Below are 57671 nucleotides of genomic sequence, written 5' to 3'. Positions count from 1 at the left end.
GTGGACTCGAAGACGTGGCCGACGCCGGCGCCGGGGCCCTCGGTCCAGTGCCGGGAGAAGCCGTTGACGGCGAGGTAGACGTGGGCGGAGTTCTTCGGGTCGATGGCGAAACCGCTGAGGTAGCGGTTGGGGACGGTGCCGTCCACGGGCAGGGTGATGTCGTGCCAGCCGGTGCCGTCCGCGTTGCCGACGGAGATGCCGCGGGCGAAGCCCTGGTTGTTGCAGGGGCCGCACCAGGCCGCGTACACCTTGCCGCCGGAGGAAGCGACGGCGGTCGCGGTGCGGCCGGCGCCCAGGTCGTAGACGCTCTTCCATTCGTCGCCGCTGCGGATGGCGTAGCCGTGGGTCTGCACCCACACATGCCGGCCGCCCGCGATCCACGTCGCGCTGTCCTTCAGGTCGGCCGCGAGCGGGGCGATGAAGCGGGCCTCGCCGGTGGCGTTGTCGGCCGGGGCCACGCCGTAGGAGGTGATCTTGCTGGGGTCGTCGATCCAGGAGCCGTCGTTGACCGCACAGTTCTGGGTGACCTGGACGGCGAGGTAGACGTACTCCTCGGCGATGTTGCAGCCGTTGGCCGGGTCGGTGAGGGTGTCGCCGCCGTCACCGCCGAAGTTGGAGCCCATCACCTTGTCGTTGCTGCGCAGGATGGACTGGCCGTTGTCCTGCAGGCCGCCGGTGACGGACAGGCCCCCGTACGTCGGGTCCTTGCCGACGCCCACCGAGTAGTACTGGAGGGTGTCCATCGTGCCGTCGTTGAGCGAGGTCCAGTCGGTGGCGTGCCCGGAGGCGTCCTGGGAGCCGGTGAGGGGGCGCTTGTAGACGCCGCCGTCATTGCCCACGTACACCCAGGTCCTGCCGTGGTAGCGGCCGATCGCGACGCCGTGCTGGTCGGGGTGGGTGGTCTGGTGGCAGTCGCCGGTCTGTTTGGCCGGGTCGATGCTCCAGCAGGGGAAGCCGAAGTTCCAGTACGGGCCCACAGCCGACCAGTTGCTGCCGCCGTCCTTGGTCTCGAAGACCTCCTCCAGCCCGGCGTACACGTGCTCGGGATCGCTCGGGTCGACGGTCAGGAACTGGTTGTACCAAGCCTGCACGCCCGGCATGTAGCCGCTGTCGGTCAGTGCCGAGCCGCTCGCGGCAAGCCCCTTGTAGTCGGCGATCTTCGTCCAAGGGCCGGTGGGTGAGCCGGACTTGGAGACGAAGATGCCCTCCAGACCGCTGTCGGGGTTGGTGTTCAGCTGCTCCGGGGACTGGTCGATGGCGTAATAGCGCGAACCGTCGGCGGAGCGGGCGAACGTCACGTTGCCGACGCCGTCCGCGTCCGTGGGCAGATCACCGAAGCCGCTCGTGATCCGCGTCCAGACGCCGTTGACCTTGGTGTAGAAGCCGTTGTAGTCGTCACCGCTGCGCCAGCCGATCGCGAGCACGACCTTGCCGGGGTTCTTCGGGTCGATCGCGATGTCGTTGGCGATGTTCTTGTACGGGGCCGACTCGTCGTCGGCCTTCGAACCGCCCGGCAGATAGTCGGGGTTGGGCGCGAACTCCCGCTTCCAGGCGCCGCTGAGCGTCTTCGTGGAGTGGCTCCACACGCCGGTGCTGGTCGCCGCCCACACCTTGCCGCCGCCGAAGCGCAGGTGGTGGATGGTGGTGGACTCCAGTTCGTCGCCGCCCACCCGGGTGCGCGCGGAGAACGTGCCGTGGTGCGGGTCGGACAGGAGATAGACGCCGCTGCCGAGGTAGGCGTCCGCGTTCGTGGTCGCCTCGCCGGTGCCCAGCCACAGCCGCCCGGCCCCGTCGAGCGCGAGCGCTCCGGTGGACTGCGAGGACAGCCGGTCACTGATGGGCTGCCACCGCCCGCCACCCGTCCGCGACCGCCACACCCCACCACCGGCGCTGCCCGCGTACACGTACCCGTCGTCATCCGCCGCCATCGCGGCCATCCGCCCCGTGACATAGCCCGCGCCGCCACTGGAGTTGGAGGCGTAGTCGCGGTACCGCGGGTCGTCGGAGTCGTAGGGCTGATCGGTCACATGTCGCCAACTGCCTCCGGTGCTGGGCAGATTGGTCAGACTCGTCCAGGCGGCGCCGTAGGCGCCCGGCGCGACGACACCGGGTGAGGTGCGGGCCTCGGCGTACTGAGCCGCGCCCTCCGCTATCTCGTCCGCCTCGTTGCCGTCGTCGTCCTCCGCCGACAGGCTGGGGCTCATGGTGCCCACCGACTGCTCGCGCTCGGCGGCGAGTTGGGCCAGGGTACGCACCCCGAAGGGGCTGCTGTCCCCGCCGGGCGCCGCGCCGGCGGGTATCGCGACCAGTGTTGCGGATGCCGTGATGGCGCAGATGGTGAGCCATCGTCTCTTACGGGTGGATGCTGACACCAGATCCTCCGAAACGGGTGGTTGTACAGCCGTCGTGGAGTACCCGACCACTGGGGGCAGGGGGCGTCCGACATTTGGACAAGCCTTGACCGGAACCTGCCACAAGCCAAGACGATGCGTCTGAAGAGCCTTCGCGCCCTCGCGACCCGCCACGACAAGCGGGCCTACGTCTTCCACGGCACCGTTGCCTCAGCCGCAATCCGACTCTGGCTCCACACGTGATGCGCCGGAGGCGTCTCAGTCGATGCAGGGATCTTTCTACTGTCGGGATGCGCGGAGACAGCAGCGCCTCCGTGTGCTGCATGACCACGCCGCGAACCACATCAGGCGACGAGCGGTGATCAGAGTGGCCGCCGAGGTGGATGAACGGCTCGCCGTTCATCCACCTGAGGTCAAGCAAGTACGGGCTGTCCATCTGGGCCATCCGAAGCCGAAGCTCATCGACGATCCGCCGGACACGCCTTGAGTGGCTCTCCTCCTGCCCAGTTGCTTGAACGGTCCCTGCCCTTTCCACCGGCTGAGAAGCCACCGAGGCAGGACGTACTCGCCCTGTCCACTGGCTGGGTCGTGGCAGGACACACAGGTCCGGCTGGCCGTCATGGCAGGTCGTCCAGCCGGGTGGAATCCGTACGGCCGAGACGGCATCGCGCCCCCTCGGCCGCGTCGGAGGCAAGACGTCCCGGACGCGCGACCGCACAACGCGGAGTTGACCTGCCGCCCCGCCGGCCGTCGCGTTCACCGCCTGCGCACGGTGTCCCCGGCCTCGCGGGGCACGGCGTGAACCTGCGTCACCGTCCCAAGGCGCCGGGAAGGGACACCGGTTCACGACCTGCCCGGAAAGAGTTTCCGGCTCGAGGCAACCCTTTGCGGTGCCTGTGACCACAAGGAGTCGGATCCGGCCGGTCCCGGTAGCCGCGATCCGCTTTTCCCTCGGTGAACGGTATACAAGGAGAGCACCTCCCCATGAAGAACCCCACGCACCGCGGCCGCCGCGGGCGTCACCGCCGCCGCTGGACCGCCACCGCTCTGCTGCTCGGCGTGCCCGCTGCCGTCGTGCCGTATCTCCTGTTCGCGCAGGAGGACTCGCAGGCCGCGACGGTCGACGGCGACGCCTACTACCGGCTGGTCTCCGTGCGCAGCGGCAAGGTGCTGGACGTCAAGAGCTTCTCGACCGCCGACGGCACCCGTATCCAGCAGTACGCCGACCAGAGCACCGCCAACCAGCAGTGGAAGCTGAAGGACGCCGGGGACGGCTACTACGAGCTGGTGAACCGCAACAGCGGCAAGGTGCTTGGCATAGCGGGCAATTCGACCGCCAAGGCGGCCGCCGCCGAGCAGCAGACCGACAGTTCGGCCACCTCGCAGGAGTGGCGGATCGACGAGGTGAGCGGTTCCGACGCCGTCACCCTCACCTCCCGCAGGAGCGGCCAGGTCCTGGACGTCTCCGGAGGCTCCACGGCCCAGGGCGCGGCGGTCATCCAGTACCCGGGCCACGGCGGCGCCAACCAGCAGTGGAAGCTGGTCCGTGCCACCGGGGTCCCCGACCAGGCGCACACCGCCGGGGTCCTCGCCCAGGTGCACACCGCCGGGCGGGTCAAGGATCTCGGAAACACCGTGCAGTACAGCTGGCCCGGCGTGTATTTCGAGGGCCGTGTCAGGGGTACCGGCGTGGGCATCGTGCTCAACGACTCGGCAGCCGATTACGACGTCCAGGTCGACGGAACCACCGTCGCCACCCTCGTCACGCCCGGCAACACCACCCACTGGGTCAACGGCCTGTCGAACAGCACGCACACCGTCCGGCTCGTCAAGCGCAACGACACCCCGGGCAGCACCAGCACCTTCGGAGGCTTCGTCGCCGCGTCCGGCGGGGCCGTACTGAGCAAGCCGGCCGCCCGCAATCGCCAGATCGAGTTCATCGGCGACTCCCTCACAGTGGGCTACGGCAACCTCTCGAACTCGCGCACCTGCACCGGGGACCAGCTCAGGCGCAAGACCAACTCCGACGTGAGCTACGGCGCCCTGACCGCCCGGCAGCTGAACGCCGACTACCAGATCAACGGCTACTCGGGCCGGGGCATGGTCCGCAACTACAACGGAGGCACACCGGACGTCAACTACCGGACCTTCTACGACCGCGCCCTGCTGAACGTGGCGGGCGACGTCTGGCAGAACCCGGGCACCTGGCGCCCCCAGGTCGTGGTGATCAACCTCGGCACCAACGACTTCTCGACCGCCATCAAACCCGGTGAGCAGTGGACGCCGGACAACTTCGCGGCCACCTACCGCGACGCCTACGTCGGCTTCGTCCAGAAGCTGCGCACGCGCTACGGGGCCGACACGACCATCGTCGCGGTCGGCGCAGGCCAGTACGCGAGCCATGTCCAGCAAGTGGTGAGAGCACGCAACGACGCGGGCGACAGCCGGGTCCGCTACTGGTCCCTCGACGACTCCGGCCTGGACTTCCTCGGCTGCGACTGGCACTACTCGGCCCACGACGACCGGCTCATCGCCGACCGGCTCACCCCGTTCATCGCCGCCCTGCCGACGGGCTGGTGAAGCACCCACAGCCCAGGCCCGCTCGAACGCGGCATTGCCGACGCTCGCGTCGTAAGAGGCGCTCCACCACCACACCGTTCTGCCAACAACGTCAGGGACAACCGACGTCAACGGCCCCGCGCGATGCCCTCCGGCACCGCGCGGCGCCCGAGTCACCGTCCCCCACGGCCGCCCCCGTCCCAATACCCCCCGTTAATTCAGCACTCACTCACCGTCACGAGAGGACGCCCGCATGAAAATGCCTTTGCCTCTGTCTCTCCTCATGCTCGTCACCGCCGCGCTCGGGGTGACAGCGGCGGGCGTGACCCCCGCCTCCGCCGCCTCGACCACGCCCTTGCGGGTCATGCCGATCGGCGACTCGATAACGTGGGGTGTGGGAAGCAGCACAGGCAACGGCTACCGGGCTCCGTTGTGGGACAAGCTCTCGACGGACGGCCATCCGCTGGACTTCGTGGGCACGGGGCGGGCCGGTTCGATGTCCGACCCCGACAACGAGGGTCACTCCGGCTACAAGATCCACCAGGTCTCCGCACTCACCGACGCCTCGCTGACCAGATACCGGCCCAACGTCGTGACTCTGATGATCGGCACCAACGACCTCAACGAGGTCTACCAGGTCTCCACCGCGACCGACCGGCTGCGGTCGCTGGTCAACCAGATCACCGCCGACGTCCCCGACGCGACCGTCCTCGTGGCCTCCCTGGTCGTGTCCACCAGTGGCTCGGAGGAGCTGTACCGTCCCGCGTACAACCAGGCCATCCCCCAGATCGTGCGGGACGCCCAGGCCGCGGGCAAGCGCGTCGCGTACGTGGACATGAGCAGCCTGACCACGGCCGACCTGGCCGACGGCCTGCATCCCAACGACTCGGGTTACCGGAAGATGGCGGACGCCTTCCACCGCGGCATCCAGACCGCGGACAGTGCCGGGTGGCTGAAGAACCCCGCCCCCGCCCCCGCCCGCGTCCAGTCCGACCTGGGCGGCAAGTGCCTGGACGTCAATGGCGCCGGCACCGCCGACGGGACCGCCGTCCAGATCTGGAGCTGCGCCGGGAGCATCAACCAGTACTGGTCCGCCTACACCGACGGCACCCTGCGCTCCATGGGCAAGTGCCTGGAGGCCTCCGGCTGGGGCACGGCCAACGGCACCAAGGTGCAGATCTGGTCCTGCAACGGCGGCGCCAACCAGGTCTGGCAGCCCTACGACGGCGGCTACCGCAACCCCGCCTCCGGCCGCTGCCTCGACATTCCGGGCTTCTCCACGACCGACGGCACGCAGCTCCAACTGTGGGACTGCCACGGCGGCTCCAACCAGAAGTGGACCACTCTGGCCGCCGGATGACCCCCGCTGCCGGGGACCAGAGCCCTCACGGCTCCGGTCCCCGGCAGCACGCACCAGGTCAGGGGGCACTCGCGCGGCATGGGCTGCCGTGGAAGACCTGGGCCGGTCAGCAGACGTGTTGGCGTCTGGACGCAGCCATGGCGAGACATCCACCGCCAGCACGAGGCGACCGTCCGCCGCCCTCGGCAACGGCACCGCGACCAGGACCCGACACAGCCGGACGACATCGATCCGTCCACGGTTGAGTCCGCCGCACAAAAGCCCCGTCCCCACTACGGTGTTCCGGCGCGAGCGCCGGTTCGACCAGCGTCCGCACCGGCCCGTCGGTGCACAGCAGGGCGTCGCACAACTCGAGTACATCGCCCTCATCGGTCCGTGCGCCGACGACGGCAACGCCTTCTTCGGCTGCTACTCCTTCCCCAACCGCGTCCTGCCCCACCATCCCGGCCACGGCAACGGCATCGAGGCCCACACACTCCTGGACGCCCTGGCCACGGAGCTGTCGGGCACCCTCATCGCCTACGAACAGGGCTGCCCCGTCAAGGACGTCGACCGCAGCAGCATCGACGCGGCCGTGGCGGCGGCCCGGCAGGCGGACGTCTGCATCGCGATGGTCGGCGAACGTGCCGCTCTCTTCGGCCTCGGCACCTCCGGCGAGGGCTGCGATGTGAAGGACCTCTCGCTGCCGGGGGTCCAGGGCGACCTGGTCGAGGCCCTGCTGGCCACCAGTACTCCGGTCGTCCTGCTCGTCGTCTCCGGCCGCCCGTACGCGCTGGGCGCCCGCACCGACCGCGCCGCCGCCGTCATCCAGGCCTGCTTCCCCGGCGAGGAGGGCGGCCCGGCCCTCGCCGGGGTGCTCTCCGGACGGATCAACCCCTCCGCCAAGCTGCGGTGCAGATCCCGCGGACCTCAGGCGGCCAGCCCGGCACGTATCTGCACGCCCCGCTCGGCAGCAACACCCAGGGCGCCAGCAGCCTCGACCCCCCGCCCACCCCCTTCGGGCACGGGCTGTCGTGCAGCGGATCCCGTCGCCCAACTTCCGTGCCCGATGATCCAGTTGACCGCCTTCACCCGAGCGCACCTGGCGCCCGCCGAAGAACGTCGGGTCACCTGCCGCCAGCACGCCGACCGGCCCGGTCCGCCGGGTCGGACACACTCGAGGACCGCACACACCAGCAGCCTCGCCCAAGGCACCCTCCCCTGCTCCCAACCCCCTCCGTCAGGGCCGGCCTCGACAGAGAGAGCGGATTGCGTGGGTTCGACTGTCTTCCCGGCTCCAAAAAACCGCCCGCCATGAGCTTGAAGTTGTGGTGAACTCGCAAAAATTTGACGGGGGTTGTGGAAGAGGACAAGAATTCGAGTCGCTCACTGCGTCTGAAGTGAGCCAAGTGACGTGAGTGGCTTACCCCCGGACTTCTTGGTCTCCGCATACGTAGGCCCACTCGCGCCCATCCACCTCCCACACCCCCGATCCACAGAGGCAGATCTTGACGCGCTCCCCTCGCTCCAGAACCTCGGCCGCCCTCGCCGCAAGCGCTCTCTTCGCCTGCGCCACCCCCCTGCTCGGGGCCGCTTCCGCGCACGCCACGACAGCGGGCGGCTGCCAGTCCGCCACCGTGCAGTACCGCATCGTCGACGCAGGCGGAAACCCGGTCGGCGCCGACTGGACCTCTCAGGGCGGCTTCCACCAGTGGGACGCCGCCCCCGGCACGGTCGAGGTGCGCCTGGCCCCGGGACAGACGGTCGGCGACGACTGCAAGTACCCGGTGTCGCTGGCCGAATACACCACCGAAGGTTCCAACTGGTACACCTCCGGCCACCAGACCCTCGTCGACCACGCCACCGTGTACCTCACCTCCGCCGACGTCGCGGACTCAGGCAACGGCAAGCACTCCTGGCAGAAGCTGACGGTGAAGACGCCCGACTGCTACGGGCAGATCGACCTGTACGGCGACGACATCATCTACGACGGCAAGACGGAGGACGGCCACGGCCCCGCCCCGTACCAGCCCGACAACGTCGTCACCCCGTACCACCTCATCGCCGCGTGGAACGGCGGGGAGAAGGCCTGCACTCCCGACAAGCCCAACTCCCCCACGCCGACGCCCTCGGAGTCGACGCCGGACACCCCGAGCACGCCGCCCACCAGCCAGCCGCCCGCCGAGGAGACCACTCCCCCCGCCACGCCCACGAAGCCGTCCACCGAGACCACCCCGCCCACCACCCCGGACGTCCCGCCGATGGAGTCGACACCGCCGACCACCCCGACGCCCTCGCCCAGCGACAGCACCCCGCCCCTGGCCGAGACCGGCTCCAGCGCACCGGTCGGCCTGATAGCCGGCGGTGCCGCCGCAGTCATCGCCCTCGGCGCCGGCGCGATCTACACGACCCGCCGCACCCGCCGCTCATAACCACCGTCGCAGGGCAAGGCGTCACACCGTAGGACATCCGACAGCTCCGCCGCACCCACACCTGGGCGGCGGAGCTGCCACAACACCGGGGTGTGGGTCAGTCAGCGTCCCCGTCACCGTCCGACGCAGTCTTCGAGAAGCCGTCGTGCCACGCCGCCTTCGCCCCCGAATCGCCGATACGGTACACGTCCACGGCAGCACCCACAGCCACGACGAGCGACAGAACTGCAACCGCGACACGCACCGCAGCCGCCGACCGACCTGAGCGGCGCGAGGCGCCTGACCCGGTCGATTCCCGGCGGCGGGCTGCCCACCAGACGAAGACTGCCAGAACGAACAGGCCTCCGACCCAGGGCAGCAGGCCGTCGCCCAGGGTGGCATGCCGACGCACCAGCGCATCGTCGGCAACGTGTTCCTCAAGCCACTCCCCGGCCTCTGTGGCCAGCGGAACGCTCACGAGAGTGACCAGAGCCAGCAGGGGCAGCACGATGCCCATGCGCTGTGCCACGCTCGGCCTGACCGCGCAGACCGCGAGTGCCAGCGCGGTCAGGGGAACCAGTACGACGACGAAATGCACGAGCAAAACGTGCGCGGGCAGACCGTTGATCAGGCCCATGGGAGTTCCTCCAGCAGGTTGGTCACGCGTGATGTGTCGGCGGCGCGCCAGCCTGGCACAGGAACTTCTCAGCTTCTTCTGAGAACCAGAACGGCAGGTCGGGGCGACGTCTCCTCCGAGCCGTTGAACTGTGCAAGGCTCAACCGGTTAGGGCTGGTTGACCCTCTTTGCATGGACCGGTGGACCCCTCTTTGCCGTGGTGCGGAATGTGAGGATGGAAGTAGGCGAAGGCGCGCCTTCGCCCTCGATGCGGCGGGCGGCGCGCGGTGGTGATGGTTCCCCTCGATTTCGCCGCCGCGTGCGGGTGCCCGCCGGGGAAGCCACGGCGGGGTCGGTGCCACCGTGGCTGCGGCCGGGAGCCGGCGGGAGAGCACCGGCTGTGCGTCCGTGCGGCACAGACCGCGCGGACGCTCCCGGCACGCGTGTGTGTGCAGGGCGGCCGCCGCCGGTGGTCGGCGACAGCGGCGACGGCCACCGGCGCGAGAGCCCCGCGCAGCTCCCCTGGTGCACGAGGTCCTCGCGCGCGGATCGTCCTCACGGGCCCTGGGGCGTGCGGGAGTTCGCCCCAGCTCGAACCGGCCGCGAGGACGAGGGGACCGGGGCTCGCGGGATCGTTCGCGTCGATTGCGGGCCCTGGTGTCCCTGCTGGTTCGGTTGTCCTGGGGGCCCGGGGGCTGGGGGCCGCAGCCAGGTTGTTTGGTTGGCCACCAGAGAAGCGCCTGGCTTGTCTGTTCGAATCCTAGAGGGCGTCAGGCGCGTGGCGACAGCACGTGATTCGGCCTGCCCGCACGGTCGCCTGCGCCGGCGTCATATGACGTGCTACGCGGCGTCCGACGCCTTGCGTCAGGCCGCCTGGAGAGCGAAGTCCGGCCGCGGAGCCGCTGCGTCGTCACGTGCCTGGTGACGGGTCAGCACGCCCGTCGTTCAGGTGCCGGGACGGCAGGTGTTCGGCACGGGCGGGACGCTACGGGTGACCGCCCCTGCCGAACACCTGCAATTCCCGGGCCCAACGGCCCACCTGTCGGGACCGGGCAGTCCGTGGCGCCCCAGTCGTCCCGCGCCCACGCTGATGGCAACGGCCCTCTCGGCTGCCGGAGGGAAACGATGACAGCAAGTCACACAACCGCCGTCCGGGACAGGACGAGGTCCGACGCCATGGCCCGAACCTGAGCCCTCACCGCCCCGCGACGAACTGACGTCAGCCCAACGGAACCGGACGCCCCGGCATTCAGAAAAAGCTGCCGCGGACTCGCACACCAACTCGGCACCCGATTGGGCCGCAGCTAACGCGAACGAAGGGAAGAGGAACGATGACCTCTATCACCCTCATGGACTCGATCCTCCCGGCCGAGCACCGGGAGCGGTTGATGGGCATCGCCCGCGAGGTCTCCTTCGACACGGGCACCCGCCTGTTCGAGGAGGGCCGGCGAGCCGACCGGCTGTGGATCGTGCGGACCGGTGTCGTCGCCCTCGATCTGTACGTGCCCGGTCGTCGGTCACCCGTCATCGAATCGCTCGGGCACGGTGAACTGATCGGCTGGTCCTGGCATTTCCCGCCCTACGTCTGGCAGTTCGGCGCGCAGGTCACGCATCCAGTACGGGCCTGGGAGTTCGACGCGCTCGCCGTGCGGGAGATGTGCGCCGCCGACCCGGAGTTCGGCCGAGCGGTCGCGGTCTGGGTCGGCCGAGTGGTCGCCCACCGGCTGCACGCGGCCCGCGTCCGACTTCTCGACCTGTACGGTCTCCATGGCAGTGGCAACCACTCATGACGGACAGCGCCTCCTGATGTCCGTGTCAGGCAGGCTCCGGCAGGCGTCCGAGGCGCTCGACGGCGCACTCCGTCCACACTGCTCCTGGGCGGCCCGTTCCAGCGCGGGGAACCACTGACGGCACCCCGGGGACACCCGTCTGTCGCGTTCGCCGAACATATCCGGGACCGATGGCCCGGCGTTCGCCCCCGGTCGGCCCTCGTGGCCGCGTCGGCCCGGCCGTCACGCTGGTGACGGGCCCTGTCCGAGGGCGTTGGCCGCGCGATGAAGGAGCTGATCGCCATGACAACCCTGGCAGGATTCACGGACCGTCCGGTCCGGGTCGTCGCGGTGCTCGACACTCCACTGTCGCGATGGCTGTGGCTGGTGAAGTGGATCCTCGTGATCCCGCACTACGTGGTGCTGGTCTTCCTCTGGATCGGCTTCGCCCTGGTGAGCGTCATCGCGTTCTTCGGCATCCTGTTCACCGGGCGCTACCCACGCTCGCTGTTCGACTACAACCTGGGTGTGCTGCGCTGGAGCTGGCGGGTCGCCTTCTACTCGTACAACGCCCTGGGCACCGACCGCTACCCGCCCTTCAGCCTGGGTGAGGAGCCGGAATATCCCGCCCGGCTGGACATCGCCTACCCCGAGCGCCTCTCGCGCGGTCTGGTGCTGGTGAAGTGGTGGCTGCTGGCGATCCCGCACTACGTCGTCATCGGCTTCTTCCTCGGCGGCTTCCGTCTCGGCTGGTGGTCCGGCGGACTCGTCTCCGTGCTGACCGTCATCGCCGGCGTGACCCTGGCCGTCACCCAGAAGTACCCCCGGAGCCTGTTCGACCTGGTCCTGGGCCTGAACCGGTGGGTCCTGCGGGTCGCCGCCTACGCCGCGCTGATGACGGACACGTATCCGCCGTTCCGGCTGGACATGGGCGGCTCTGAACCGGCGGAGGCGACACAGCAGCGAGCCGACGGTGAGACGCCGTCTTGACCATTCCCGGGTCTCCATCCGCTTCCGGCATCCGTCTGGTCGCGCCGGAAGCGGCGTTCGTCCTCGCGGCCACACAGACATCGCGCCTCACAGACCAGCTCTCGCTGCGCCCCTCGGGGAGCCGGCAACCCCCCTACCTGGGGGGTCGCGTACGGTCCCTCGTGGTGTGGTGGCGGGCCATGTGGGCGTACACGGCGGCGAGGATGAGGAAGACACCGAGGACGGCGGCAGGGGCAGTGGTGGCCGCCAGCCTCCGCCACCCGTCGTCCGGCCCGGCGGCCATGAGAAGGGCCTTCGCGATGAGGGCGCCAACCACCCCGGCGGCGACCAGGGCGGCGAAGGCGGGCTCCGTACGGACCTGCGACCGGCCGTGCCGCGGCGGGGTGGGTTCCAGAGTCGACCAGTGACGGGCGACCTCCCGTGCCTCGACCCGGTGTTGCGCTGCGGCACGGACCCGGAGCACGGCGGTGCCGACGGCGCCCGCCGCGGCCGCCGCGCACGACACCGGCCAGATCACGTCCGCGAGGAGCAGCAGCGCCACGGTCCCTGCCGTGATCCAGCCCGTCAGACACGCCTCGGCCGCCGTTCGGCGGAAGCGGGGGCGGTCGTCTCCCGCGCGCAGGTCGGCGAGGGCCGGCAGATACCAGACGCAGCCGGAAACGGTCACCAGTGCGATGCCGAGCCCCAGAAGACAGGTCACGGTTCAGCCCGCCGTGTCGAGTTCGGCGGTCTCGGGGTGGTGCAGGTCGAACGCCGGGGACTCGGACCGGATCCGGGGCAGGGTGCGGAAGTTGTGGCGCGGCGGCGGGCAGGAGGTGGCCCATTCCAGCGAGCGGCCGTAGCCCCACGGGTCGTCGACCTCGACCTTCTTACCGTACTTGGCGGTCTTCCAGACGTTGTAGAGGAACGGCAGGACCGACAGCCCCAGCAGGAAGGCCCCGATCGTGGACAGGGAGTTGAGGGCCGTGAAGCCGTCGGCGGCCAGGTAGTCGGCGTAGCGGCGCGGCATGCCCTCGGCGCCCAGCCAGTGCTGGACGAGGAAGGTGAGGTGGAAGCCGGCCGTGAGCGTCCAGAAGGTGATCTTCCCGAGCCGTTCGTCGAGCATCTTGCCGGTGAACTTGGGCCACCAGAAGTGGAATCCGGCGAACATCGCGTACACAACCGTGCCAAACACCGTGTAGTGGAAGTGCGCGACGACGAAGTAGGAGTCGGAGAGATGGAAGTCCATCGGCGGTGAGGCCAGGATCACGCCGGTCAGGCCGCCGAACAGGAAGGTGATCAGGAAGCCCGTGGTCCACAGCATCGGCGTCTCGAAGGACAGCGAGCCCTTCCACATCGTGCCGATCCAGTTGAAGAACTTCACGCCGGTCGGCACCGCGATCAGGAACGTCATGAAGGAGAAGAAGGGCAGCAGTACGCCGCCGGTGACGTACATGTGGTGCGCCCACACGGTCACCGACAGACCGGCGATGGCGATGGTGGCCCCGATGAGCCCCATGTAGCCGAACATCGGCTTGCGGGCGAAGACCGGGATCACCTCGGAGACGATCCCGAAGAACGGCAGCGCCAGGATGTACACCTCGGGGTGCCCGAAGAACCAGAACAGGTGCTGCCACAGCAGCGCTCCGCCGTTGGCCGCGTCGAAGACCTGGGCGCCGAACTCACGGTCCGCCTCCAGCGCGAAGAGCGCGGCTGCCAGCACCGGGAAGACGATCAGGACCAGGAGTGCGGTCAGCAACACGTTCCAGGTGAAGATCGGCATCCGGAACATGGTCATACCGGGGGCTCGCATACAGATGATCGTGGTGATGAAGTTGACGGCTCCGAGGATCGAGCCGAAGCCGGACAGCGCCACCCCCATGATCCACAGATCGGCCCCGAGTCCCGGCGAGTGGACGGCGTCGGAGAGCGGCGCGTACAGGAACCAGCCGAAGTCGGCGGCTCCGCCCGGGGTGAGGAAACCGAACGCGGCGATCGACGAGCCGAAGAGGAACAGCCAGTAGGCCAGCATGTTCAGCCGGGGGAAGGCGACGTCCGGCGCGCCGATCTGCAGCGGCATGATCCAGTTGGCGAACCCGGTGAACAGCGGCATCGCGAACATCAGCAGCATGATCGAGCCGTGCATGGTGAACGCCTGGTTGAACTGCTCGCCGGACATGATCTGCAGTCCGGGCCTGGCGAGTTCGGCGCGCATCATCAGGGCCATGACGCCGCCGACGATGAAGAAGGCGAACGCGGAGATCAGGTACATCGTCCCGATCTTCTTGTGGTCGGTGGTCGTCAGCCACTCCACCCACGCCGGCCGGGTGGCCCGTCCTGCCGCCACTGCGGCCGTGGTGACCTCGGAGCTCGGCCGTACGGTCTCCATCTGATCCATCTGTGCCTCGTCCACCGGACGGTGTCCTCCCCATCGCGCAGGTGTCGTCGACGGGCCGGGAAGTGCTGTGGGTACGGGAACGGACCTGGCCCTTCCCGGCCGCCGCCTCATGATCTGCGGTGGGCCATGGGGTGCGGATAGGGCCGAACAGTCCCTGTGGAGGCCCGTGTTCTGGGCCCAACGGTCCCTCTTCGCCAGCCCGGACGCGGTGGGCCGCACCGCTTCAGAGCACTGTCTGCCAGTAGTCCCACCAGCGGGTGGCGATGAGCATGACGATGCTCAGGTACCAGGCGGTCGGCACCGCCCAGTGGAACTCCCGCACCCCGGCGACCAGAACGCGCGGAGCCCGGATGACGCCGTGCCGGAGGTTGTGCACGGTGACGTACCAGAACATCGCGATGGTGACCGCCCAGGCCAGGCAGCACCACAGGCACAGCGCGCCGATCTCGTACAGCGCCTGCGTCATCAGCCACATGCAGAAGCCCGCGCCGAGCAACGTGCCGGCGTTCAGTCCGAGCCAGAACCAGCGCCGGAAGCGCGCCCCGGCCAGCAGGGCGAGGCCGACGGCGGCGACGACCGGGTAAGTAAGCAGGCCCAGCAGCGGGTTGGGGAACCCGAACACGCCTGCCTGGTCACTGCGCATCACGTTCGAGCAGGACAGCACCGGACTCAGGTTGCACGAGGGCGCGAAGTCCGGGTCCTGAAGGAGCTGGAACTTGTCGATGGTGATCACGAAGGAGGCGAGGATCCCGAGGGCGCCGGTGACGATCAGGAGCCAGGCGAAGAGGCGGGAGGCGCCGATGGTGCTCTCCGTTACGGGCTTCGCCCGTTGGCCGCCTTTCCCGGCTCGGGCGTCGAAGTCGTGCACGGTGGGGGTGGTACTGCTGGTCATGGGAAAGGTTCCGCCTCGATGGTGTCCGGGTGGGCCGGGGCCGCGCCGGGTTATGAGCAGGGGACGTCACGCGGTCGGCAGCCGCGGTGGGGTGCGCGGCGTGCCGGGTATCGCTTGCCGCGCGGCTCCCTCCGGCCACAGCACCTCGACCGGAAGGCCCCGGGCCCTGGCGTAAGCCACCAAGTGGGCGGTGGCATCACGGCCGTTGGACGGTGAGCCGTCCCAGACGGCCAACAGGCGCCGGCAGCCCGCGATGATCCGCTCGTCCGCGCCGACGCAGGCGTCGCGGACGGCCGGGTCGTACGCCAGCAGGCGCACCTGCTCGGCGAGGCACAGCAGTTCACCGACGGCCGTCCGGTCATCCGCCGACGACACCGTGGGCGCCGTCCCCGGTGCGGGCATCACCACGATCAGTTCCCGACCCTCGGCACGCACGGCCCGTCCGACGGCGACCGGCGCCCCGGCGCCCGCCCGCACCACCACCGGCATCCGCCGGGGCAACCGCTGCAGTACCGGCCCGAGTTCGACCTCCACCAGCTTCAGTGCCCCTGGGGTCAGATCGGCGTGGCCCACCGTCGCGATCATCTCTCCGCTCGCTTCCTCGCCGTACGGCGTTCTCGTACGGCGTTGCTCTCCCTGATGCCGTTTGATCAGTGAAGTCGGCGCGTCCGAGGGGCGACAAGGGCCGAATGGCCCCGGCGAGCTCTGGTCGACGCCGGGCACGAGAGGCATCGGCCGGTCCGGTGCAAGAGAGCCCAGGGGGTGCGGTGAGCAAGGAGACGGGGCGGGTGAAGGGCCGCACGGTGAAAGGCCGAACGCCCGCTCGACGTGTGCGGGCGGGCGCGCGGGAGGTGGATCAGCGGGACGTCAGGCGGCGGGACGGTTCAGGGGGCTGCCCAGCTTGAGGCGCGGGCCTCGGTCACATCAATGAGCCGCCCTGGCCAGGGCACAGAGGCCACAGGGAATCACGTGCCCGCGTGGGGTCACTTCGCCTGGGCGAGCCGGACTGCGTCGGGGCCGGCCGGGAAGCGCAGCTGGCCGGTCGTGTCGTGCACGGCTCGCCAGACGGTTTCGGCGACATCGCTCTCCTTGGTGAACAGGTCCTGCGCCGTGAAGTCGACCATGGCCTTTTGCGCCCATGGCGCGTAGGGCGCCGGGATCAGTTCGTCCAGCGGTGCCCCACTCGCCGCCTTGGCTGCGTTGGCTGCGAAGTTCGTCGTCAGGCAGGCGCCCGGCTCGACGGTCTTCGCCTGGACGCCGAAGGGAGCGAGTTCGAGCGCGAGGGACGCGGTGAACCCTTCGACGGCCATCTTGCTCGCCTTGTAGACGGCTGTGAGCGGCATGTGGCCCAGTACCACGCTGGAGGTCACGTTGATCACCACCCCGGAGCCGCGCTCACGGAACTGGGGCAGCACCGCTTGTGTCACCGCCATCACTCCGAAGGTGTTGGTTTCGAAAACTTCCCGCACCCGGGCCATGGCGGTGCCCTCGAACACGCCCATCGACGGGACGCCCGCGTTGTTGACCAGGACGTCGACGGGTCCCGCCGCCTCCAGCGCGGCCGTGATGCTCGCGGGCTCGGTCACGTCGAGTTGGACGACGCGCAGCCGGTCCGACTCGGGCAGGACGCCCTTACGGGGAGTGCGCATCGTGGCGATGACGTTCCACCCCTGCGCGTGGAAGTGGACGGCGGTCGCCCGGCCGTATCCGGACGACGTACCCGTGATCAGAACGGTCTTCATGTGTGCCTCTCAGCGATGTGACGGGAGGTGCGGAGCATGTGCGCTTTCCTGCTCCGCTGTAGAACTGCCAATCCCATTGGACCGCTCTGACCTGCGAAAACGATAGAACTATCCTAGCTTCCCCTTGCCTGATCCTCCTGCGCGGTTGCCTTGCCGCTCAGGGCAGGACGCCGGTGGGGGCGCGCACGGTCTCGCGCAGCCGCATTGCGTCCCGGCTGGGCGGCGCGCCGAACTGACGGCGGTACTCCCGGCTGAACTGGGAGGGGTTGTCATAGCCGACGCGCTGGCCGACTCCGGTGACGTCGCCTGGGTGCGTGGCAAGCAGCAGCCGGGCCTCCTGAAGCCGGATCTGCTTCTGGAACTGGATAGGGCTCATCGCGGTCACCGCCTGGAAGTTGCGGTAGAAGGCAGAGGCGCTCAAGCCCGACATCCGGGCCACGTCCTCGACACGGAAGGGCTGCGCGTAGTTCTCGCGGATCCAGCGCACGGCCCGGGAGACATGGCTGAGGCTGCTGTCGGCGAGGCCGAGCTGGCGGACCGTCGCCCCCTGCTCGCTGGTGATGAGCCGCCAGAGGATCTCGCGTTTGATGAGTGGTGCGAGTACGGCCCGGTCGCGGGGCTCGTCGAGCAGTCGTAGGAGCCGGACCACCGCGTCGAGCAGCGCGGGCGGGGCATCGCTGACGACGATCGCCGAGGGCGCGCCCGTGCCGGTGCGCGGGGTGTCTCCGGGGCCGGCCTGGAGAAGCAGCTCGGCGACGGCGGACGGGTCCAGCGTGAGTCCGAAGCCGAGGGCCGGCTCTTCGGGGGCGGCCTGGGTGAACTGTCCGGTGACGGGCAGGTCGACGGACGCGACCAGGAACTGCCCGGGACCGTACTCGTAGACCCGGTCGCCGAGAGCGAGTCGTTTGGCGCCCTGCGCGATGACCGCGAGCACCATGCCGGTCATGGACGGGGCCGGCGGGTCGGGGCGGTCGACCTTGGAGACGAGGACGCCGTCGATGGCGGTGGTCCATCCCGGCCCGGCGTGCCGGGCGAGCAGAGTTCGGAGCTCTTCGAGAGGCATGAGGCCATTGCAGCACCCTGGTGGGCCACAGCTCCCGCACTCGCGAGGATGGTGCAAGTGCAGGAGAGCATCGTTCTAACGTTTCCGCAGGTCAGACCGGTTGAATGGAATCACCGCACTCCACCGCTGACCGAGAGGAAGACCATGAGCGCCACGTACGGCTTCAGCGTCACCCTGACCGCCAAGCCCGCGACCGCGGACCGGTTGGTCCACCTGCTGTTGTCCGGTCTGAACGAGGGCAACCCCGGCGCGAGCGAGCACTGCGTCGCCTACCTCGTCTCCCGCTCCGCGTCCGACCCCGACGTCGTCCACGTCATCGAGGGTTGGACCAGCGAGGAGGACCACCACCGGATCTTCGCCGGTGAGGCCGCCCAGGCCATCGTGGCGCAGATCGACCCGCTGCTGGCCAGGGAGCCCGAGTACACCGATCACGTCCCCCTCGGCGGCAAAGCCACCCTGTGAACCCGCGATCGGCCGTCCCCGCCCGCTCCCCCCGCCTGTCCTCCACCTTGCGAAAGACGACGACCATGACCATGGCACGCCCTTCCCTGGACCCCGAACTGCGTGAACTCCTGGCCGACATGCCTCTCATGTCCGAGCTCACGCCGGAAGTTCTCGCCCAACTGCGCCAACTCCCCTCGACGCCGCTCGACTCCCTGCTCGCACACCGGCAGGTCGACCGGCGCGAGGTCACCGTGCCGGCCAAGGACGGTGACCCGATCCCTCTGTCGGTCCTCAGTCCCTCGCCCGCCGCGCGCCGCACCACCGCCCCTTGCGTCTACTGGATGCACGGCGGCGGGATGGTCATGGGCGACCGCTTCTCCCAGATCGACATCCCGCTGGAGTGGCTCGACCGGTTGGGCGCGGTCGTGGTCTCCGTCGACTACCGGCTCGCGCCGGAGGCCACCGGTACGGTCCCGGTCGACGACTGCTACCAAGGACTGCTGTGGGTCGCCGAACACGCCGCCGAACTGGGCATCGACCCCGCCAGGATCATCGTCGCGGGCGTCAGCGCGGGAGGGGGCCTCGCGGCCGGCGTGAGTCTGCTGGCCCGCGACCTCGGCGGCCCCGCGATCGCCGCGCAGATGCTCATCTGCCCCATGCTCGACCATCGCAACGCATCCACCTCCAGCCGCCAGTACTCCGGCACACCCGGCGTCTGGACCAGCGAGATGAACGCGTTCGGATGGCGCTCGCTCATCGGTGACCTCACCGACGCCGAGGTCTCCCCCTACATGTCGCCTGCCTTGGCCCAGGACCTCTCCAACCTGCCGAGCACCTACATCGACACCGGCTCCGCCGAGGTCTTCCGCGACGAGGACACCGACTATGCCACGCGCATCTGGGCGGCCGGCGGCCAGGCCGAACTCCACGTCTGGGCGGGCGGCTTCCACGGCTTCGACGCCCTCTGCCCACAAGCCCGCATCTCCACCACGGCCCGCCGCACCCGCACCGACTGGCTCACACGGCTCCTGCGCTGAACCCGCGCCCCCCATACGCGTGGTGATCATGAGCGCGGTCGGCGAACGCCGCGAATCGGTCATGTCCGCGTCGGTCCATGAGCCCATCGCCCGGTTCCCGCCGGTCCCCTACCGGAGACTGCGAGAGTCCACCCGCGCCTGGTCATGCCGCAGCCAGTGGGCCGGCCGCGCGTCCTCGGCCAGCAGCCTGACACTGCGCTGATGGTGTCCGTCGTCGTCACGTTGCCGACGAACGGCGACTCCAGGACGAGCTGTACCAGGACGAGGGCAGCTCGTCCTGGTCCTGGACGTATCCCGCCCACCGCGGTCTGAGCGATCACAAGGACGACGTCCACGCCACCAGAGCCGACGGCGACCCGGCCACCGTCACCTTCACCGGTACCGGGGTCAGCCTCGTCACCGAGACCAACTCCGACGAGGGCACCATCGCGGTCTCCCGCGAACGGCGCCTCCCAGGGCACCGTCAACGCGTCCTCCGCGAGCCGCCATTCCCAGCAGACCGTCTACTCCGTCAGCGACCTGCCCTTCGGACGGCACACCCTCACCCTGACCAGGACGGGAGGCAGTTGGCTGGTCATCGACCGATACGACGTACGGTGACGCTCCACCGCAGGCCGTGTCGCGGCCGCCTGCGCCGGGTCCCGCGGTGCAGGCGGCTGTCGGGCACGCGAGTGGCTCTCACGCGCGGTCTCGGCCTCGGGGGCTCCGCCGTGCACTTCATCTGAGCGGGAGCCGAACTCGAGCTATCCGAACAGGCGCCGCTGGATCTCCCGCCGGTAGTCCTCCAGGGTCCTGTCGAGATGTGCCGCCGTAGCCTCGGCCGCCTCGTCGGGCCGGCCGTCGCGAATGGCCCGGTAGATCACCTCATGTTCCACGACCGCGGACTCGGTACCTTCACCGAGCGTGTCATGGATCCCGATCGCGCTGGACTGCCGCTGCAGTCGTCGCGCGTCACGCACCGCGCTGACGAGGAAGGCATTGTGCGAGGCCGTGGCCACAGCCCCGTGGAAGGCCTCGTCCGCCTCGTTGAACTCGTCGACCTGACCATGGACGAAGCCGTGCCGGCACCGCTGCATGGCCACCTCGATGGTCCGCAGCTCCGCGGGCGTGGCACGGGTGGCGGCCAGACTGCTCGCGGCCATCTCCTGAACCCTGCGGAACTCGAACAACATGAACACGTGATCGAGGTCGACCGGGCGGAAGAAGCCGCCCCAGCGGCTGGTGATGAGCATGCCCTCGTCGTCCGCGACGAACAGTCCACGCCCCTTGTGCGCCCGGACCCGGCCGAGCGCCGAGAGGATCTTCACGGCCTCCCGTACCACGGTCCTGCTGGTGTTCAGCCTCTGGGCCAGATCGTTCTCCGTGGGCATCCGGTCGCCCGCCACCAGACGCGACTCGGCGATGAACTCGAGAATCCGCTCCGCCACAACCTCGTAGGTGGGCCGGTACCCAGGCCGAGCGTCCGCGCCGCTCACCGTCACTGCCGCAGCGGGAGAGACCTGCGTCGGCAACGCGACTTCGGGCGCCGGTGTGTCGTTCATGTGACCTGCCTTCGGGATGACAGCTGCGAGGCCGGTTGATCGATGGGGAGCCGTGTCTCATCGTACCCCGATACCTGATGAGTAGTATTCATTTCGCGCAAGCCTCAACACAGAGTTGCAGTAAAAATAGCGGCCTATAAAGCGGTATAGGGAGTTATGACCCCTGCTGATATGCGGCACCAGCCGCAGCACATACGGAAGAAGGCCGCTCAAACCCTTGACGGCCCCCTCCATAAGACGCCTAATTTCTTCCGCGACAGCAAGCGGCATGGTCGTCCGGTCGGCCGGTCGCGAACCTCGCGGGCAGCTGGAGCTGAGCCGCCACCGAGATCCAGGCGGTGCTGCCCGGCACCGCGACCGTCTTCTACCGCCAACGCTCGTGCTGAAGACCGTGTCACCCCACTGACAACACCTCCGGAGCCGCCGCATGAACGCAATCCCGACTGCCCGCAACCTCCGCAGGAGGGGCAGACGTTGAAGCCTGCCGCCTCTCCCACCCGCACGATTTCAGCAGCACTCGCGACGGCTCTCTCCGCGGTGCTGCTGACCTCCCTCGCGACACCGTCCCCGGCCTCGGCCGCGACCCAGGCGACGTACTACGTCGCTCCCGACGGCGACGACGCCAACGCCGGGACGATTTCCGCACCGTTCAAGACGTTGCAGCACGCCCGGGACGTCGTGCGCACGGTCAACGACAACATGACCGGAGACATCAACGTCTATCTCCGCGGCGGCACTTACCCGGTGAGCAGCACCATCGGCTTCACGTCGGCGGACTCCGGCACCAAGGGCCACCATGTCGTGTACGCCGCCTACCCGGGAGAGAAGCCGGTCCTGGACGGAGGCGTTCAGGTGACCGGCTGGACCCAGCACAGCGGGAACATCTGGAAGGCCACCCTCGACCGGGACGACAAGCTCCGTGCGCTCTACGTGAACGGCGAGCGTGCCGAGATGGCCTCGAAGACCATCAACTCGGCTGGATGTTATGGGACTTACACCGTGACGGCCGGCCAGGCCCCCTGGGCCTGGGAGTCGGGTTCGCAGTGCGACGGGGCCAAGTACAGCCTCTCCGACCTGCCCGCCGTCACCTCCAACCAGGACGACGTCGAGATCAAGTCGGCGACGACTTGGACCACGGCCATCGTGGGCGTCCGTCAGATCACCACCAGTTCGGACGGCGCCAACCGCGTGGCCCTGTTCCAGCAGCCGGGTGCGGCGATCGCTCAGGCGCCGCCGTACGGCCCGTTCAAAGCGAGCGGCAGCCATACGTTCATGAACGCGTACGAATTCCTGGACCAGCCGGGCGAGTTCTACTTCGACAGGACGAAGCACACGCTCTATTACTACAAGTCCAGTTCCGAGGACATGACGTCGGCGGATGTCTTCGCGCCGAACCACGTGTCCACTCTCCTGAAGGTCGCCGGTACGTCCACGACCAACCACGCCCGGAACATCACGTTCTCCGGGCTCACGGTCGAGCACTCCGACTGGAACCTGGTCAAGGTCGCGGGCTCCGTCTTCCGGCAGGGAACGCAGGGCAACGCCGACTCGACCGTGTACGCGCGGCAGAACTTCCACGCGTACACCTACCGCAATGTCGACCTGCCGCCCGCGGCCGTCCAGATCGAGAACGCCAACGGGATCGTCCTGTCACGCAACACCGTTCAGCACACCGGCGCCGACGGCATCACCCTCGCCAACGACGTGACCGACTCGCAGCTGACCGGCAACGTCACGAACGACGTCGCCGGATCCGCCCTCACCGTGGGACACCCGCAGCACGTGTACATCGGTGACTACACCTCGACCAACAACGAGAAGTACCCGGTGAGCGTCGAGGGACTCTGCAAGAACATATCGATCACGGACAACTACCTCCACGACAGTGCCGTGTTGTTCGAGGCGTCGAGTCCCGTGTCGGCGTACTTCGTGGACTCCCTGTCCGTGCAGCACAACCGGATCGAGAAGTCCCCGTGGGCGGGCATCACCCTCGGCTGGGGATGGTGGAACTTCGACGGTTCGACGAACTCCGTCAATCCCGGGAACCCGACCACCACGGCCAGGAACAACACGATCAAGTACAACGAGATCTTCGACACGATGCAGGTGCTCGGCGACTCCGCACCCATCTACACGCTGGGCAGCCAACCGGGAACGGAGATCAGCAACAACTACATCAAGGGCGTTCCGGCCGGCCACAAGTACGGCCTGCACCCCGATGAAGGCTCCGCCTTCATCAACGAACACGACAACGTCCTCGACGTGGACCCGAACGTCGCGTACACCATCAACTCCGGCACCTGGGGCCGACAGCACGACCTCACCCTCACCAACAACTACGGCACCCTCAACAAGATCTTCAGCAAGAGCGTCCCGAACAGCACCATTCAGGACGTGCGCGCGTACCCGGACAAGGTGTGGCCGTCGCAGGCGTACGGCATCGCCGTGAACGCGGGCCTCGAAGGCGCCTACCAGGACCTCGTCCCCCGCAGCAACCTGGGTCTGCAGGACTACGCCCTGCCCGCCAGCACGTTCACCGGCAAGGGCGTGTCGTTCGTCCCCGTCCGCCCCCTCGGTGACGCGACCAGGACGCTGTGGCTGGCTCCGGCCGGTACGACGACGTTCGCCGTCGGCCCCACCATGACGAAGGCGGCCGGAACCGCGACAACCATCGCCGTTCCGCCGAAGCCCGGTGACTACCGCCTCTACGTCGTGGACGCCCAGGGGAACGCCTCCGCCGCGTCGAAGTCGTTCGTCCGGCAGCGATGGACCTACGTCGACGACAAGGACTCCGTCCTCACCTACTCCTCCCCCTGGTCGAACTGGAACGACTCCAGGGACTTCAAGGGATCCGAGAGCTACACCAACAGGGCGGGCGACTCCGTCCAGTACTCCTTCACCGGCTCGGGCGTTCGGTACCTCGGCATGACGCAGCCGAACATGGGCAAGGTCGACGTCTACATCGACGGCACCCTGGCGCAGTCGGGCATCGACGCCTATGCCTCGACGGTGACGAAGCAGGTCTTGCTGTTCGAGAAGACGGATCTCGCCGCGGGTCCCCACACCATCAAGGTCGTGTGCACCGGAACGAAGAACACGGCCTCTTCCAACACCGTCTGCGCCCTGGACGCGTTCGCCGCCCTCCCCTTTCCCACCCCGAGCGTGCTCTACAAGGTCCTCAACAAGAACAGCGGCAAGACGATCGACGTCTCGGGCGCATCGACCGCGGCAGCGGCGAACGTCATCCAGTGGAACGACACCGCGGCGCAGAACCAGCGCTGGCTGTCGTTCCCGGTCGGTGACGGCAGCTACGAGATCGTCAACCAGAACAGCGGGCAACTGCTGGACGTCAGCGGTGCTTCCACCGCCGACGACGCGACCGTCGTCCAGCAGCCCGACAACAACGCCGCGAGCCAGCACTGGACCCTGGTGGCCGCCGGAAACGGCTACTACAAGATCAAGAATGCGAACAGCGGCAAGCTGCTCGCGGTGTCCGGCTCCTCCACAGCAGCAGGCGCCCAGCTCGTGCAGACGACCGACACGAACGCCGACAGCCAGCTGTGGCAAGCCGTGAGCGCGGACTGACTCCCCTCAAGGACGGACATCGTGGACATCACCAGAAGACAGCTCGGCCGGCTCGCCGTGGTCGGCACCGGGGCTCTCCTGCTGCCGGGGCTGCTGCCCGCCGGCAGGGCCGCGGCAGCCGTGCCTCCCGCCGGCACGTGGGGGGACCAAGGCGACGGCTCCTACGTCAACCCCGTCCTCCCGGGCGACTTCAGCGACTGGGACTGCATCCGGGTCGGCACCGACTACTACGGCATCACCAGCACGTTCGGGTACTCGCCCGGCGTGGCCGTGCTGCACTCGAAGGATCTGGTCAACTGGCGCACGCTGGGCGGCGCGGTCAGTGATGTGACCCAGATCGGCCCCCTGCTGAACTGGGACCGGATGAACCGCTACGGCCGTGGCGTGTGGGCCGGGGCCATCCGCTTCCACGCGGGCCGGTACTGGGTGTACTTCAACACTCCCGACGAAGGCTTCTTCATGACCTCGGCCGCCTCGCCGGAAGGGCCGTGGGATCCGCCGACGGCGGTGTGGCGGACCTCCGGCTGGGACGACCCGTGCCCGTTCTGGGACGACGACGGCCAGGGCTACCTGGTCACCTCGCACTACTCGGACGGTTACAAGATCAACCTGTTCAAGCTGTCCGAGGACGGCAAGTCGCTGGTCGGCTCTCCCACCGTCATCCACCAGTCGCCGGGCAGCGAGGCCAACAAGCTGTACAAGATCAACGGCGTCTACTACCACCTGTACAGCGAGGTGAAGTCCGAGGGCCGGGTGCTGATGATGAACCGCGGCTCCAACCTCTACGGCCCCTACGAGACCAAACAGCTCGAACACGTCAACGCCTCGGTGGACCGCGAGCCCAACCAGGGCGGGCTCGTGCAAACCCCGGACGGCACCTGGTACTTCGTGACCCATCACGGCCACGGCGACTGGGAGGGGCGGCCGCTGTCGCTGCTGCCGGTGACCTGGGTGGACGGCTGGCCGATCCTGGGCCAGGTGGGCGCGGACGGCATCGGCACCATGGTGTGGACGGGCAAGGTGCCCGCCGGCGGCACGCCCGGTCTGCCGGTCGACGTCCTGCCCCCCGTGGTGACCAGCGACCTGTTCACCGGCACCAGCATCAAGCCGCAGTGGGAGTGGTACTACCAGCCGCGCGCGGGCTATTGGTCGCTGACCGAACGCCCCGGCTACCTGCGGCTGAAGGCGTTCGCGCCGCTGGCGGCCGACAACCTGACCAAGGTCGGCAACTCCCTCACCCAGCGGGTGCTGCGCACGGCGGGCGGCGCGACGGTGACGGTCCGCCTGGAACTGGCCGGCCTCGCAGACGGCCAGCACGCCGGGCTGTGCCACTACGCGGCCACCTACGCCGGGTTGGGCGTGCGGCGCTGGGGGACCACCACCACGATCGCGCACAACTCCGGCGGCACCCTGACCGACGGCCCGGTGATCGCGCATAACGCCGTGTGGCTGCGCACCACTTGGGACGTCAACGGGGTCAGCCAGTTCTCCTACAGCCTCGACGGCGCCACATACACGGCCTTCGGCGGCACCTACCAACTCACCTGGGGTGGATACCGCGGTGACCGGGTCGGCCTCTACACGTACAACCCCAACAACACCGGCTACGTCGACTTCGACTCGGTGCAGTACACGATCGCACCCACCAGGGCCTACAAGTGCGTCAGTGTGCGCAGCGGCAAGGTCGCCGACGTGTCCGGCGGTTCCCAGGCGGACGGTGCCGTCGTGATCCAGTGGCCCGACAAGGGCGTACCGAACCAGCAGTGGGCCTTCCAGTCCACGGGCGACGGCTTCCACACCATCATGTGCGTCAACAGCGGCAAGGTCCTCGACGTGGCGGGGTCCTCGACGGCGGACGGCGCCCGAGTCGTGCAGCTGCCCGCCGACGGCCGGGCCAGCCAGCAGTGGCAGCTGCGTCCCGTGACCGGTGGCGTGTTCCTCGTGGTCAACCGCAACAGCGGCAAGGTCCTCGACGTCAGCGGAGGCAGTACGGCCGACGGTGCCGCGCTGATCCAGTACTCCGACAGGGGCAGCACCAACCAGCAGTGGACCTTCTCCCGCGTCACCGGCTAGTTCACAGGCGGCGGGGCCGGAGAGCCCATGGCTTTCCGGCCCCGCCGGCTTGTGCTCGGCGTCGGGTCACCCGGTCACTGGATCGTCCAGGCCTGGTTGGACTGGTTCAGGGACATGTACTGGCTGATGGCGGCGCCGTTGGCCGTCGACCCGCCACCGACCTCCAGGACCTGCCTGCTCTCGAAGTTGCGGATGACGTACCCACCGCTGACCGGCTCGAAGTACCACAGCTGGTTGCTGCCGCCGTTGTAGCCGTACTGCTGCACCGCGGTCCCCCGCCAGTGGCTGGCCCAGCCGAAGTCCAGGACCTTGCCACTGTTGCGGTTCACGATCCTGAAGAGCTGGCCGCTGACCGGGACGATGCTCCACTGCTGGTTGGCTCCACCGTTGCCCGGCCACTGGATGACGCTCGCGCCGTCGGCGGTGGACCCTCCGGAGACGTCCATCAGCTGTCCGCTGTTGACGTTCTTGATCGTGTAGTACGTCGACGGGTTGGTGTTCGGCGTGCCGGTCGCGTCCTCCAGCGCCCCGCCGGCCTGCTGTACGCCGAAGTCCGCGATGTAGAAGTACGCGCCGTCGGTCTTGGCGACCCGTACGTAGCGGAACTTCTGGCGGACGTCGATGTCGCCCGTGAGTGTCGCGGCGAGCGGCAGGTTGTCCGTCTGGCGTCCTATGACGGTGTAGGTGGCGAAGGACGGGTCGTTGGAGGCCCGGACCTCGAAGTGGCCGCGGGTCTCGGACTGGTCCAGGTCCTGCCGGGTGGTCAGGGAGAACTGTCCGAGCTGGTGGGCCTGCCCGAGGTCGACCTGCCACCAGGCCGAGCTGTCGTTGCCGGTCGGCGACCAGCCGGTCGAGCCGTTGTTGTCGTTGGCGTTCGCGGCCGGCGTGCCGGAACCGTAGACGGACGACGCGGAAGTCGGCTTGTTGTAGGCCAGGTTGAGCTTGGCGGCCAGTCCCTGGTAGGCGGGCTCAAGACCGGAGGCCTTGATCACCGAGTCGCCGGACGTCGTGTTGTTGGTGAGCGTGACGTGGGTGCCGTTGCGGTTCTGGTTGATGAATCCGTCCGTGCGCGACAACACGTTGTTCGACAGGGTCATGTTGTCCGACCCCTCGTCCGTGTAGAGGCCGGCCACCGCCGATCCGCAGGCGGCCGGCGTGCGCAGCACGTCGTGGATGTAGTTGCCGTTGACGACCGTGCCCGGGTCGTTGGAGAGGTGATAGATGCCGGCGGAGTCGCAGAGCCGGTTCATCACATTGCCGATCCGGTTGTAGCTGACGCTGTTGTTGCCTTCGGCGTTGGCCGCCGACTGCCAGCCCCAGCCCAGTGAGATGGCGGCCCATGGGGCGTCGGAGATGTCGTTGTGGTCGATGGTGGTGCTGTTGACGAAGCCCGCGTCGATGCCCGCGGTGCCCGTGTAGTCCTCGCCGATCCGGGTGATCAGGTTGTTCTTGACGGTGACGTTCTTGACCACCTCCCGGGCGTCCTCGCCGGCCGGTGAGCTGGGCGGGTTGTAGACGGTGTGCATCTCCACGGTCGGGTCGGAGAACTTGCCGACCATGATTCCGTTGCCGGAGATGTCGTAGATGAGGTTGCCGGTCACGCTGCTGTCGTGCACGCCATGGTGCAGGTCGAGGGCGGTGGCGCCCATCTGCGTGAAGGTGTCGCCGGTGAAGGAGAGGCGGTCGGCGTACGACGCCTGGACCCCGGCGGGCGGACGGCCGACGTACTGGTGGTTGGAGGTGTCGGCCGAGAGGTTGTAGAGGCCGCCCTGGCCGTTGAGGTAGCCGTTGTTCGTCGCCTCCGTCCAGGTGGTCTGAGTGAAGGTGATCCCGGAGAAGCGCAGGTCGTGGGCGGGGCTGTCGAGGCTGGTGCCCTTGATGTCGAACAGCGTCTGCGCCGTGGGCGCCTGCACGCCGGCCGTGGACATGTCCTCGCCGGGGCGGGGCTTGTAGTAGACGGTCTGCGCGGCCGTGTCGACGTAGAACTCGCCTGGTTCGTTGAGGAATTCGTGGGCGTTCTCGAAGTGCAGAGGGGAGCCGTCGGAGAGGACCGGGAAGGGGCGGGGGAACAGGATGCCCGCCTCGTGGTCCTGGATCGACACGTCGGCGGTGCCGCCGCCGGTGTTGATCGACTTCAGCCGCAGGTAGCTCTCGCCCCACTGCGTCTCCAGCATCAGTTCGACCTGGTTCAGGTGGTCCCAGTTGGAGACCTGGGAACTGAGCACCTTCAGCAGCTTGTTGTTCTTGTCGCTGCCCTGGAGCTGGAAGTCCGAGCCGACATCGGGGTAGCGGGCCCGGGTGGCGCGGACTCCGTTGACGTACAGCTGCCGGAAGTCGAGGCTGCCCACGGACGCCTTGTACTCGCCGTTCGCGGCCGCCGTCCAGCCGGTGATCGCCTTGCCGCCGCTGATCACGGGCGTCTCACCGTTGTACGCCTGGTAGACGACCGTGTGGCCGTTCGTGCCCGAGTCGCCGGTGCCGAAGGAGATCGGGCTGGTGAGGGAGTAGGTGCCGCCGCGCAGGTTCACCACGATGTCGTCGGACATGTTCGCGTTCACGGTTCGCACCGCGGCCTTGGCGGCCGTAATGGTCCTGAACGCCGTGGCGGGGCTGGTTCCTGAGTTGCTGTCACTGCCGTTGACGGGGTCGACGTAGAAGTTCGTCGTGGCCGCGTAGGCGGGTTGAGCGGGCAGCACGGCCACGAAGACGACAGCCGCCGCCGCGAGCGCCTTGACCGTCCCCGTACCGATGCGCAGGGGTCTCATGGGTCTCATCTGTGGTGTCCTCCTCCAAACCCCGTTCCTTTGAGTTGTATTTATCGATGCAGCGAGGCACGGCAGTCAAGGCAAGAGGAAGACTTATTTTTCACCGAGGCAACACCGATGACATGCGGATGCGTCGGCCATGGCGCTGTCCACACCGCCGGAGCAGCCAATAACCCCAGGTAGAAGCTCTACATTGATCGACTACCGACCGCATCCCGTTCAGCCTGTCCAGCGAACTGCTTCCTAAATGAGTAGTACTCATTTAGGAAGTCGTCCATCAACGCTGCACGCGGAACGAACAGGTTCCCGCACCGGGCCGGAGCGGGAACCGCGGTTCCGTTGCTGACCTGGACCGATACCGGGGTTGGCGGGTGCGGCGCAGGACGGCGGACGGGCACCGGCTCTAGGTTCGGCAGCCTCACGGCACAGCGGCGGCATCCTTCTGGCCGCCGCGATCAGGAGGCATCATGCGCAGGACCATGTCCGTGGTGGGCGTCATCATGATCGTGGTGGGCGTCGCGTTCACCGTACTGAGTCTGCTGACATACGCGGACAAGGACGATCGGCAGCTCGCCGAACATCGCCTCTACGACCTTCGGCTCTCGCCCGAGGACGAGGTGCGAGCGAGAGACGACCTCCGCGGCATCCAGGATCGCGAGCGGCTCAACATCTCGGTGGCGATCGGCGGCACGGTCGCCGCCGTGGCGGGCGGCGCGATGGTCAGGACTCTGCGTCGGGGGCGGCCGACGCCTTCTCTGTCACGTTGAGTTCTTGCCGCGAGACCGCGGCGACCTGTTCCCGCGACCACCGCGCCAGCAGTCGCTCGGCCTCTCGGGTACGTGGATGGTTGGCGCCTTGGATCCGGACCATGTCGGTCAGCAGGGTGGTGAGCCGTTCCGCGGCCGTGGTGTGGTCACCACGGCGGTACAGGAGTTCCGCCTGCTGTTGCCGGGCCCGCAGGGTGCGCGGGTGGTCGGCGCCCAGTACCCGTTCGAGGGTGGGCCTGAGCTCCTCCAGGCTGCGCAGCGCGGCAGCGGTGTCGGCGGCGACACCTCGCCAGTACGCCAGGTTGACCTGGCAGGTCAGGGTCGTGGGGTGCTCGGCGCCGAGCGCGAGTTCGGCGTCGTCGGCGGCGGTGACCAACTGCTCGGCCGCCGCGCCGGGTTCACCGGCGATTCCGTGCCAGTAGGCCAGGTTGTGCCGGGCTATGAGGGTCTCGGGGTGCAGCCGGCCGAGGGCGGAGGCCAAGCCGTCCACCGCCTGCTGGTGGGTGGTCACGGCGAGCCGCACATCGCCCGTCTCCCCGATCCACCGGCTCAGGTTGGTGAGGACCGTCAATGTCCTCGGATGGCGTGGCCCGAGCTCCCGTTCCAGTGCGAGGGCGATCGCGGCGTACCCGTCGCGCGCGCCTCGGGCGTCCCCGGAAAGCCCGCGGCACAGCGCGACATGGTCGTCGGCGTCGGTCACCAGCGGGTCACCGGCGGCGAGCGTCCCCCGCGCCTCGGCGGCCAGGGCGACGAAGTCGGCCAGCGCGGCATCGATGAGACCCGACTCCATCCGGAAGCGCGCCTCCTGGAGTCGGATGAACAGCGTGTCCGGGTCCGTACGGCCGAGGCTGTCTTCCGCCTCGCGTCGTATCCTCCCCAGCGACCGGAGTGCCGCCGCGGTGCCCCCGAGGTCCCCCTCCGCCTGGGCCGCCTGCGCCCTCAGCGTCAGAACATCCCGGTGCCCGTCGCCCAGCCGTCCCCGGGCCTGGTCGGCCAGCCTCTGGGCCATGTCCCGCGCAGCGGCGGGGCGGCCAACAGCGGTCAGATGCCGCCCGAACCGGCGGAGCAGGGGATGCAGGCCACCAGCGCGCCAGAGGTGGCCGTCGGCGCGCGCCAGCAGCACTTCGGCGCTGCGATAGAGGACGGTCTCCGTCTCCGGCTCGCAGTCCGGCGCGGACCACACCTCCTCCAGCGCGTCGGCCGCGGCCGTGGCGAGCCGTTCACGGCGTTCGGGGGGTACGTCGTCGCGGATGGCGCGCTGGACGAGGGAGTGCACGTCGACGACCGCCGGGCCGGCCGGTCCATGGTGGGTGACCAGACTCAACCGATGCAGTGCTCGCAACGCCAGCAAGGCGGCCCGTTCCGGGACGGGGCCGGCGCCGAGCCAGTCGCGCGCCGCCGTACCGAGCAGCACCGCGTCGGGAATGCCCTCGGGCGCGAGCATCGAGATCAGTTCGAGCATGGCACGGACGGACCCGGGAGGTGCCAGCAACTCCGCCCGCCCCAGGGCGAGTTGCAGAGTGCCCGTCACCGTGCCGCCGTGCTCGTCCGCCGGGGAGGAGGGCGGGAGCAGACCGGCGACGCTCTCCCGCCGGTCGGCCAGAAGACTCAGGTACGCGGGCAGGTCCATGCCTGTGTCGATGAGGAAGGCGGCCGCCTGGGACAGGGCGAGCGGAAAGTGGTCCAGCATTGCGGAAAGGGCCGCCAGATCCTCGCGACGGTGCGCCGGGGACCCGTGCTGCCCGGCCGCCGGCCCCAGGTCGAGCAGCAGCCGGTCGGCCAGGTAGGCAATGGCCTCGTCGGCGGTGAACACGCCGACGGGAATCATCCGGACGCCCGGGCGCAGCAGCGTGGCGTCCCGGCGACGGGTGACCAGTACGGTCCGACCGGCGTCTCCGGCAGGCCAGAGCCCGCCCAGTTCGCCCGGGTCGTCGATGTCGTCGAGGACCACGAGCCAGGGCGTGGCGGTCGATCTCAGCCAGTTCAGGAACAGGTCAGCCTGGGTCTCGTCGTCCCCGCCGCGGTCGATGCCGGGCAGCGCGGCTTCCTCCTCGCCGCCCGTGACGCGCACCCCGGTCAGCGCCCGCCACGCACGGGCGTAACTGCCCAGCACCGAGAGGCGGTCGCCCGCGGGCACCCAGAGCAGGATCTCGGCCCGCTGCATGGCACGGTGGAACGCCGCCGTGGCCAGTTGTGACTTGCCGACGCCGCCCGCGCCCGTGAGCAGGATCTGCCGGACGGATGCGTCTCGCATGGCCGCGTCGATGCTGTCGGCCAACCCGTCGCGCCGCCGCAGCGCGGCGGCATCACTCGGCGGACGGCCGATCACGATCCGCGACCGAGGCTGCGGGGGCTGTCCCGGGGCGGGACTGCTCCGGTCGGGACTGCTCCGGTAATCCCGCGCGGCACGCCACAGTTGCTGCCAGTGCGCCACCGTGGGCTGTTCGGCGGACGCGCCTCCGGCTGTCCACTCGACGGCCTGTATCAACACCATGACGGCTTCGAACTTGCGCGGCACCGACTGGCCGTTGACCCATTCGCCAAGCCTGCGCGCGTTGATGGCGACCCGGCGCCCGGACGGCAGCACCACGGCGCCGGCCCGCCGGGCCAGGGTCTCGTCCGACACGTCCGGCACCCGCCGGCGCAGCCGGGTCAGCGCTGCCGCGAACAGCGCTCTGGGATCGCCGGTCTCACGATCGTCCACCCGAGTCGCCCCCACCCGCCGCGCCGCTCACCCCAGCCTATGCGACTGCGTCGCCCCCGGTCCGGTCCGGAACGGGATCGAATTGCCGTCACAGCGAACTCCGTTGACCTCCTCGGACAGCCCGCGTCGACTGCCCGGGACGGTCGCCGGCGCCCCTTCACCCCTACCGTGGAACTGCTGTTGTGGGGGTGTTGGAGCCGGGTGCCCAGAAGGAGGGGATTCCTCTTGGCTGTTGAACGCGCTGATCCGGAAATGATCCGCGACGAGCATTACGTGCGGCATTTCCATGACTGGGAGGGCTACGCCCATGTGCGGGCGTGGCGGCCGGCACCGAACCAAGTGGCCGTCATGATCAGCGGCCTGGGCGGCACTTGCACTCTGGAGGAGCTGCTTCCCCTGCTGCGCGACGAATACCCGGACGACGTCACGGAGTTCTTCTTCCACATGCCCACGGACTGGCGGGAGTCGGGGTACTACGCGGCGCTGACGATGAACGCCGACGGCGCGGTCGTACAAACGCGGATCGCCGGAAGCACGCTGGCCGCACGTCTCGGGCCCACCCTGTACGCGACCGACGACCCTGACGACGAGTCCATCGGCGGGGACAGCCCATGAGTCCGTGTTCGCCGGGGAGTCGTCCGCGGCAGGCAGGGACCTGCCGCGGACCCGGGTCAGCCGCGGCCGTCGGCGGGGGCCAGGACGATGTCGAAGCGGACCTGTGTCCAGGTGCCGTCGATGACCCGCCCGTCGGGTGTCGGCGTGCCCGCCGGGTGCTGGTCGAAGTCCTTGACCAGCGACTCCTTCACGCCGAACACCGTGTCGGAGTCGAGCAGTTCGTCGCCCCGGACGAAGATGTGCGTGACCAGGGTGCGGCACTCGGGCGCCTCGACCATGAAGTGCAGGTGCGAGGCCCGCATCGGTGAGCGGCCGGTCGACGCCAGCATCCTACCCACGGGACCGTCGTGCGGGATCGGGTACGGCGTCGGTGTGACGCCCCAGAAGCGGTAGCCTCCGTCGGCCTGTGTGAACAGGTGCGCGCGGGCTGTCACCCGGTCGTCGTCGTACTGGACGTCGTAGAACCCGTCCTCGTCCGCCTCCCACACCTCGATCTTCGCCCCGGCGATCGGGTTCCCGTCGGCGTCGGAGACGGTCCCCTCGACCCAGCAGGGCTCGCCGGCGGCTCCGAAGGACATGTCCTCGCCCGGCTCGATCCTCGGGGAGTCCTCGACGAAGAAGGGGCCGACGACGGTGGCCTCGGTGGCGTCGCCGTAGGCCTCGTTGTTGATGGCGATCGTCTGCATCGACGCCCCGAGCGTGTCGGAGAGCAGGATGAACTCCTGGCGCTTGTCGTCGGTCAGATGGCCGACGGCGGTGAGGAACTCGATGCCCTTGCGCCACTCCTCCTCGGTGAGGCGGACGTCGCGCAGGAAGGCGTGCAGGTGCTTGACGATCGCCTGCATCAGCTCCTTGAGGCGGGGGTCCTGGCAGGAGTCGAAGGACCGCTGTACGCGCGCGATCAGGTCTTCCTCGCGGGCCGCCTGCTCGGCAGACACATCGTGGAGCGTCATGCGGGGTCACGTCCTTCCCAGGCCGCGCGCAGCAGCGCGGTGAGGTTCTGCTCGGTGACAGCGGTGGGGTTGTCGGCGGGGACGGCGGCGAGTACGGGGGCGACGGCCCGGGCGATGCCGTCCTCGGGCATGCCGTAGTCGCGCAGCGCCCGGGGAGCGCCGAGCGCCTCGCGCAGTGCGGCGAGTCCCGCGACCGCCGTCGGGCTGCCGAAGGCCTCGGCGATGCGCCGCTCGGTCTCCGGTACGGCCTGGGCGTTGAAGGCGAGCACGTGCGGCAGCACCACCGCGTGGGTCTGGGCGTGCGGGAGGTTGAACATGCCGCCCAGCACATGGCAGATCTTGTGGTGCATGCCCGAGCCGGCTGAGGCGAACGCGACCGCGGCCAAGTAGGCCCCGTAGAGGGTCTGTTGGCGTCCTTCGAGCCCGGCCGGGTCGGCGGCCACGGCGGGCAGGCCGCGGGCCAGGCCCCGGATCCCCTCCCCCGCCAGGGCCCGGTCGATCGGGTCTGCGCGCGGAGCCCACATGGAGTCGACGCAGTGGGCCAGGGCGTTGAGGCCGCTGGCCACGGACATCTCCACCGGCAGGGTGAGCATGAGCGAGGCGTCGTAGACGATCGAGCGCGGCAGGACCCGTGGGTCGACGCCGGTGCTCTTCACCTCGCCCTCGGTCAGGCCCCAGACGTTCGTCGCCTCCGAGCCGGCGTACGTGGTGGGGACGGCCACGATCGGCAGGCCGGTCGTCAGCGCGACCGCCTTGGCCAGCCCGGTCGTCGAGCCGCCACCGACGCACACCAGCGCGTCCACGGCCCCTTCGACCGCGGCCTTGCGGGCGCGCTCGGCGACGTCGACCGGGACATGCATGACGACCTCGTCGTGGCGCACCGCCACCGGCAGGCCCGCGGCGACGCGGCCGGCGAGGGCCGCCTCCGTCTGCGCGGCGATGAGCATCACCTTCGTGGCCTTCAGCGCGGCCACTTCTGCCGCCACGGCGGTCGTGGCCTCGCCGGGTGCGAAGACGACCCGTTGGGGCAGTGTCTCGTGGGTGAACCGCACGGGTCAGGCCTTTCCGAGGAGCTGGGTGAGGGCGCCGCGCAGCGCCGCCGCGGGGTCGTCGGCGAGGCTCATGGAGCGCCAGGCGACGTGCTTGTCGGGGCGCACCAGGATCGCCCCGGACTCCTCGACCTCACGCAGCTTGGCCCAGTCGTAGTAGAGGTCCGTCACCTCGCGGCCCGGGCCGATCACCACCGTTTCGAGCGGGATGCCGAGGTCCCGGGCGACCTTCTCGGCCGCGCCGGCCCAGTCCTCACCGGAGATGCCCGTGATCAGGGTCCAGCGGGTGTACGGCGCCAGGTCCATCAGGGCGAGCTTGGTGACGTTGTCGCCGACCCAGGCGTGCGGGAGGTGCGCGCCGGGGCTGGTGGACATGACGTGGTAGAGGTCCTCGTCCCTGCTCGGCGCGGGCCGGGTGCCGTCAGAGAGGACGGCGGCGGACTCGTAGAACTGGCCGAGTTCGACGCCGTGTGCGTTGAACTCGTAGTTCTTGGTCTCCATCGCCGCCACCAGCGCGGCCCGCTTGGCAGCGCCTTCGGGGGTGTTGGCCTTCCGCTCCTCGATCAGGGCCCGCATCTCGTCCTCGTCCTTGGCGTCGAGCACGCCGAGGGCCTGGAAGAGGTCGACGAACTCGCGGCTGGACTTGTTGGCCCGGGTGACGATCCGCTTCGCGACGGGCGCCCGCTCCGCCGAGTACGTGTCGAGGAGCGACGGGTCGGCCTGGCCGCGCAGCACGGCGGCGAGCTTCCAGGCCAGGTTGTAGGAGTCCTGGACGCTGGTGTTGGAGCCCAGGCCGTTGCTCGGCGGGTGGCGGTGGACGGCGTCTCCGGCGCAGAAGACACGGCCCTTGTGGAGGTGGGTGGCGTACATCTCGTTGTTGCCCCAGAGGCTGGTGCCGGTGATCTCGACGTCGAGGTCCGGGATGCCGAGCAGCTGGCGCACGATGCGGATGGCCTCGGTCTCGTCGACCACGGGGGGCTCGGAGTTGATGTCGTAGCCCCATACGATGAGCCACTCGTCCCAGGGGCGGACCATCCGCACCAGGCCCGCGCCGATGCCGCCGACGTTGGCGCCGGGCTGGATCACCCAGTACAGGACGGACGGCCGGTGGCCGACGTAGGACGCGATGTCGGCCTTGAAGGTGATGTTCATCGAACCGGCGATGTCCATCGCGCCCTCGTAGGGCAGGCCGATGTCCTCGGCGACCCGGGAGCGGGCACCGTCGGCGCCGATGAGGTACTTCGCACGGATGTCGTACGCGTGGCCGGTGAGCCGGTCACGGACCCGGACGGTGACGCCCGTGTCGTCCTGCGTGTGCGAGAGGTACTCCGTGGAGAAACGGGTCTGGGTGCCGCGGACGGTGGCGTTCTTGACCAGGATCGGTTCGAGATAGGTCTGCGGGATGTCCACGGTGAGGCAGGGCGAGGCGAGCCGGTAGTCCGCCTCCCGGTCGGGCCGGGTGCCCCAGGTGTGGATACGACCGATCTCCTCGCCCGCGATGGAGGTGCAGAAGACGGTGTCACCGACGAGGTCATGAGCGGTGGCGTCGGCCAGCACCTGGTCCTCGATCCCCATGTCGCGGAAGATCTCCATCGCCCGCTGGTTGGTGATGTGCGCCCGGGGCGTGTTCGCGGTCCACCGGTACTTGGTGATCACGATGTTGTCGATCCCCAGGGTCGACAGGAACAGCGCCGCCGAGGCGCCGGCCGGGCCGGAGCCGACGATCAGGACATCGGTCTCGACGTGCGACGAGGTCGGGAGTCCGGTCTCTTCCTGACCGTCGTTGAACTCGGGCATGGGGGCTCTCGCCTTCTTCTCGCGGTGCGTTGAAGGCAGCCTGCCCCCGGCCGCGACTCCATCGGGCGGGACGGGCTGGAGGACGGCCGAAATCCGTATGACGCGGCTGTTTCGAGGGCGCTTCGCCGCCGTGGCGACGATGGTTCGCCCGCGCTCGCTCAGTCCCGCTTCGCGGCCGTACGGCGCAACTCGCCCGCCGTGATGCCGAACCGGGCGTGGAAGGTCTGCGAGAAGTGGGCGACCGAGCTGAATCCGCACCTGGCCGCCACGGTCGCCGTGCGCACCTCGGCGGCGGCCGGCCCGGTCAGCAGTCCGTGGGCGACTTCGAGGCGCCGGCCGAGGACGTAGCGCGGGAACGTCGTGCCCGCGTCGGCGAAGACGCGGGTGAGCTGACGGACGCTGATGCCGACGGCGGCGGCGACCTCGGGGGCCGACAGGCGCGGATCGTCCAGCCGGTCCTCGACGAGGGCGCAGGCGAGCGCGCGGTGCACGACGGGCGGGCGCGTGGCCCCGTCGCTCACGAGCACCGACGCCAGGTCGACGACGGCCTGCTCGTCGGGCCGGGTCGCGCCCTCGACTCCGACGGCGCGTCCGACGATGCGGGCGAGCGCGCGGCCGTACGGATTGCTCTCGTCACGCCGCACGATGAGCGGTTCCCCGACGCGCACACCCTCCGGCAGCGCGCCGCGGTCCACGCGCACCGCCAGTTCGTCCAGACCCTGGCCGAACCCGCGGACGAAGCTGCCGTCCGCGTCGCAGACCAGGACGTCGCCGGGGCGGACGACCTGCCGTCGGCCCGCCTGCTGGAACAGGGCCTCCCCGCGCAGCGAGACGTAGATCGCGACGGAACCCGTGGGCCGCCGTTCGATGAGGTCGGCGGGACGCTCGACCATGTGCGCCGTGGTGCGGACACGGGCCAGATGCACCCGCCCGAGGTCGAGGTTGTCCTCGCGTGCCCGGAAGTCCGCGCCGCCCGAGGTGCGGCACGTCAGGGCGATCAACGCGTCGGCGTTGTGCTCCTCCCAGGCCCGCAGCCGCTCCCCCGGCGGCAGGTGTGCCGTCGAGAACACCTGCGCCGGACGGGGCGCTGCCGGGGGTGCCGAGTGCATGGTTCAGAGACTAGATCCGCGAACCCGGGTTCCCAACTCGTCGGACCGCGAAGGCGAGGAAACGGCCTGGCTCACAGCGGCCGTTTCCTGGCCGGATGACGGCCGGTGCGGTCAGTCCTCGCTCGTGTCGGTCGGTGTCGCCTCACCGAGCATGGCGAGGGTCAGCACATCGCCGGAGATGCCCCAGCCGCCGTCGGCGACCTCTTCGACCAGCACCATGGTGTTGGCGCGGGCGCGCTCGCCGTAGATCTCGACGTACAGCTCGGTGGTACGGGTGACGATCTCCTCCTTCTGCTTCGGGGTGAGGGTCTTCTCGGGGACCTTGAAGTTCGCGAAAGGCATGGCTGGTCGTTCCTTCTCTCAGAGAGGCTGTCGTCGTGGCAGGGGCGTTCGTTGATCGATGGGGAGCCGCGGGCGGTTCAGATGATCCCGCCGTTGGCGCGGACGACCTGTCCGTTGATCCAGTGGCCGGCCGGGGAGGCCAGGAAGGCGACGACCTCGGCGATGTCGGCCGGTGTGCCCAGCCGCTCCAGTGGGGGCTGGGCGGCCAGCCGGGCGATGGTCTCCTCGTCCTTGCCGTCCAGGAACAGGTCGGTGGCCGTGGGGCCGGGCGCGACGGCGTTGGCGGTGACGTCCCGGCCCCGCAGTTCCCGGGCCAGGATCAGCGTCAGCGCCTCGACCGCGCCCTTGCTGGCGGAGTACGCGCCGTAGTTCGGGAAGGCCAGGCCCACCACGGACGTCGAGAACGTCACGATCGCACCGCCGCGGCGCACCCGACGGGCTGCCTGCTGGACGACGACGAACGTGCCGCGGATGTTGGTGCGGTGCAGGTCGTCCAGGACGGCCAGGTCCAGCTCGGCGATCGGCGCCATGTGGGCCCGCCCGGCCGCGTGCACGACGACGTCGACACCGCCGAACTCCGCCTCGGCCGCGTCGAACAGGGCCTCGACGGCGTACTCGTCGGCGACGTCGGCGCGTACCGCGATCGCCCGGACGCCGGCGGTGACGGCCTCCTTCACGGCTGCTTCGGCCTCGCTCTGGTTGCCGGCCCAGCCGACCACGACGTCGTACCCGTCGGCGGCCAGCCGACCGACGGTCCGGCGGCCGATGCCGCGCGAGCCGCCGGTGACGATCGCGACACGGGGCTGGGCGCGGGCAGCGAGCCCGTCGAGGGAAGTGGGGTGGGGCATGACTGACTCCTGTGGTGAATGCGGGTCGGGCCGCGGTCTCGCCGTGGCCCTGCCGCGCCCTGCTGTGCCGTCAACGATCGACCGCTCCCCCACCCCCAGCCAGGGCTGTGTTTACCCAGGGGATGCCACCCCCTGGCTACGGCCCGGCGCGCGAGCGACCATGAAGAGGTGAACCTTTCAGCACTCGGCGCCTTCCTCCGGACACGCCGCGACCGCATCCGCCCCGCCGAGGTCGGGCTCCCCGAAGGCCCGCGCCGGCGCGTCCCCGGGCTGCGCCGCGAGGAAGTCGCCCAGCTGGCAGGGCTGTCGGCCGACTACTACACCGAGTTGGAACGCGGCAGCGCGAAGAACGGCGTGCAGCCCTCGGCCCAGACCCTGGCCGCCCTCGCCCGAGCCCTGCGGCTGAACGGCGACGAGCGCGACCACCTGTTCCACCTGGCCGAACGGCCGATCCCTCCGTCGACACAGGCAGCGTCGGCCCATGTGCAGCCCGCGCTGCTCGGACTGCTGGACCGGCTGTCCAACACCCCCGCGCGCGTCATCACCGACCTGCACGAAACCCTGGTGGAGAACGACCTGGCCCGTGACCTGCTCGGCAAGTCCCCGGCACACCGCGGCCCGACGGCAAGCTTCGTGTACCGCTGGTTCACCGATCCACAGGCGCGCGAGAGGTACCCGTCCGAGGATCACCCGCACCATTCACGGGTGTTCGTGGCCGACCTCCAGGCAGCGGCCGCCCGCCGCGGACAGGACGCGGAGATCACCAGGATGGTCGCCGTACTGCGCCGCCGCAGCCAGGAGTTCGCGGCCCTCTGGGACACCCACGACGTCGCGGTACGCCGCAAGGACCACAAGAAGATCGTCCACCCCACGCTCGGCGTCATCGAACTCGACTGCTACAACCTGCTCAGTGAGGACGGACGACAGCGTCTGCTGTGGTTCACCGCGCCGCCCGGAAGCCGGGGAGCCGAGCAGCTGGAACTGCTGTCCGTCATAGGAACCCAGGACCTGAGCGCCACCGAGGGCACGGCACCCGAGGGGTTGCCCCGACGCTGACCCGCGCGATCTCGCTGAGCACGAGAGCGACCAGGCCCGCGGTGCAGGGGCTCGACGACAAGGACCGGAGCTCGGGGCCGACGACGAGCAGGGCCGCCCGCCACAGGTCGGCGTCGGCGAGCAGACCGATGCTTGGCGTAGGTGCCGTTCCTCTTCAGCTCGGCGAATGCGTCGGTGAGGGTCAAAGCACCGGGTTCCCGGATTTCCTGCGGGGCGGATCGGTATCACGTCCGGCGGTGGAGCTGTCAAGACTGCCTGGGACCGAGGAAATTCCGTTGCCGGAGCAGCAGCCATTTCGATCGAATGCCTCCATGACTCATCACGGTCCGACGGACCATGTGGAGCAGAACCGACGCTTTTGGGATGACGAGGCGGCTGCGTGGCACGGGCCGCTCGCCCGTGATCACTGGGCGCAGGTGGAACCGTCCTGGGGGTTGTGGGCCGTCCCCGAGTCGCAGGTTTCCCTGCTCCCCGACGGCATCGACGGGATGCGCACCATTGAGTTGGGCTGCGGTACTGCCTACGTTTCCGCTTGGCTGGCCAGAGCAGGAGCCCACCCGGTCGGGATCGACGTCTCGGAGAAGCAGCTCGCTACCGCTCGCGCGATGCAGGCGGAGTTCGGCATCGACTTCCCCCTTGTCCTGGGCGATGCCGAGAAGGTGCCCTACGAGGACAACACGTTCGACCTGGCGATCAGCGAGTACGGCGCCTCGCTGTGGTGCGACCCCTACGAGTGGATCCCGGAGGCAGCCCGGCTTCTCGTTCCCGGCGGCCACCTGGTGTTCTCGCGCTACTCACCGCTGTTCGCGCTGTGCGCGCCGTCCGAGGGTCCGGTATCCACCACCCTGTCCCGCGGGCAGTTCGGTCTGACTCGGCTGCACTGGGGGAATCACGTGCAGTTCATCCTGCCGCACGGTGAGATGCTCCGTCTGCTGCGGGCCTGCGGCTTCGTCGTCGAAGACCTGATGGAGATTCAGGCGCCCCAGCATGCACGCGACTACGCGGAGGTTTCCGCCGACTGGGCCCGGCGATGGCCCAGCGAGGAGATCTGGAAAGCCCGGCTGGCAGGCTGACACCCGGTTTTCTGGTCGGAGGGAACCGTTCCCGCACCTCGGTGGCGCGAGGGCGCTGGATGAACGACGGGACGGTGACAGGTTCGCGCTCCAGGGCCTGATCGTTCAACTATCAAAGCAATGAACCGATCCGTGCGGCACATCTTGTCAAAGATAAAACGGACTCCTACAGTCCAGCCACAAGCGGAGCATGGGACCGCTCCCAACCCCCCACGTTCATCCAAGCAATGGAGCAGCGATGATCCCTCCCTCTGGCAGGCCGAGCCGCAGACGCATACTCGGTGCCGCGCTGGCCGTGCCTCCCGCGCTGATCCTGGGTGCGCAGAGCGCACGGGCCGCATCCTGGGGTGCCCCGGTGGCCGTCAACTCCTGGACCAAGATCAACGCGAGGTGGACCGCCAACAACGAGCTGGAGACGTACCGGCCGGACTGCGTCTGGTACGAGGGCAACACCCTGGTGATCAAGGCGTACAACGCCGGGGGCGGGGTCTACTACTCAGGCCGTGTTGAGTCGACGGCGCGGTACGGGTACGGCACCTACAGCTTCACCGCCAACATGCCCAACGGACGGGGGCTGTTGCCGGCGGTATGGGCGGCGGCACTGAATCCGTGGCTGCCCGAGTTCGACGCCGCTGAGATCGTGGGACAGAACCCGGGTGTCGTCTACCAGACGTCCCACGACATCAACAACGCCCAGCAGCAGTTCTCGAGGACGAACTCCTCCGGCTGGACGAACTCGTACCACACCTACTCGTTCAGCTGGTTCCCGGACCACATCGACTTCGCCGTGGACGGCAACATCACGGGCACCACCTGGTACCGGACCCCGGCCGGGACGGCCCTGCGCTTCATCGCCAACATCGCGGTCGGCGGTGACTGGCCCGGCGACCCGGACTCCTCCACCTGGGCCACCTCTGACGGCGCCCGCTACCTCAAGATCTCCTCCATCACCCACACCCCGTACACCCCATGAGGTGAACCCGCCGGGCCCCCTGGTCGGTCGGCGGATTCCAGGGGGCACGCACAACGGCCTAGTCGGCTGAGCCGTGTGCGACGGGCAAGGCGTGGATCGTCGTACTGGCGACACGGCCGAACCGGTGTTCAGATGTCCTGCTCGCCGGCCAGGACGGTCAGCCGATCCCGAAGACGTGTGTGCCGGAACTGGTAGGTGGGGCCGGTCTCCCGCAGCACCTGCCGCTTGCAGGCGTCGTCGAGGAAACGCATGGCCCGCAGCGGGACGACTCCCTGCGCCCACAACTGCACGAACACCACCGCGGTCCGCCAGCTGTTGGACACCGTGAGCCCGGCCGCGGTCCCGGTGACGACCCCGATCACCACTCCGGTGATCAGCCCTACCGGTACCGCCACACCGAGCGGATCATGGCGCGCGGTGGCGAGGGCATCGGTGAGCCCTGCGGCGAAGCCCATGGCGAGGCCGAAGACAAGTCCCGTTGCCAGGCCGTGTCTTCGGTCCTGGTCCCAGACGGAGAGCGGGCCGACCGGGGAGTCCTGGTCGGGCGTGATGCGGGTGAAGCCGTCGAGGAGCCCGAACGCGAGGACGTAGGCGCAACCGATCGCCAGACCGACACCGAGCCCGCGCTGCATGCCCTGCGCGAGTCCGAGCGGGATGCCGCCGGCCAACCCGGCCGGTATCCCCGCGGCGAGCCCGGCTGGGAGCCCCGCGATCAGCCGACCCAGAAACCGTTCCGCCGGCTTGGCGTTCGGGTCGGCGGTGAAGTGGGGAGGAGGCAGGCCGTCTCCGCCCGCGGCCCTTCCCGTCGCGGTTCCGGCCGTCAGGGCGGCGGCCAGACCCACCGTCGCGGCTGTTGCCGGACCGGACGCGGGGCCGACGGTCAGCGCTACCGCGCTCCCGACAGCGAGACCGGCCATCAGCCCCATCCCCACGTTGAACCGGGTTTCGCCGGCACCGCCGGTGACGTTGACCCGCGTGGCCCGCCGTTCGGTCACGATCGCGGTGGCGAGTCCCAGTACGCCGCCCGCCACCGAGGCCGGGAGGAAACCGATGACGGTGCGCTCACCGAGTTCGTCGGTGAACCGGGAGACGAGTGCGGAAGCCAGTCCCGCGGCGAGTCCGCCACCGACCACGCCTCCCACGATCCGCCACGAGGCGGAAGCCCACTCATGCATCTGCCACCACGCCAACTCGGAAGTCCCGTGGGCGGTCATCCTGGCGGCGATCAGACGGAGCCAGCGCTCTGCCTGATCCCGGGTGTACGGAGTGCGGACACCCGGACGGCTCGGAGGGTACGCGGCGGGCAGGACGCGATCGAGCAGATAGTCGTTGATCTCCTCGGCAGAGGTGAACTCCGAAGGCGAGAGGAGCGCGTCCACGACAGCCGTGGCCTCCTCGGTGTCCATGCCACGGAATGCGTCCCTGAGCAGGGTCAGCATGAGCGGCGTGCTGAGCGCCTGCCCCAGGACGCCGTCAGGTTGTGCCCACAGGTGTTCCGCCAGGCGTTCGCGGAGGCGGGATGGCAACCCGGCGGTCTGCCAGTCCGCGAAACAGTCCGCAGCCGTCTCGGCGGCCACCGGCCGAAGCTCGAGCACGGCGGCCCCGGACAGCGGCTGTGTGTGCAGCGCCTGCGTGAATTCCTCGCTCCTGCTGAAGATCACCACCCGGACCTGGCGACTGAGCCCGTGCAGCGATTCCAGGGCCGCCACTCGTTTTCCGCTGTCGATCTCGTCGAAGCCGTCAAGGAACAGCGCGATGCGTCCCTCATGGATCAACCGCGTCGGCGTTCGCGGGTCGAGAAGGCGCCCTCGAAAGGTCTTGAAGTCACTCACCAGCCGTTCGGCGAGCCAATCCTCCGCTGTCTGCCGCCCCGGGTTCCACCCGTAAGGGGTGAGCAGTATCGGTACGGGTAGCTGTTCACGGTCCACCGCCTCGCCCATGCTTTCACGGTGCGCAAGGGCTTGTACCGCCAGCAGAACCGCGGCTGCCGACTTGCCCGATCCGGGTTCCCCGAGTACGACCATGCGCCCGGTCCGAATACCGGCGTAGACGTCGAACAGTTCGTTGAGCTCCCCCTCATTCAGGGTGTCCGGCGATGCGGCCTCCGCGCCTGGCAGTACGGCGAACGACGGCGTGCCGACGCCGGCCCCCGTCCCGGCGACCGCCTCGGGCAGGCCGACGCCTTCATGGTGTGCCCACGCCCAGCGAACCGGAACGGGACGCTCTGTCTGGTCCAGCCGCCGGTTCCCCTGCCGCTCCCGGTACAGCGCACTGGCCTCGTTCGCCAGCGCCTCGGCCGCTTTTGCCCACAGCTGGGCCGCCTCTTCACCTGTGGTCCTGCTGTTCTCCGCCAGGATGCGACCTGCCCAGAGCACCGGCGCCACCAGAAGCGTCCCCGCGACGGCGACGACACCCTCAAGCAGCTTCTCATTCTCTACGAAGGTGAACGCGGCCCAGAACCCCGCGATCAGAATCAACACGAAGGCACCAAGCGCTGCCAGCCATTTCGGCTTCAACTCCCCCGTATTCCACGCCACATGACGGAGTGTGACAATGTTGGCGCGTTGCGGCCACCGGATTCGCGAAGCTGTGACCAGTCGTCATGCCAGGGCCGTCACAGCCCCACTGGCTGCCATTCCTGGTTTGAACCGCCGTTGGCGGGCCACTGGATGATCCTGGCGCCGTTGGCGGTGGATCCGCTCTGCACGTCCGCGCACAGTCCGCTCTTGATGTTGACGAGGCGGTAGTAGCCGCTGGTGGCCGCCGGAACGAGCTTCCACCACTGGTGGGTGCCGTTGGCGTCCGACGACTGGTCCAGGGCTGTGCCGTTGCTCGTGGAGCCGGCCGGGACGTCGAGCACCTTGCCGCTGCTGACGTTGGACAGGCGGAACGAGCCGTCGTGGTCGGGGAGCAGCTTCCACCGCTGGTTCGCGCCACCGGACCACGTGTACTGGATGACGGGCCCGCCGTCGGCGGTGGAGGAGCCGGACACGTCCATGACCTTGCCGCTCTTGCGGTTGACCAGCTTGAAGAGGCCGGTCAGCAGGCCGATCGTGATCGTGGTGCTCGTGCCGGCGGTCAGCGACACGGTGCGGGCGTGGTTGCCCAGCGACGACGTGGTGACCGTCGCACCGGTGCGGATGGAGGCGATGCCGCGGCGGCAGATGAAGGTGATGTTCTGGTCGATGTCGGAGGTGAGCGTGACGGTGGCCGTGCGGGCCGCCGTGTCCCAGGACAGGGACTGGACGGTGATGCGGTTGCGGCCGCGGACGCCGTTGATGGTGCCCTTGTCCAGCTGCTCGGGCAGAGCGGGGAGGATCTCGAGGACACCGGGACGGGTGTAGACGAGTGCTTCGCCGAGGACGGCGGGGATGGTGTTGGCGGCGTCGCAGTTGTAGATGTCCAGGTCGGGGTTGTGGGAGGTCATCAGAGACCGCCACACCATGTTCCTGCCGTAGATCTTCAGCAGGTTGCCGTAGACGCCGGGGCCGTCCTTCAGTCGGGCGCGGGCCAGCGCCCGGTGGAGGCTGCCGTGGGCGGAGTAGTTCTGGTCGACCCTCTTGTCCAGGGCCTTGGCCGCGTACTTGACCAGGTCGGGCTTCTCCTCGGGGTTGATCTCGTGCAGCGGCCAGGCACCGTACAGGTGCTGGACGTGTCGATGGTTGTAGCGGTCGGTCAGGCCCGGCCAGGACCACTCGGCGAGCGCCCCGTCGCTGTTGACGGTGTAGTCGGGCAGCTTGGCGAGCAGGGCGGTCCAGCGGGCCACGCCCTTGCCGCTGCCCTGTTCGAGACCGAGTTCGTCGGCGGCGTCGATCGCGGCCTGGAGGGCGTGCCGGCCGGCCATGATGTCGCCGGTGGCGTTGACGGAGAACGCCTGGCCGGTGCTGAGCGGGGTGTTCTCCATCGAGTAGGAGGGGACGAAGACGGCCCTGCCGCCGGCGTCGGTGCGGGTGAGGAAGTCCTCGTAGAACAGGGCCAGTTCCATGAGGGCCGGGCCGAGCTTGTTCTTGTGGAAGTCTGCGTCGCCGGTGACCTGGTAGTACTCCAGAAGCGGGTGGAGCAGCCAGTCGGCGCCGCCGGTCCAGGCCTCGCCGGGGAAGCTGCCGCTGTTGAAGTGCAGCATGTGCCCGTACTCGCCGTCGGTCCGGGACGGGGCGAGGAAGCCGCGGGCGCCGTAGAGGTTGGTGGCGTTGTCGCGCCAGTGGGCGAGTTGGCCGAGGATGAGGTCGAAGTAGCCCTGCATCGCGTCGGTGAGGTCGAGGATGTTGCCGCCGGCGACCTGGAGGTTGATGTTGGCGTCGGTGGTGAAGTCGTCGGCCCAGGAGCCGTTCCAGGTGCCCGTCCAGATGCCGGTCAGGCGTGGTGGCAGGACGCCACTGGAGCTGACGAAGAGATAGCGGCCGGAGTCGTACATCCGCTCCAGCAGGGCTACGTCGATGGCGGACGCGTCGCTGTTCTGGCGGGCTATGAGCTCGCTGGTGGCCAACTGGCGGTCGGCGGCAGGGACGTTGAGGTCGATGCTGGAACGGTCGTACATGGCCTGGTGCTTCGGGGCGTGGCGGCCGAGCAGGGTGACGTAGTCGGCCGTCAGCGCGGCGAGGGCGGTCTGGAGGGGCCGGCTGTTCCAGCCGGTGGAGGTCTCGTACCGGCCGAGTTTGGTCAGCAGCAGCACCCTGGTGGCCTTGGCGACCACCAGGGTCTGCCCGTCGGCGGTGACGGAGGAGCCGCTGCCGGAGACCACGACGCGGGTGACGCCCTCGTAGCCGTAGGCACCGCCGGAGGGGTAGGTGCCGCGCAGGTTCAGGTAACCGTCGCCGCTGGTGACGGTGGCGGTGGTGGAGAAGGACACCTTGGTCGGTACGCCCGCGAGAGCGGTGTTGACGCTGAGGGTGGTGTCCACGGTGCGGCCGGTGGCGGGCAGCAGCTCGTGGACGACGACCTGGTCGGCGCGAGAGACGAAGACGTGGCGCTGCCAGGTGCCGTACCGGTCGGTCCAGGTGTGGGCGACCTCTCCGGTGCGGAAGTCGGTGATGCGGGCGAAGTCGTTGACGGTGGTCATGCCCGGGGTGCTGAGCTTGAGTTCGTAGCCGGGGTGGAAGGTCTGGGTCCAGCGCAGGCTCCAGCCGTGGGCGAAGGTTGCGGAGGCGCCGGAGTAGTCGCCGGCCAGAGCCTGGTCTCTCGCGGCTTCGAGGTACGGCGAGATCACCGGGGGCATGACGCTCCGACTGCCGTTGGGCAGTACGAACCGGTGATGATTGAGGATCACCTTCTCAAGCGCCGGGTCCCCGTAGTAGACGGCTCCGTACTCGCCGTTTCCGGTCAGGAACCCGTCGGTCCAGGCGGCGGCGGTGGCGTTGTCCCAGATGCCGCGGTCGGGAAGGGTGACCTGGGGCGGTACGGCCGCGGCGGCCCGGTCGGCGAAGACGAGGCCGGGCAGGGCCGCGGCGCCGGCGGCGAGGGCGGCCGTGGTGAGGAAACGCCGACGGTTGAGGGGAAGGTCGGGTAGGGGCATGGGGCGGCTCCGTCGTCGGTGGTGAGTGCACCTGGGCAGCTGAGGCCGGTCCGCCCTCGCGGGGACGGACCGGCCTGGAGTGTCTACGGGGTCACGGTCACCCCGGGCGCCATCTCGGCGGTCCCGTTGGTGAGCTTTCCGGAGCCGGTGGCGCCTTCGGAGCTGACGAACCGCAGCTCGTGGTTGGTGCCCCCCGCGTTGCCGACGGCGAGCAGGAGCGTGGACTGGTCGGCCGCGTAGGCGTTCTGGACGAAGGAGGTGATGTCGACGGTGATGTCGCGGCCGTCGATGGCGTTGCCCTGGTGGGTCCCGCCGCCCTCGGGGATGACGGTCGAACCGAGAGCGAAAGTGGCCGACTTGGCGACGGAGGAGGCCGTGGCCGTGAAGCTCGGCCGGTTCTGCCAGGTCATGGTGTCGACCGGGCAGGACGTGCCGCCGCCGGTGCAGGTGGTGTCGCTGACGGGTTGTACGAGGAGCTGGTCGGTGTCGGTCGACGGCACCGACGCATAGCGGTGGCCGACGTAGGTGAGGTGGAGCGTCGCCTGGCTCGGTGCCCTGGTGAGGCTGCTGAGGGGGAACTGGACGTAGGAGAGCTTTCCGTCCCCGGATCCTGTGGTGTACTGCTCGCCCATCAGGCCGACCCCGGTGTTGCGGGTGATGAGGGTCAGGTCCGAGGAGTTGTTCCTGGTCTGGTCGCCGGTCCACGCACCCACCCACGTGTCACCGTTGGCGGGAGCACCAGCCTTGACGTTCTGAGTCTGGCCGTTCGCGTCCGTGTAGGTACTGGTCAGCGCACCGACCCCGCTCGTCGTCAGCGGGAACTGGCTGGTGTATCTGACGAGTTGGCCCCCGACGCGAAGGTTCTTCAGCGTCACGTTCGTGACGCCGGTTATCGAACTGCTGGTGTTCTGCCGCGAGAACCACACGTTGTCGAGGGTGAACGTGCCGATCGGAGTCCTGGTGTACGTGTACGTGCTGCCCGAACCGTCGGGGTTCGGGGCAAGTCCGTAGGTTGCCTGGTCGTCGGCCGTGATGGTCTGGGTGGACCCGTTGCCGCCGTTGATCCCGACCGGTCCCTGGGTGAACCGGGAAGTGTCGATCGAGCTGTTCTTCACCACGATGCTCTGGATACGCGGGTACGGCTTGGGGCTGTTGTGCGTGAAGATGCCACCGGCCAATGGCGACACGGAGTTGAAGTTGTCGAAGGTGTAGTTGGTGAGCCGGTATCCGTACGCGTTCCATCCGATCCGGATCGCGTTTCCGGCTGCGACGGACCAATTCAGCGTGTTGCTGACCGCGATGTTCTTCGAGTCCGCGTGGTCCCAGTGGTAGTTGTCGAACCCCAGATCGTCGACGACGGTGTCGTGGGCGGCCACCGCGTTGACATAGCCCTGGACGTCGGCGGTGGAGGTACCGAGCTGGAAGTTGTTCCACACGCCGGAGGCGAGCGGGGTGAATCCGTCGCTGGGGTTGTAGTGGCCGGAGGCGAACGCGTCGTCGTTGCCCAGGGTGAAGACGCCGTTCGCGGTGATGTCCTGGCCGCTGGCGAAGTCCGTTCCGTCGATCCACGGCTGGCGGTACGGGGTGAGGGCCTTGATGTTGTTGAACGTCACCCTGCTTGCCGTGTGGGTCTCGTAGTTCCACTGCTTCGCGTCGCGCACGTAGGTGTCGTTGAACGTGATGTCCGACGAGTGCATGACCATGACGCCGCCCTGGTGCTGGCTGCGGTAGGCGTCGTGCGAGTCACTGCGGTAGTTCGCCACGCCGTTGCCGTCGAAGACGCCGCGGCCGTCGATCTCGATGTCGCTGGAGTTGATGATCCCGATCGCCGGTTCGAACGCCTCCATGTACGCCTGGACGCGGTTCTTCAGCAGGGCCCCTTCGGCGGTGTAGATCTTCAGCTTGCCGCCCTTGAGCTTGCTGCCGTCCAGACCGTTGACCAGGAGCCCGGACCACACGTATGTACCGTTGGGGAAGTAGAGCGTGTTGAGTGCCGTGGGGTTGGCCTTGATGGTGTCGATGGCGGCTCGCAGGGCGTAGGTGACGTCATCGGCAGCCATCGTCCGTACGCTCGGGTAGCGCACATTGGCGCTGCTCGCGCTCACCAGGCTCCCGGCCGAGGACTTCTGGCCGGCGGGGATGGCGGTGCCGTTGACGGTCTTGCCGGCCATGGAGCTCGTCGTCGCGGCGGGAGCCTTCTGGGCCGCGCTGTTCGGGTGCGCGGCGAGGTACTTCGCGGCGAACTCCTGGAAGTTGAGGACACCGGTCTGCAGGTTGACGCCGGAGCCGTCCGGTGCGCTCGTGGTGTCCAGACGCTGCGCCGGGTCCTCCAGCGGGTCGTTGACGACCGCCAGGTAGGGCTGCCCTGTGGCGTTGGTCGAGTCGCCGTTGACCATCACGATCGCCTGGTTCAACCCGGCGGCCGCTGACAGCTGGAACGTCAGGGTGTGCTTGTCCGCGCTCACCGAGACGCTGCCGGCGGGGTAGTAGCGGGCCGGATAGACGTTCACCGTGTCGATCGTGGTGCTGGGCAGCGTGACCGTGATCGTCGGTGTCCGGGAGTCCGACGCGAAGCGAGCGATGTCGAAGTTGTGGCCGTTCTGGGTGTACTGGACAGCCTGGACCTGTGTGCCGGCGACCTGCACCTGGTACTTGGCGGACGCCACGTCCGGGGACGTCGTCGTGCCGCCTCCGACTCCCGTCGGCGCGTAGGTGTGGACGGTGGTGGCGGCGTGGGCGGGGACGATGGTGGTGAGCATGAGGCTCGCCGCCGCGAGGGTGGCGCCGGCGGCAGCCGCGATGAAGCGCTTCACGCGCGAGCTGCGTCGCGCCGGGACGGGGTTCGGGTCGGCGTCGCCGCCGGCCGGTCTGGTCATGTCAGTCTCTCCTCAGGACGAGACCTCTCCAGGTCTGTGCAAGGCGCTCGCCGCCTGCTGGAGAGGGCGCGGAGCATGCGCGGAGCCGGCGCCCCCACGTGGACCGATCCATGGGGCCGGCGTGGCGGGGACGTTACTGCCGCATTTCCGGGACCGTCAATGCTCCGTGCGCTTCAACTCGTGGAAAACCGCCGTAACTTCCTCGTCGCGCCCTCGCCGTGCTCCGTCACGGCTGAATCACGGCCGTGACGCGAAGTCTTGCCCTGCCGCGGTGGCCGTCCTACAGTGACGCCACTTTTGTGGATCGATAAAAGTTTTGGAGAGCCGACGTGGTGACAATGGCGGACGTGGCCGCGAGGGCGGGAGTCACCAAGCAGACCGTCTCCAACGTGGTGTCCGGCAAGAAGGTACGGCCGGAGACCCTGGCCAAGGTGAACAAGGCGATCGCCGAACTCGGCTACAAGCCGAACCTGGTGGCGCGCTCCCTGCGTACCGGCAGCACGTCGACGGTGGGCCTGTTCGTGCCGTCGGTGGCCAACGCGTTCTATTCGGAGGTGGTCGAGGAGGTGGAGAACCTCCTGGTCGGCCACGGATACAACCTGCTGCTCGCCACGACGCGCGACGATCCCGACTACACCCGGGCCCACCTGGAGAACCTCACCGCCCGCTCGGTGGACGCCCTGCTGGTCGCCGGGGACAACGGCGTCGAACAGCAACTGCCGATGCTCGCCGAGGCCAACTTCCCGGTCGCCCTGTTCGCCTGGGAGGGCGACCCGCCGACCACCCTCCCCGTGGTGTCCATCGACTACCAGCACGCCGGGTTTCTCGCCGGGAGCCACCTGCGGGATCTGGGCCACCGGAACGTCGCGGTGATCGCCGACCTCCCCGCGCACACACCGCGCGTCATGGGGCTGCGCCGGGCGTTCGCCGCCGACGGCCTGGACGACCGCAAGGTGTTCGCCTGCACCAGCGACGACGCCGCCGGCGGTTTCACCGCTGCCTGGGCGGCGCTGGAGGCGGATCCGGAGCTGACGGCGATCTTCGCCACCCACGACGTCCTGGCCATCGGAGCCATCGAAGCGGTGGTCCGCTCCGGACGCCGGGTCCCCGACGACGTCAGCGTCGTCGGCTTCGACGACATCGCCCAGGTCGGGCGGATCCGACCGGCACTGACCACGGTCACCTTCCCCAAACGCGAGATGGCCCAGCAGGCCGTCGAACTCCTGCTCCGAGCCGTCGACTCCGGCAGACCGCCGACCAACGTCGTGTCGCTGCTGCGCCCGACCCTGACCGTCAGGGACAGCAGCGGCCCCGTCCGCGGCGACCGCTGAGCGCCTGACGTACCCCCGACACAGTCCCCTTCCCAGCCGCTCCCCTCACCACGAGGCATTTCGAGAGGAAACACCTTCACTGATGAACGGCCTCGACCCCCACGCCTACGTCGAAGACCTGTCGCCGGGCACCGGACGGCTGCGGCCGCGCGCCGCGTTCACCACCGACCTGCCCACGATCACGCTCGACGGCGACTGGAGCTTCCGGCTGGCGTCGGGGCTGGACGACCTCACCGGGGACTTCGCCGCGCCGGACTTCGACGACACCGCCTGGGACCTGCTCGCCGTACCGTCCTGCTGGCAGATGACCGGCCTGCCCGGCGAGCCGCGCTACGGCGCCCCGGCCTACACCAACATCCTGTACCCGTTCCCGGTCGACCCGCCGCGGGTGCCCCGTGAGAACCCGACCGGCGAGTACCGCCGCGCGTTCGACGTTCCGGACGGGTTCCCGGCATCGGCCGCGGTGCTCCGGTTCGAGGGTGTCGACTCCGCGTTCGCGGTGTGGCTCAACGGGATCCGGCTCGGCGACGGCAAGGGCAGCCGCCTGACCACCGAGTTCGACGCCTCCGCCGCCCTGCGGCCCGGCCGGAACGTACTCGCCGTCCGCGTGCACCAGTGGTCGTCCGGCAGCTACCTGGAAGACCAGGACATGTGGTGGCTGTCCGGGATCTTCCGCTCGGTGTCCGTGGCCGCCCGCGGTGTCGAGGACTTCTTCGTCCACACCGCCTACGACCACACGACGCGGCAGGGCACCCTGGCCGTCGACGTCACCGCCCCCACTCGGGTGTCCCTGTCGGTGCCCGAGCTCGGCATATCCGCCGCCGATCCGGCCGGCCCGCACGTGATCGACGGCATCGAGCCCTGGTCGGACGAGCGGCCGCGCCTCTACACGGGAGAGCTGGTCTCCGAAGCCGGAGAGCGGATACCGCTGCGCATCGGCTTCCGCACCGTGGCCGTCGTGGACGGCGTCCTGACCGTGAACGGCAGGCCGATCTCCCTGCGGGGCGTCAACCGCCACGAATGGCATCCGCTGACGGGACGGACCCTGACCGAGGACACCATGCTGACCGACGTGCTGCTCATGAAGCAGCACAACATCAACGCCGTACGCACCAGCCACTACCCGCCCGACCACCGTTTCCTGGACCTGTGCGACGAGCACGGCCTGTGGGTGTTCTGCGAGGGCGACCTCGAGACGCACGGCTTCGAACCCGGCGGCTGGCGGCGCAACCCCAGCGACGACCCCGCCTGGCGCGAGGCCTATCTCGACCGGACCGCTCGGCTGGTGGAGCGCGACAAGAACCACCCCTCCGTCGTCGTCTGGTCGCTGGGCAACGAGTCCGGAACCGGAGTCAACCTGGCCGCCGCGGCCGCGTGGATCCGCTGGCGCGACGACAGCCGCCTGATCCACTACGAGGGCGACTTCGCGAGCTGCGCCTACGTCGACCTGTACTCCCGCATGTACATCGGGGTGGACGAACTGGCCGCCGTGGACCGCGGCCAGGAGGCGCCGACGGCCGATCCGGCCGACGACGCACACCGCCGCGCCCTGCCGGCCGTGCTGTGCGAGTACGGCCACGCCATGGGCACCGGACCCGGCGGGCTCTCCGAGTACCAGCAGGTCATCGAGGCGCATCCGCGGCTGGCCGGTGGATTCATCTGGGAGTGGATCGACCACGGGATCACCCGGACCGCCCCGATCAACGGGCAGGAGGAGCCCCGTTCGTACTACGCCTACGGCGGCGACTTCGGCGAGGAGATCCACGACGGCAACTTCGTCGCCGACGGGCTGCTCTTCCCCGACCGCACGCCGTCCCCGGGCCTGGTCGAGTACAAGAAGGTCATCGAACCGGTCCGGATCCACATCGACCCGGCGGCCGGTCAGATCAGCGTGCGCAACCTGCATCACGTCCGCGACAGCGGCTACCTGGACTGCCGGTGGACCGTCGAGGACGGCGGCGAGCCGGTGGGCTCCGGCGGCCTGAGCGTGCCCGCGACCGCCGCGGGCGCGACGACCACCCTCGCATGGCCCGCCGAGGTCACCGCCGCGCTCGACGCGGCGCGCAAGAACGACTCCGGCGACCAGGTGTGGCTGACCGTGACCGCGGTGCTCGCCGCCGACGAGACCTGGGCCGGGGCCGGTCACGAGATCGCCTGGGGCCAGGGCCTGGTCGTGGCCCCGGCCGCCTCGCCCGCCCCCGCCCCGCCGGCGCCGGCGATCGCCCATGGCGGGTACGTCGCACTGGGTCCCGCGCGCTTCGACGCCCGCACCGGGGTGCTGACACGGCTCGGCGACCTGGAGCTCGACGGTCCGATGCTGGACGTCTGGCGGGCCCCGATCGACAACGACCTGCTCAGCGCCTTCGGCGAGGCGCAGATCGGCCCTTGGCTCGCCGCCGGGCTGGACCGGATGCGCCACGATGTCCTGGGTGTCGAGCCCGACGCGTCGGGACTGACGGTCACCGCCCGTCTGGCCGCCGCCGGGTCCTCCTGCGGGCTCGGCGTGGTCTACCGCTGGACGGCCTGCGACACACCGGACGCGGCGGGCCGGACACGGCTCCGACTGGACGCCGTCGTCACCCCCGACGGCCCATGGTCCGTGCCGCTGCCCCGACTGGGGGTCGCGATGTCGCTGCCCGGCACCGACGCCGAAGTCGAATGGTTCGGCCCCGGCCCCGGTGAGGCGTACCGCGACTCCCGCGCCGCGGCTCGCGTCGGCCGCCATCTGTCGACCGTCTCGGCGATGCAGATCCCGCAGGTCCGCCCGCAGGAGAACGGCAACCGCCACCAAGTCCGCCGCGCCAGGATCACCACCCCGGACGGCACCCTGCTCATCTCCGGCGACCCGGTCATCGACCTGACGGTTCGTCCGTGGAGCACCGAAGCCCTGACCGCTGCCTCCCACCAGCACGACTTGGTCCGCGACGGCACGCTCCATCTGCACCTCGATCACGCGCACCACGGTCTGGGCAGCGCGGCCTGCGGCCCGGGGCCGACGGCACCGCACGTCCTGGCCGCGGTCACCACCGCGTTCGGCGTGGAATTCGGCACCGGCCGATAGGCGGGCCTTGCCCGCCCGCCCATCGGCCTTCCAGCAAGTCAGCCCCTGTCACAGAAGGTTTCCTCGCATGGACTACACCACCATACGCACCCGCAGAATCCTGACGTTCGCCACCACGGCACTCCTCGTGGCCGGCCTAGGCGCGTGCAGCAGCGGCTCCGACGACTCGGAGAAGAGCCAGGCCGGGCCGGTGAACATGGAGTTCTGGGGCTGGGCCGGCTACGAGAAGATCGTCGACCAGTGGAACGCCTCCCACCCGAACACCAAGATCACCTTCAAGAAGATCCCGTCGGGCCCCAAGGGCGGCTACACCCAGATCAGCAACGCGCTCACCGCCGGCAAGGGCCCGTGCCTGGCCCAGATCGAGTACCAGAACATCCCGTCGATGCTCGTGAAGAACTCGGTCATGGACGTCACGCAGTACGCGAGCGACGGCATGGACAAGTACATCCCGTCGGCCGTCTCCGCCTCCAGCGTCGGCGGCAAGATCTACGGGGTTCCGGTGGACGTCGGCCCGATGGTCCTCTTCTACCGCAAGGACCTGTTCGCCAAGTACGGCATCAGCAAGCCGCCGGCCACCTGGGCCGAGTACAAGGCCGACGCCGAGAAGGTCACCACCGCCGACCGCAGCGTGAAGTTCGGCACCATACTCGCCGACGCCGGCGGTCTGGCGTCCTTCACCCTCCAGACCGGCCAGTCCTGGTACTCGACCAAGGGAGACAGCTGGACCGTCAGCATCGACAACCCCGGCACCCGCAAGGTCGCCTCGTACTGGCAGGACCTGAAGGACCAGGGCCTGGTGGCGAAGAGCGGCAGCGCCTGGGACCCGCAGTTCAACAAGGCCTCCGAAGCCGGCAAGGTGCTGACGTTCGTCGGCGCGGCCTGGGCCGCCGGCGGTCTGAAGTCGGACCTCCAGAACCTGTCCGGCAAGTGGCGGGTGGCCCCGATGCCGACCTGGGCGGCCGGCGACGGCAAGAGCGCCAGCAGCGGCGGCTCGGCCACCTCGGTGATGACCGGGTGCAAGACGCCCAAGGAAGCAGTGCAGTTCGCCGATTTCCTGTCCAGTGACCCGCAGGCCGTGAAGACGGGCATCCAAGGCGGCCTGTACCCGGCGTCGAAGGCCGGACAGGAAGACCCGTCCCTCACGGGGGGTGACCCGTACTTCGGCGGTCAGAAGGTCGGTGACGTGTACAAGGCCTCCGCCGCGCAGGTGCCCAGCACCTGGACCAACGGCCCGACCTTCCAGCAGGTCGAGACAGACTTCACCGCTGCCATCGGTCAGGGCACCCTGCCGGACGCGGTCACCAAGGTGCAGGCCTCGACGGTCGCCGCGATCAAGAAGCTCGGGCTGTCGGTCACCAACAGCTGAGGCAGCGGAACTCCAGACGCCCCGAGGGATTCCCGCGGCCGCCCGTGTCGAGCGCCGCGGGGACCCGCTCCCTGACGACGAACCGCCCAGCGAGGTTTCCATGAGCAGTCCCAGCAGCATCCGGACCGCGTCACCGCCGCGGCCGGTGCCCGCGGTCACCCGCCGCCTCTCCCCCGCCGGCCGACCGCGGCGCACCGGCCGCCGCAGCGCGTTGACCGCGTCGGGTTTCCTGGCGCCGTTCGCGGTGCTCTTCCTGACCATGATGGTCGCGCCGATCGGCTACGCCATCTACCAGAGCTTCTTCACCGTCCACCGCGCCGGGCTGTTCGGCGGTGCGGCGTCCACGGAGTTCACGGGACTGTCCAACTACGCCGACGCCTTCAGCGACCACGACTTCATGGCGTCGATCGTCCGGGTCGTGCTGCTGGGCTGCGTCCAGGTCCCGGTCATGCTCGGCCTCGCCCTCCTGCTCGCGCTCCTGCTGGACTCCCGCTCGGCCCGGCTGCGGAAGACCTACCGGCTCACGTTCTTCCTGCCCTACGCGCTGCCGGGGGCCATCGCCGCGGTGATGTGGTCCTTCCTCCTGGTGAAAGACCTCTCGCCGTTCACCGGACCGCTGTCCCACATCGGGATCACCACCGACTTCCTGTCGCCGTCGTGGGTTCCGGTCTCGATCGGGAAC

Annotated in this window: 39 protein-coding genes and 4 pseudogenes (2 of these 43 only partly in view); 21 read left to right on the top strand and 22 right to left on the bottom strand. The window is 69.2% G+C overall.

From position 1 onward, the window contains the following. Positions 1-2372, bottom strand: the 5' portion of a protein-coding gene (locus EJC51_RS44290) for a beta propeller repeat protein (protein ID WP_126276289.1). The gene continues 268 nt to the left of window position 1, outside the view; 2372 of the gene's 2640 nt are visible here — the first part of the coding sequence; it begins with the start codon at positions 2370-2372; its stop codon lies beyond the left edge, outside the window. A 114-nt stretch (positions 2373-2486) separates the two neighbouring features. Here EJC51_RS44290 and EJC51_RS48985 point away from each other — a divergent pair. Then, positions 2487-2594 (top strand): annotated as a pseudogene (locus EJC51_RS48985) (IS5/IS1182 family transposase); the annotation flags it as partial. A 121-nt stretch (positions 2595-2715) separates the two neighbouring features. On the opposite strand, the pseudogene EJC51_RS48980 reads toward EJC51_RS48985, so the two are convergent. Beyond that, positions 2716-2886, bottom strand: a pseudogene (locus tag EJC51_RS48980) (Imm7 family immunity protein); the annotation flags it as partial. Between the two features lie 449 nt (positions 2887-3335). Here EJC51_RS48980 and EJC51_RS48975 point away from each other — a divergent pair. From EJC51_RS48975 to EJC51_RS44275, 3 genes and pseudogenes are all read left to right on the top strand, one after another. Next, positions 3336-4202 (top strand): annotated as a pseudogene (locus tag EJC51_RS48975) (RICIN domain-containing protein); the annotation flags it as partial. Positions 4203-4307: 105 nt separating this feature from the next. Continuing rightward, complete coding sequence (locus tag EJC51_RS49645; RefSeq protein WP_425276853.1) at positions 4308-4931, top strand: SGNH/GDSL hydrolase family protein; 624 nt, start codon at positions 4308-4310, stop codon at positions 4929-4931. Between the two features lie 238 nt (positions 4932-5169). Continuing rightward, the gene (locus EJC51_RS44275) at positions 5170-6270 is read left to right on the top strand and encodes an SGNH/GDSL hydrolase family protein (RefSeq protein ID WP_279631408.1); all 1101 of its coding nucleotides are present in this window, start codon (positions 5170-5172) and stop codon (positions 6268-6270) included. A gap of 102 nt (positions 6271-6372) precedes the next feature. Here the strand turns inward: EJC51_RS44275 and EJC51_RS49305 are convergent. Continuing rightward, positions 6373-6712 (bottom strand): annotated as a pseudogene (locus EJC51_RS49305) (transposase); the annotation flags it as partial. Between EJC51_RS49305 and EJC51_RS44270 the strand changes: the two are divergent. Both EJC51_RS44270 and EJC51_RS44265 read left to right on the top strand, forming a co-directional pair. Further along, a complete protein-coding gene (locus tag EJC51_RS44270; protein WP_279631449.1) occupies positions 6629-7567 on the top strand; it encodes a glycoside hydrolase family 3 protein in 939 nt (312 codons plus the stop codon). The pseudogene EJC51_RS49305 and the gene EJC51_RS44270 sit on opposite strands and share 84 nt — an antisense overlap. A 190-nt stretch (positions 7568-7757) precedes the next feature. Further along, entirely contained in the window at positions 7758-8681 is a 924-nt protein-coding gene (locus EJC51_RS44265; RefSeq protein WP_126276286.1) for a hypothetical protein, read from the top strand. A 97-nt stretch (positions 8682-8778) separates the two neighbouring features. Here the strand turns inward: EJC51_RS44265 and EJC51_RS44260 are convergent, their stop codons facing one another. Continuing rightward, a complete protein-coding gene (locus EJC51_RS44260; RefSeq protein WP_126276285.1) occupies positions 8779-9297 on the bottom strand; it encodes a DUF2231 domain-containing protein in 519 nt (172 codons plus the stop codon). A gap of 1310 nt (positions 9298-10607) precedes the next feature. Between EJC51_RS44260 and EJC51_RS44255 the strand changes: the two genes are divergently transcribed. After that, the gene (locus tag EJC51_RS44255; RefSeq protein ID WP_126276284.1) at positions 10608-11066 is read left to right on the top strand and encodes a Crp/Fnr family transcriptional regulator; all 459 of its coding nucleotides are present in this window, start codon (positions 10608-10610) and stop codon (positions 11064-11066) included. 282 nt (positions 11067-11348) lie between these two features. Next, complete coding sequence (locus tag EJC51_RS44250; RefSeq protein WP_126276283.1) at positions 11349-12035, top strand: DUF4389 domain-containing protein; 687 nt, start codon at positions 11349-11351, stop codon at positions 12033-12035. A gap of 133 nt (positions 12036-12168) precedes the next feature. On the opposite strand, the gene EJC51_RS44245 is transcribed toward EJC51_RS44250, so the two are convergent. The 6 genes from EJC51_RS44245 to EJC51_RS44220 all read right to left on the bottom strand — a co-directional run bounded on the left by EJC51_RS44245 (position 12169) and on the right by EJC51_RS44220 (position 18109). Continuing rightward, entirely contained in the window at positions 12169-12735 is a 567-nt protein-coding gene (locus tag EJC51_RS44245) for a hypothetical protein (RefSeq protein WP_126276282.1), read from the bottom strand. Positions 12736-12738: 3 nt separating this feature from the next. Beyond that, positions 12739-14403 (bottom strand): aa3-type cytochrome oxidase subunit I, encoded by a 1665-nt coding sequence (ctaD, locus tag EJC51_RS44240; RefSeq protein WP_244363531.1) that lies wholly within the window; start codon positions 14401-14403, stop codon positions 12739-12741. 232 nt (positions 14404-14635) lie between these two features. Further along, positions 14636-15304 (bottom strand): vitamin K epoxide reductase family protein, encoded by a 669-nt coding sequence (locus EJC51_RS44235; protein ID WP_126276280.1) that lies wholly within the window; start codon positions 15302-15304, stop codon positions 14636-14638. Between the two features lie 66 nt (positions 15305-15370). Next, on the bottom strand, positions 15371-15889 hold the full coding sequence (locus EJC51_RS44230) for a hypothetical protein (protein WP_126276279.1): 519 nt from the start codon (positions 15887-15889) through the stop codon (positions 15371-15373). Positions 15890-16287: 398 nt separating this feature from the next. Then, a complete protein-coding gene (locus EJC51_RS44225) occupies positions 16288-17046 on the bottom strand; it encodes an SDR family oxidoreductase (RefSeq protein ID WP_126276278.1) in 759 nt (252 codons plus the stop codon). Between the two features lie 157 nt (positions 17047-17203). Next, complete coding sequence (locus tag EJC51_RS44220) at positions 17204-18109, bottom strand: AraC family transcriptional regulator (RefSeq protein WP_126276277.1); 906 nt, start codon at positions 18107-18109, stop codon at positions 17204-17206. Positions 18110-18253: 144 nt separating this feature from the next. On the opposite strand from EJC51_RS44220, the gene EJC51_RS44215 reads away from it, so the two are divergent. Together EJC51_RS44215 and EJC51_RS44210 are read left to right on the top strand one after the other, a co-directional pair. Then, positions 18254-18571, top strand: a complete 318-nt coding sequence (locus EJC51_RS44215; protein ID WP_126276276.1) for a putative quinol monooxygenase — start codon at positions 18254-18256, stop codon at positions 18569-18571. Positions 18572-18636: 65 nt separating this feature from the next. Continuing rightward, the gene (locus EJC51_RS44210; RefSeq protein WP_126276275.1) at positions 18637-19590 is read left to right on the top strand and encodes an alpha/beta hydrolase; all 954 of its coding nucleotides are present in this window, start codon (positions 18637-18639) and stop codon (positions 19588-19590) included. A gap of 743 nt (positions 19591-20333) precedes the next feature. Here the strand turns inward: EJC51_RS44210 and EJC51_RS44205 are convergent. Further along, positions 20334-21131 (bottom strand): FadR/GntR family transcriptional regulator, encoded by a 798-nt coding sequence (locus tag EJC51_RS44205; RefSeq protein WP_126276274.1) that lies wholly within the window; start codon positions 21129-21131, stop codon positions 20334-20336. A gap of 474 nt (positions 21132-21605) precedes the next feature. Between EJC51_RS44205 and EJC51_RS44200 the strand changes: the two genes are divergently transcribed. Then, a complete protein-coding gene (locus EJC51_RS44200; RefSeq protein WP_126276273.1) occupies positions 21606-24716 on the top strand; it encodes an RICIN domain-containing protein in 3111 nt (1036 codons plus the stop codon). 21 nt (positions 24717-24737) lie between these two features. Next, positions 24738-26789: a family 43 glycosylhydrolase gene (locus EJC51_RS44195; protein WP_126276272.1), complete on the top strand. Its 2052-nt coding sequence runs from the start codon at positions 24738-24740 to the stop codon at positions 26787-26789. A 74-nt stretch (positions 26790-26863) separates the two neighbouring features. Here the strand turns inward: EJC51_RS44195 and EJC51_RS44190 are convergent, their stop codons facing one another. Beyond that, a complete protein-coding gene (locus tag EJC51_RS44190) occupies positions 26864-29563 on the bottom strand; it encodes an RICIN domain-containing protein (RefSeq protein ID WP_244363174.1) in 2700 nt (899 codons plus the stop codon). 458 nt (positions 29564-30021) lie between these two features. Between EJC51_RS44190 and EJC51_RS44185 the strand changes: the two genes are divergently transcribed. After that, the gene (locus tag EJC51_RS44185) at positions 30022-30321 is read left to right on the top strand and encodes a hypothetical protein (protein ID WP_126276271.1); all 300 of its coding nucleotides are present in this window, start codon (positions 30022-30024) and stop codon (positions 30319-30321) included. Here the strand turns inward: EJC51_RS44185 and EJC51_RS44180 are convergent. Next, positions 30275-33025: a tetratricopeptide repeat protein gene (locus EJC51_RS44180; RefSeq protein WP_126276270.1), complete on the bottom strand. Its 2751-nt coding sequence runs from the start codon at positions 33023-33025 to the stop codon at positions 30275-30277. The genes EJC51_RS44185 and EJC51_RS44180 overlap by 47 nt on opposite strands. A 225-nt stretch (positions 33026-33250) precedes the next feature. On the opposite strand from EJC51_RS44180, the gene EJC51_RS44175 reads away from it, so the two are divergent. After that, positions 33251-33640, top strand: coding sequence for a hypothetical protein (locus tag EJC51_RS44175; RefSeq protein WP_126276269.1), 390 nt, complete (start codon positions 33251-33253; stop codon positions 33638-33640). Positions 33641-33696: 56 nt separating this feature from the next. On the opposite strand, the gene EJC51_RS44170 is transcribed toward EJC51_RS44175, so the two are convergent. From EJC51_RS44170 to EJC51_RS44145, 6 genes are all read right to left on the bottom strand, one after another. Continuing rightward, a complete protein-coding gene (locus EJC51_RS44170; RefSeq protein ID WP_126276268.1) occupies positions 33697-34593 on the bottom strand; it encodes an intradiol ring-cleavage dioxygenase in 897 nt (298 codons plus the stop codon). Continuing rightward, positions 34590-35645, bottom strand: coding sequence for a maleylacetate reductase (locus EJC51_RS44165; RefSeq protein ID WP_126276267.1), 1056 nt, complete (start codon positions 35643-35645; stop codon positions 34590-34592). Before EJC51_RS44165 ends, EJC51_RS44170 begins: the two co-directional genes overlap by 4 nt. Before the next feature lie 3 nt (positions 35646-35648). Continuing rightward, positions 35649-37439 (bottom strand): FAD-dependent oxidoreductase, encoded by a 1791-nt coding sequence (locus tag EJC51_RS44160; RefSeq protein ID WP_126276266.1) that lies wholly within the window; start codon positions 37437-37439, stop codon positions 35649-35651. A 158-nt stretch (positions 37440-37597) separates the two neighbouring features. Further along, positions 37598-38548 carry a helix-turn-helix domain-containing protein gene (locus tag EJC51_RS44155; RefSeq protein ID WP_126276265.1) on the bottom strand — a complete coding sequence of 317 codons (951 nt, stop codon included), beginning with the start codon at positions 38546-38548 and terminating at the stop codon, positions 37598-37600. Between the two features lie 111 nt (positions 38549-38659). Next, positions 38660-38890 carry a tautomerase family protein gene (locus tag EJC51_RS44150; RefSeq protein WP_126276264.1) on the bottom strand — a complete coding sequence of 77 codons (231 nt, stop codon included), beginning with the start codon at positions 38888-38890 and terminating at the stop codon, positions 38660-38662. 77 nt (positions 38891-38967) lie between these two features. After that, positions 38968-39738 (bottom strand): SDR family oxidoreductase, encoded by a 771-nt coding sequence (locus EJC51_RS44145; RefSeq protein WP_126276263.1) that lies wholly within the window; start codon positions 39736-39738, stop codon positions 38968-38970. 168 nt (positions 39739-39906) lie between these two features. Between EJC51_RS44145 and EJC51_RS44140 the strand changes: the two genes are divergently transcribed. The 3 genes from EJC51_RS44140 (at position 39907) to EJC51_RS44130 (ending at position 42840) form a co-directional block, all read left to right on the top strand. Next, positions 39907-40794: a helix-turn-helix transcriptional regulator gene (locus tag EJC51_RS44140; protein WP_126276262.1), complete on the top strand. Its 888-nt coding sequence runs from the start codon at positions 39907-39909 to the stop codon at positions 40792-40794. A 275-nt stretch (positions 40795-41069) separates the two neighbouring features. After that, positions 41070-41867, top strand: coding sequence for a class I SAM-dependent methyltransferase (locus EJC51_RS44135; protein WP_244363171.1), 798 nt, complete (start codon positions 41070-41072; stop codon positions 41865-41867). Positions 41868-42105: 238 nt separating this feature from the next. After that, entirely contained in the window at positions 42106-42840 is a 735-nt protein-coding gene (locus EJC51_RS44130) for a glycoside hydrolase family 16 protein (RefSeq protein WP_126276261.1), read from the top strand. A gap of 128 nt (positions 42841-42968) precedes the next feature. Here the strand turns inward: EJC51_RS44130 and EJC51_RS44125 are convergent, their stop codons facing one another. The 3 genes from EJC51_RS44125 to EJC51_RS44115 form a co-directional block, all read right to left on the bottom strand. Next, on the bottom strand, positions 42969-45320 hold the full coding sequence (locus EJC51_RS44125) for an NACHT domain-containing protein (RefSeq protein ID WP_126276260.1): 2352 nt from the start codon (positions 45318-45320) through the stop codon (positions 42969-42971). 134 nt (positions 45321-45454) lie between these two features. Further along, positions 45455-48352 carry a glycosyl hydrolase family 95 catalytic domain-containing protein gene (locus EJC51_RS44120; RefSeq protein WP_126276259.1) on the bottom strand — a complete coding sequence of 966 codons (2898 nt, stop codon included), beginning with the start codon at positions 48350-48352 and terminating at the stop codon, positions 45455-45457. A gap of 83 nt (positions 48353-48435) precedes the next feature. Continuing rightward, complete coding sequence (locus tag EJC51_RS44115) at positions 48436-51228, bottom strand: DNRLRE domain-containing protein (protein WP_126276258.1); 2793 nt, start codon at positions 51226-51228, stop codon at positions 48436-48438. 338 nt (positions 51229-51566) lie between these two features. Between EJC51_RS44115 and EJC51_RS44110 the strand changes: the two genes are divergently transcribed. From EJC51_RS44110 to EJC51_RS44095, 4 genes are all read left to right on the top strand, one after another. Then, positions 51567-52559, top strand: coding sequence for a LacI family DNA-binding transcriptional regulator (locus tag EJC51_RS44110; protein WP_126277392.1), 993 nt, complete (start codon positions 51567-51569; stop codon positions 52557-52559). A gap of 82 nt (positions 52560-52641) precedes the next feature. Continuing rightward, a complete protein-coding gene (locus EJC51_RS44105; protein WP_126276257.1) occupies positions 52642-55620 on the top strand; it encodes a glycoside hydrolase family 2 TIM barrel-domain containing protein in 2979 nt (992 codons plus the stop codon). Positions 55621-55687: 67 nt separating this feature from the next. Beyond that, a complete protein-coding gene (locus EJC51_RS44100; RefSeq protein ID WP_126276256.1) occupies positions 55688-56989 on the top strand; it encodes an ABC transporter substrate-binding protein in 1302 nt (433 codons plus the stop codon). Positions 56990-57089: 100 nt separating this feature from the next. Next, positions 57090-57671 carry the 5' portion of a carbohydrate ABC transporter permease gene (locus tag EJC51_RS44095; protein ID WP_126276255.1) on the top strand. It continues 399 nt past the right edge of the window, so only the first 582 of its 981 coding nucleotides appear in the window; the start codon lies at positions 57090-57092; its stop codon lies off the right edge, out of view.

This window comes from Streptomyces aquilus (assembly GCF_003955715.1).
GTDB lineage: Bacteria > Actinomycetota > Actinomycetes > Streptomycetales > Streptomycetaceae > Streptomyces > Streptomyces aquilus.
Note: the sequence above shows the minus strand (reverse complement) of the source record. Positions and strands in the feature narration are given on the sequence as shown.

Excerpts from the sequence above, each read along its gene's own strand:
- EJC51_RS44275 (WP_279631408.1), top strand. The coding sequence starts at position 5,170 with ATGCCTTTGCCTCTGTCTCTCCTCATGCTCGTCACCGCCGCGCTCGGG.
- EJC51_RS44260 (WP_126276285.1), bottom strand. The coding sequence starts at position 9,297 with ATGGGCCTGATCAACGGTCTGCCCGCGCACGTTTTGCTCGTGCATTTC.
- EJC51_RS44255 (WP_126276284.1), top strand. The coding sequence starts at position 10,608 with ATGACCTCTATCACCCTCATGGACTCGATCCTCCCGGCCGAGCACCGG.
- EJC51_RS44250 (WP_126276283.1), top strand. The coding sequence starts at position 11,349 with ATGACAACCCTGGCAGGATTCACGGACCGTCCGGTCCGGGTCGTCGCG.
- ctaD (WP_244363531.1), bottom strand. The coding sequence starts at position 14,403 with ATGGAGACCGTACGGCCGAGCTCCGAGGTCACCACGGCCGCAGTGGCG.
- EJC51_RS44235 (WP_126276280.1), bottom strand. The coding sequence starts at position 15,304 with ATGACCAGCAGTACCACCCCCACCGTGCACGACTTCGACGCCCGAGCC.
- EJC51_RS44230 (WP_126276279.1), bottom strand. The coding sequence starts at position 15,889 with ATGATCGCGACGGTGGGCCACGCCGATCTGACCCCAGGGGCACTGAAG.
- EJC51_RS44225 (WP_126276278.1), bottom strand. The coding sequence starts at position 17,046 with ATGAAGACCGTTCTGATCACGGGTACGTCGTCCGGATACGGCCGGGCG.
- EJC51_RS44220 (WP_126276277.1), bottom strand. The coding sequence starts at position 18,109 with ATGCCTCTCGAAGAGCTCCGAACTCTGCTCGCCCGGCACGCCGGGCCG.
- EJC51_RS44215 (WP_126276276.1), top strand. The coding sequence starts at position 18,254 with ATGAGCGCCACGTACGGCTTCAGCGTCACCCTGACCGCCAAGCCCGCG.
- EJC51_RS44210 (WP_126276275.1), top strand. The coding sequence starts at position 18,637 with ATGACCATGGCACGCCCTTCCCTGGACCCCGAACTGCGTGAACTCCTG.
- EJC51_RS44205 (WP_126276274.1), bottom strand. The coding sequence starts at position 21,131 with ATGAACGACACACCGGCGCCCGAAGTCGCGTTGCCGACGCAGGTCTCT.
- EJC51_RS44190 (WP_244363174.1), bottom strand. The coding sequence starts at position 29,563 with ATGAGACCCATGAGACCCCTGCGCATCGGTACGGGGACGGTCAAGGCG.
- EJC51_RS44185 (WP_126276271.1), top strand. The coding sequence starts at position 30,022 with ATGCGCAGGACCATGTCCGTGGTGGGCGTCATCATGATCGTGGTGGGC.
- EJC51_RS44170 (WP_126276268.1), bottom strand. The coding sequence starts at position 34,593 with ATGACGCTCCACGATGTGTCTGCCGAGCAGGCGGCCCGCGAGGAAGAC.
- EJC51_RS44160 (WP_126276266.1), bottom strand. The coding sequence starts at position 37,439 with ATGCCCGAGTTCAACGACGGTCAGGAAGAGACCGGACTCCCGACCTCG.
- EJC51_RS44155 (WP_126276265.1), bottom strand. The coding sequence starts at position 38,548 with ATGCACTCGGCACCCCCGGCAGCGCCCCGTCCGGCGCAGGTGTTCTCG.
- EJC51_RS44150 (WP_126276264.1), bottom strand. The coding sequence starts at position 38,890 with ATGCCTTTCGCGAACTTCAAGGTCCCCGAGAAGACCCTCACCCCGAAG.
- EJC51_RS44145 (WP_126276263.1), bottom strand. The coding sequence starts at position 39,738 with ATGCCCCACCCCACTTCCCTCGACGGGCTCGCTGCCCGCGCCCAGCCC.
- EJC51_RS44130 (WP_126276261.1), top strand. The coding sequence starts at position 42,106 with ATGATCCCTCCCTCTGGCAGGCCGAGCCGCAGACGCATACTCGGTGCC.
- EJC51_RS44120 (WP_126276259.1), bottom strand. The coding sequence starts at position 48,352 with ATGCCCCTACCCGACCTTCCCCTCAACCGTCGGCGTTTCCTCACCACG.
- EJC51_RS44115 (WP_126276258.1), bottom strand. The coding sequence starts at position 51,228 with ATGACCAGACCGGCCGGCGGCGACGCCGACCCGAACCCCGTCCCGGCG.
- EJC51_RS44110 (WP_126277392.1), top strand. The coding sequence starts at position 51,567 with ATGGCGGACGTGGCCGCGAGGGCGGGAGTCACCAAGCAGACCGTCTCC.
- EJC51_RS44105 (WP_126276257.1), top strand. The coding sequence starts at position 52,642 with ATGAACGGCCTCGACCCCCACGCCTACGTCGAAGACCTGTCGCCGGGC.
- EJC51_RS44100 (WP_126276256.1), top strand. The coding sequence starts at position 55,688 with ATGGACTACACCACCATACGCACCCGCAGAATCCTGACGTTCGCCACC.